This window comes from Dongia sp. (genome assembly GCF_041905885.1).
GTDB lineage: Bacteria > Pseudomonadota > Alphaproteobacteria > Dongiales > Dongiaceae > Dongia.
Window position 1 is genome coordinate 5,001 of record NZ_JAYRKD010000001.1, and the last position, 57,137, is coordinate 62,137.

At 65.8% G+C, this 57,137-nt stretch carries 50 protein-coding genes and 1 pseudogene (2 of these 51 cut by a window edge); 35 read left to right on the forward strand and 16 right to left on the reverse strand.

Annotated features, from left to right (window positions below):
• The 5 genes from ACH2CY_RS00035 to ACH2CY_RS00055 all read left to right on the forward strand — a co-directional run.
• On the forward strand, positions 1-1,267 hold the 3' portion of the coding sequence (locus ACH2CY_RS00035; protein ID WP_395014537.1) for a TPR end-of-group domain-containing protein. The gene continues 656 nt to the left of window position 1, outside the view; only the last 1,267 of its 1,923 coding nucleotides appear in the window; its start codon lies beyond the left edge, outside the window; the stop codon is at positions 1,265-1,267.
• A gap of 48 nt (positions 1,268-1,315) precedes the next feature.
• Entirely contained in the window at positions 1,316-2,644 is a 1,329-nt protein-coding gene (locus ACH2CY_RS00040; RefSeq protein WP_395014538.1) for a hypothetical protein, read from the forward strand.
• Between the two features lie 35 nt (positions 2,645-2,679).
• On the forward strand, positions 2,680-3,279 hold the full coding sequence (locus ACH2CY_RS00045; protein ID WP_395014539.1) for a hypothetical protein: 600 nt from the start codon (positions 2,680-2,682) through the stop codon (positions 3,277-3,279).
• Positions 3,280-3,346: 67 nt separating this feature from the next.
• Entirely contained in the window at positions 3,347-3,724 is a 378-nt protein-coding gene (locus tag ACH2CY_RS00050) for a hypothetical protein (RefSeq protein WP_395014541.1), read from the forward strand.
• A 116-nt stretch (positions 3,725-3,840) separates the two neighbouring features.
• A complete protein-coding gene (locus tag ACH2CY_RS00055) occupies positions 3,841-5,559 on the forward strand; it encodes an aconitase X (protein ID WP_395014543.1) in 1,719 nt (572 codons plus the stop codon).
• Here the strand turns inward: ACH2CY_RS00055 and ACH2CY_RS00060 are convergent.
• Together ACH2CY_RS00060 and ACH2CY_RS00065 are read right to left on the reverse strand one after the other, a co-directional pair.
• Complete coding sequence (locus ACH2CY_RS00060; RefSeq protein ID WP_395014545.1) at positions 5,556-6,137, reverse strand: nucleoside deaminase; 582 nt, start codon at positions 6,135-6,137, stop codon at positions 5,556-5,558. The genes ACH2CY_RS00055 and ACH2CY_RS00060 overlap by 4 nt on opposite strands.
• 56 nt (positions 6,138-6,193) lie before the next feature.
• Positions 6,194-7,027 (reverse strand): DUF3108 domain-containing protein, encoded by an 834-nt coding sequence (locus tag ACH2CY_RS00065; protein ID WP_395014547.1) that lies wholly within the window; start codon positions 7,025-7,027, stop codon positions 6,194-6,196.
• A gap of 82 nt (positions 7,028-7,109) precedes the next feature.
• Here ACH2CY_RS00065 and ACH2CY_RS00070 point away from each other — a divergent pair, with 82 nt between their 5' ends.
• Positions 7,110-8,009 carry a DMT family transporter gene (locus ACH2CY_RS00070; protein WP_395014548.1) on the forward strand — a complete coding sequence of 300 codons (900 nt, stop codon included), beginning with the start codon at positions 7,110-7,112 and terminating at the stop codon, positions 8,007-8,009.
• On the opposite strand, the gene ACH2CY_RS00075 is transcribed toward ACH2CY_RS00070, so the two are convergent.
• Entirely contained in the window at positions 8,006-10,129 is a 2,124-nt protein-coding gene (locus tag ACH2CY_RS00075; protein ID WP_395014549.1) for an FAD-dependent oxidoreductase, read from the reverse strand. The genes ACH2CY_RS00070 and ACH2CY_RS00075 overlap by 4 nt on opposite strands.
• Before the next feature lie 143 nt (positions 10,130-10,272).
• Positions 10,273-11,601 (reverse strand): sn-glycerol-1-phosphate dehydrogenase, encoded by a 1,329-nt coding sequence (locus ACH2CY_RS00080; RefSeq protein ID WP_395014551.1) that lies wholly within the window; start codon positions 11,599-11,601, stop codon positions 10,273-10,275.
• A 185-nt stretch (positions 11,602-11,786) separates the two neighbouring features.
• Between ACH2CY_RS00080 and ACH2CY_RS00085 the strand changes: the two genes are divergently transcribed.
• From ACH2CY_RS00085 to ACH2CY_RS00120, 8 genes are all read left to right on the forward strand, one after another.
• Positions 11,787-12,767 (forward strand): sugar-binding transcriptional regulator, encoded by a 981-nt coding sequence (locus ACH2CY_RS00085; RefSeq protein ID WP_395014552.1) that lies wholly within the window; start codon positions 11,787-11,789, stop codon positions 12,765-12,767.
• An 85-nt stretch (positions 12,768-12,852) separates the two neighbouring features.
• Entirely contained in the window at positions 12,853-13,770 is a 918-nt protein-coding gene (locus ACH2CY_RS00090) for a carbohydrate ABC transporter permease (protein WP_395014554.1), read from the forward strand.
• Positions 13,770-14,660 carry a carbohydrate ABC transporter permease gene (locus tag ACH2CY_RS00095; RefSeq protein ID WP_395014556.1) on the forward strand — a complete coding sequence of 297 codons (891 nt, stop codon included), beginning with the start codon at positions 13,770-13,772 and terminating at the stop codon, positions 14,658-14,660. The genes ACH2CY_RS00090 and ACH2CY_RS00095 overlap by 1 nt, the downstream gene beginning before the upstream one ends.
• A 70-nt stretch (positions 14,661-14,730) precedes the next feature.
• Positions 14,731-16,254 (forward strand): ABC transporter substrate-binding protein, encoded by a 1,524-nt coding sequence (locus tag ACH2CY_RS00100; protein ID WP_395014558.1) that lies wholly within the window; start codon positions 14,731-14,733, stop codon positions 16,252-16,254.
• Between the two features lie 74 nt (positions 16,255-16,328).
• Positions 16,329-17,858 carry an FGGY-family carbohydrate kinase gene (locus ACH2CY_RS00105; RefSeq protein ID WP_395014561.1) on the forward strand — a complete coding sequence of 510 codons (1,530 nt, stop codon included), beginning with the start codon at positions 16,329-16,331 and terminating at the stop codon, positions 17,856-17,858.
• Positions 17,858-18,673, forward strand: a complete 816-nt coding sequence (locus ACH2CY_RS00110; protein ID WP_395014562.1) for an HAD-IIB family hydrolase — start codon at positions 17,858-17,860, stop codon at positions 18,671-18,673. Before ACH2CY_RS00105 ends, ACH2CY_RS00110 begins: the two co-directional genes overlap by 1 nt.
• Before the next feature lie 6 nt (positions 18,674-18,679).
• A complete protein-coding gene (locus tag ACH2CY_RS00115; RefSeq protein WP_395014563.1) occupies positions 18,680-19,753 on the forward strand; it encodes an ABC transporter ATP-binding protein in 1,074 nt (357 codons plus the stop codon).
• A gap of 140 nt (positions 19,754-19,893) precedes the next feature.
• Complete coding sequence (locus ACH2CY_RS00120) at positions 19,894-20,610, forward strand: class II aldolase/adducin family protein (protein WP_395014565.1); 717 nt, start codon at positions 19,894-19,896, stop codon at positions 20,608-20,610.
• 512 nt (positions 20,611-21,122) lie between these two features.
• On the opposite strand, the gene dhaL is transcribed toward ACH2CY_RS00120, so the two are convergent.
• Positions 21,123-21,764 carry a dihydroxyacetone kinase subunit DhaL gene (gene dhaL / locus ACH2CY_RS00125; protein ID WP_395014568.1) on the reverse strand — a complete coding sequence of 214 codons (642 nt, stop codon included), beginning with the start codon at positions 21,762-21,764 and terminating at the stop codon, positions 21,123-21,125.
• A 2-nt stretch (positions 21,765-21,766) separates the two neighbouring features.
• On the reverse strand, positions 21,767-22,774 hold the full coding sequence (locus ACH2CY_RS00130; protein ID WP_395014571.1) for a dihydroxyacetone kinase subunit DhaK: 1,008 nt from the start codon (positions 22,772-22,774) through the stop codon (positions 21,767-21,769).
• 119 nt (positions 22,775-22,893) lie between these two features.
• Here ACH2CY_RS00130 and ACH2CY_RS00135 point away from each other — a divergent pair, with 119 nt between their 5' ends.
• The 14 genes from ACH2CY_RS00135 (at position 22,894) to ACH2CY_RS00200 (ending at position 38,476) form a co-directional block, all read left to right on the forward strand.
• Complete coding sequence (locus tag ACH2CY_RS00135) at positions 22,894-23,838, forward strand: carbohydrate kinase family protein (protein WP_395014574.1); 945 nt, start codon at positions 22,894-22,896, stop codon at positions 23,836-23,838.
• On the forward strand, positions 23,835-24,287 hold the full coding sequence (locus tag ACH2CY_RS00140) for an RpiB/LacA/LacB family sugar-phosphate isomerase (protein WP_395014576.1): 453 nt from the start codon (positions 23,835-23,837) through the stop codon (positions 24,285-24,287). Before ACH2CY_RS00135 ends, ACH2CY_RS00140 begins: the two co-directional genes overlap by 4 nt.
• Positions 24,288-24,575: 288 nt before the next feature.
• Positions 24,576-25,562 carry a sugar-binding transcriptional regulator gene (locus ACH2CY_RS00145; RefSeq protein ID WP_395014578.1) on the forward strand — a complete coding sequence of 329 codons (987 nt, stop codon included), beginning with the start codon at positions 24,576-24,578 and terminating at the stop codon, positions 25,560-25,562.
• A gap of 17 nt (positions 25,563-25,579) precedes the next feature.
• Positions 25,580-27,022: an extracellular solute-binding protein gene (locus tag ACH2CY_RS00150; RefSeq protein ID WP_395014580.1), complete on the forward strand. Its 1,443-nt coding sequence runs from the start codon at positions 25,580-25,582 to the stop codon at positions 27,020-27,022.
• A 96-nt stretch (positions 27,023-27,118) separates the two neighbouring features.
• The gene (locus ACH2CY_RS00155) at positions 27,119-28,051 is read left to right on the forward strand and encodes a carbohydrate ABC transporter permease (protein WP_395014581.1); all 933 of its coding nucleotides are present in this window, start codon (positions 27,119-27,121) and stop codon (positions 28,049-28,051) included.
• Positions 28,052-28,064: 13 nt separating this feature from the next.
• Positions 28,065-28,922 (forward strand): carbohydrate ABC transporter permease, encoded by an 858-nt coding sequence (locus tag ACH2CY_RS00160; protein WP_395014584.1) that lies wholly within the window; start codon positions 28,065-28,067, stop codon positions 28,920-28,922.
• Positions 28,923-28,926: 4 nt separating this feature from the next.
• Positions 28,927-29,997: an ABC transporter ATP-binding protein gene (locus ACH2CY_RS00165; RefSeq protein ID WP_395014587.1), complete on the forward strand. Its 1,071-nt coding sequence runs from the start codon at positions 28,927-28,929 to the stop codon at positions 29,995-29,997.
• A gap of 11 nt (positions 29,998-30,008) precedes the next feature.
• Positions 30,009-31,136 (forward strand): ABC transporter ATP-binding protein, encoded by a 1,128-nt coding sequence (locus ACH2CY_RS00170; protein WP_395014589.1) that lies wholly within the window; start codon positions 30,009-30,011, stop codon positions 31,134-31,136.
• A gap of 6 nt (positions 31,137-31,142) precedes the next feature.
• Positions 31,143-32,702, forward strand: a complete 1,560-nt coding sequence (locus tag ACH2CY_RS00175; RefSeq protein ID WP_395014591.1) for an FGGY family carbohydrate kinase — start codon at positions 31,143-31,145, stop codon at positions 32,700-32,702.
• Between the two features lie 2 nt (positions 32,703-32,704).
• Entirely contained in the window at positions 32,705-33,748 is a 1,044-nt protein-coding gene (locus tag ACH2CY_RS00180; RefSeq protein WP_395014592.1) for a 2-hydroxyacid dehydrogenase, read from the forward strand.
• Between the two features lie 9 nt (positions 33,749-33,757).
• Entirely contained in the window at positions 33,758-35,281 is a 1,524-nt protein-coding gene (locus ACH2CY_RS00185; RefSeq protein ID WP_395014595.1) for a glycerol-3-phosphate dehydrogenase, read from the forward strand.
• Between the two features lie 3 nt (positions 35,282-35,284).
• Positions 35,285-36,559 carry an FGGY-family carbohydrate kinase gene (locus ACH2CY_RS00190; RefSeq protein WP_395014597.1) on the forward strand — a complete coding sequence of 425 codons (1,275 nt, stop codon included), beginning with the start codon at positions 35,285-35,287 and terminating at the stop codon, positions 36,557-36,559.
• A complete protein-coding gene (locus tag ACH2CY_RS00195; protein ID WP_395014600.1) occupies positions 36,556-37,413 on the forward strand; it encodes a TIGR01459 family HAD-type hydrolase in 858 nt (285 codons plus the stop codon). Before ACH2CY_RS00190 ends, ACH2CY_RS00195 begins: the two co-directional genes overlap by 4 nt.
• 22 nt (positions 37,414-37,435) lie before the next feature.
• Entirely contained in the window at positions 37,436-38,476 is a 1,041-nt protein-coding gene (locus ACH2CY_RS00200; protein WP_395014602.1) for a class II aldolase/adducin family protein, read from the forward strand.
• On the opposite strand, the gene ACH2CY_RS00205 is transcribed toward ACH2CY_RS00200, so the two are convergent.
• Together ACH2CY_RS00205 and ACH2CY_RS00210 are read right to left on the reverse strand one after the other, a co-directional pair.
• A complete protein-coding gene (locus ACH2CY_RS00205; protein ID WP_395014603.1) occupies positions 38,473-39,246 on the reverse strand; it encodes a DeoR/GlpR family DNA-binding transcription regulator in 774 nt (257 codons plus the stop codon). The two genes, ACH2CY_RS00200 and ACH2CY_RS00205, sit on opposite strands and share 4 nt — an antisense overlap.
• Before the next feature lie 84 nt (positions 39,247-39,330).
• Positions 39,331-40,008 carry a hypothetical protein gene (locus tag ACH2CY_RS00210; protein ID WP_395014605.1) on the reverse strand — a complete coding sequence of 226 codons (678 nt, stop codon included), beginning with the start codon at positions 40,006-40,008 and terminating at the stop codon, positions 39,331-39,333.
• Between the two features lie 138 nt (positions 40,009-40,146).
• Here ACH2CY_RS00210 and ACH2CY_RS00215 point away from each other — a divergent pair, with 138 nt between their 5' ends.
• Positions 40,147-40,569: a hypothetical protein gene (locus tag ACH2CY_RS00215; RefSeq protein WP_395014607.1), complete on the forward strand. Its 423-nt coding sequence runs from the start codon at positions 40,147-40,149 to the stop codon at positions 40,567-40,569.
• A 6-nt stretch (positions 40,570-40,575) separates the two neighbouring features.
• Positions 40,576-41,256: an ABC transporter substrate-binding protein gene (locus ACH2CY_RS00220; protein WP_395014609.1), complete on the forward strand. Its 681-nt coding sequence runs from the start codon at positions 40,576-40,578 to the stop codon at positions 41,254-41,256.
• Between the two features lie 3 nt (positions 41,257-41,259).
• Here ACH2CY_RS00220 and ACH2CY_RS00225 read toward each other — a convergent pair whose 3' ends face one another.
• The gene (locus ACH2CY_RS00225) at positions 41,260-41,706 is read right to left on the reverse strand and encodes a DUF3775 domain-containing protein (RefSeq protein WP_395014611.1); all 447 of its coding nucleotides are present in this window, start codon (positions 41,704-41,706) and stop codon (positions 41,260-41,262) included.
• Between the two features lie 122 nt (positions 41,707-41,828).
• On the opposite strand from ACH2CY_RS00225, the gene ACH2CY_RS00230 reads away from it, so the two are divergent.
• Positions 41,829-42,491, forward strand: coding sequence for an ureidoglycolate lyase (locus tag ACH2CY_RS00230; protein ID WP_395014614.1), 663 nt, complete (start codon positions 41,829-41,831; stop codon positions 42,489-42,491).
• 9 nt (positions 42,492-42,500) lie between these two features.
• Here ACH2CY_RS00230 and ACH2CY_RS00235 read toward each other — a convergent pair whose 3' ends face one another.
• The 7 genes and pseudogenes from ACH2CY_RS00235 to ACH2CY_RS00265 all read right to left on the reverse strand — a co-directional run bounded on the left by ACH2CY_RS00235 (position 42,501) and on the right by ACH2CY_RS00265 (position 52,109).
• On the reverse strand, positions 42,501-43,445 hold the full coding sequence (locus ACH2CY_RS00235) for a threonine/serine dehydratase (protein WP_395014616.1): 945 nt from the start codon (positions 43,443-43,445) through the stop codon (positions 42,501-42,503).
• 59 nt (positions 43,446-43,504) lie between these two features.
• The gene (locus ACH2CY_RS00240; RefSeq protein WP_395014619.1) at positions 43,505-45,115 is read right to left on the reverse strand and encodes an ATP-binding protein; all 1,611 of its coding nucleotides are present in this window, start codon (positions 45,113-45,115) and stop codon (positions 43,505-43,507) included.
• On the reverse strand, positions 45,112-46,038 hold the full coding sequence (locus ACH2CY_RS00245; protein WP_395014621.1) for a sensor histidine kinase: 927 nt from the start codon (positions 46,036-46,038) through the stop codon (positions 45,112-45,114). The genes ACH2CY_RS00240 and ACH2CY_RS00245 overlap by 4 nt, the downstream gene beginning before the upstream one ends.
• 140 nt (positions 46,039-46,178) lie before the next feature.
• Positions 46,179-46,415: pseudogene (locus ACH2CY_RS00250) on the reverse strand (hypothetical protein); the annotation flags it as partial.
• Positions 46,416-46,477: 62 nt separating this feature from the next.
• Positions 46,478-47,713 (reverse strand): LL-diaminopimelate aminotransferase, encoded by a 1,236-nt coding sequence (locus ACH2CY_RS00255; protein ID WP_395014624.1) that lies wholly within the window; start codon positions 47,711-47,713, stop codon positions 46,478-46,480.
• Positions 47,714-47,809: 96 nt separating this feature from the next.
• The gene (locus tag ACH2CY_RS00260) at positions 47,810-48,766 is read right to left on the reverse strand and encodes a response regulator (protein ID WP_395014625.1); all 957 of its coding nucleotides are present in this window, start codon (positions 48,764-48,766) and stop codon (positions 47,810-47,812) included.
• A complete protein-coding gene (locus ACH2CY_RS00265) occupies positions 48,747-52,109 on the reverse strand; it encodes an ATP-binding protein (protein ID WP_395014627.1) in 3,363 nt (1,120 codons plus the stop codon). The genes ACH2CY_RS00260 and ACH2CY_RS00265 overlap by 20 nt, the downstream gene beginning before the upstream one ends.
• A 258-nt stretch (positions 52,110-52,367) precedes the next feature.
• Here ACH2CY_RS00265 and urtA point away from each other — a divergent pair, with 258 nt between their 5' ends.
• The 4 genes in view from urtA to urtD are tightly spaced (at most 55 nt apart) and all read left to right on the forward strand, a layout consistent with a single transcriptional unit that may run on beyond the window.
• Positions 52,368-53,660, forward strand: coding sequence for an urea ABC transporter substrate-binding protein (gene urtA, locus ACH2CY_RS00270; protein WP_395014628.1), 1,293 nt, complete (start codon positions 52,368-52,370; stop codon positions 53,658-53,660).
• 55 nt (positions 53,661-53,715) lie between these two features.
• The gene (urtB, locus tag ACH2CY_RS00275; RefSeq protein WP_395014630.1) at positions 53,716-55,314 is read left to right on the forward strand and encodes an urea ABC transporter permease subunit UrtB; all 1,599 of its coding nucleotides are present in this window, start codon (positions 53,716-53,718) and stop codon (positions 55,312-55,314) included.
• A complete protein-coding gene (gene urtC / locus ACH2CY_RS00280; protein WP_395014631.1) occupies positions 55,311-56,435 on the forward strand; it encodes an urea ABC transporter permease subunit UrtC in 1,125 nt (374 codons plus the stop codon). The genes urtB and urtC overlap by 4 nt, the downstream gene beginning before the upstream one ends.
• On the forward strand, positions 56,432-57,137 hold the 5' portion of the coding sequence (urtD, locus tag ACH2CY_RS00285; RefSeq protein ID WP_395014633.1) for an urea ABC transporter ATP-binding protein UrtD. The gene runs 41 nt beyond the window's last position; 706 of the gene's 747 nt are visible here — the first part of the coding sequence; it begins with the start codon at positions 56,432-56,434; its stop codon lies off the right edge, out of view. The genes urtC and urtD overlap by 4 nt, the downstream gene beginning before the upstream one ends.

Genomic DNA, 57,137 nt, shown 5'->3' on the forward strand with positions numbered 1-57,137 from the left:
CGACGGTGTCACCGAAGACATCATCACCGATCTCTCCAACGTCTCCGGCCTGTTCGTGCTGAGCCGGAACATGGTCTTCGCCTACAAGAACCGGGCGCGGACGATGGAGCACATTTCCCGCGAGCTGGGCGTCGCCTATGTGGTCCAGGGCAGCGTCCGCAAGTCGGGCAACCGGGTCAGGATCAACGCGGAGCTGGTCGAAGGCGCCACCGACGGGCATCTCTGGGCGGCCCGCTACGACCGGGACATCAACGACATCTTCACGGTCCAGGACGAGATCACCAAGACCATCGTCGAGCAACTGAAGGTCAAGCTGCTGCCCGACGAGAAGAAGGCGATCGAACAGGCCCCCACCGCCAGCGTCGATGCCTATACGCATTACCTGCGCGGCCGCGAGTACTACCATATCGCGTCCAAGGCCAATCACCTGATGGCGCGGCAGAGCTTCGCCCGGGCGCTCGAGCTCGATCCGAGCTATGCCCGCGCCTATGCCGGCATCGCGATCTGCGACGTGCGGCTGCAATCGAGCTACGGCTTTGCGATCGGCGTCGATGCGATCCTCGCCACCGCGGAAAAGGCGCTGCTGATCGATCCCAACCTTGCGGAAGCGCGCGCGGCGAAGGCCTTCGCGCTTTCGCTGGGCGAGAGACGCGCCGAAGCGGCCGCGGAATTCGAGCTGGCGGTCGAGCTCGATCCGGATTGCCATGAGGCGCACCGGTACTATGCCGAGTTCTGCGTCACCGACGGGCGATTCGAGCTGGCGGCGACCCACTTCATCCGGGCGCTCGAGATCAAGCCCACCGATTACGGCGCGCCGATCATGCTGGTCAGCGTGTTTCGCTCATTGGGCCAGGTCGAGAAGGCCGAAAGCTATGCCCGCCTCGGCGTCAAGAAGGCCGAAGAGGAGCTGCGGCTGCATCCGGAGAACGCGAACTGCGCCTGCCTCGGCGCGACGGTGCTGGCCTTTCTCGGGCAGCGGGAAGAGTCGATGCAATGGCTCTCGCGCTCGCTGGCGACCGATCCCGGCGACACCAACATCCAGTACAACGCCGCCTGCACCTATGCGCTGCTCGGCGAGGCCGACAAGGCCGTGGAAGTGCTGGAGCGCTGGGTTTCCCAGGTCGGCGCGGAGATGCGGCTTTGGTTCCGCAACGATTCCGACCTTGATTCCATACGGCAGCATCCCCGATATGCGGTATTGCTCAAGCTCTCGGAACCGGCCGAGCAGCCAACCTTGGGTCGCGCCGAAGATTCACTCGCACAGTAATTGTTGATCCAGTAGAATTTTTTCCCACAGACTCGGGGCGAGGCGCGCGTGGGGACCCGGTTCAACCTGTTTGTGCAGCCGCCAATCCAGGGCGATCGGAACGAGACCGAGGTGATCTCCGTCTCGTCGCCGGCGGGCAGCCTTCGCGCCGGCCCGGCCGATGATCGCATGTACACCGTCGAGCCGGTCGGCAAGACCTATCCCTACGGCGCGAGCCGCGGGCCCTATGGCACGCCGTTCATCTACCTCCCGCCCTGGACCGGGCGGAGGCGGGCGCCGGCCGAGCCCAACGACAGCGGCCATTTCGATCACCTCCATCCCGGCGATCCCGGCTTCAACGCGGCGCATGTCTTCGGCGCCATCCGCTTCACCCTCGATGTCTGGGAGCGCTATCTCGGCCAGCCGGTGCTCTGGCATTTCCAGGAGCATTTCGACCGTCTCGAGATCTCGCTGCTGCCGGAGTGGAACAATGCCCAATACGGCTACGGCTATCTCGAAATCGGCAGCCTCTACGAACATGGTCGCCGGATCGCGTCCTTCGCGCTCGATTTCGACGTGATCGCGCATGAGGTCGGCCATGCGGTGGTCTACGGCGTGCTGGGCGTGCCCCGCGCCGACGCCGAATACCCGGAATATCTCGGCTTCCACGAGTCGTTCTCGGACCTGGTGTCGTTGCTGGCGGCGATGCACTTTCCGTCCGTGGTCACCGGCGCCCTGGCGCAGAGCGGCGGCAATCTCAGCCGCGAGAACCGCCTGACCCGCTTCGCGGAATTTGCGCCGCACCGGCAGCTGCGCCGGGCCAACAACCGCCGCACCATGGCCGAATTCACCCGCCGCTTTAAGGACGAGCACGCGCTCTCGCAGCCGCTGACCGGCGCGATCTTCGACATCCTGTCCGACGTCTATCATGAGAACCTGGTCGAGCTGGGGTTGATCTCGCGCGAGATCGAGAACCTGGCCGACATCGCCGAGCACGATTCCGCCGCGGACGTCGTCGTCCAGCAAGTGTTCGAGGACGCCTTCGCGTCCGACCCGCCCGGTTTCCGCGCGGCCCTGGAGCAGGCGCGCGACGTCATCGGCGCCTATCTCGCCGAGACGCTCTGGGGCCTGCGCGCCGACTTCCTCGACTACGGCGACGTCGCCCGCGCCTTCAGCGCGGCCGATCGCGTGCTCGGCGGCGGCCGCTACGCCCGGATCATCCGGCGCAATTTCGCCCAACGTGGGATCGGCCGGTTTCACGCCGGGAAACGCGAGCGGACACGATCGCCGCACAGCCATGCGGGCTCGGACCGGACCTTATTGCCGTCGGACTGCCGGCGGCTTCCCGCCATGAGCTACCGCGAGCTCTACACGCTGAAGAGGACCATCGTGACCTGAGTTGCATCTGAGAGCTGAAGCGAAGGGGAAATCTGATGAGCACGCCTGCACCTAACGAAACACTGCTCAGCACATCGGCAGTCTATCTTTTCGGCAGATTGCTGAGCGACCTGCTGCTGGTGAAGCAAGACCCGCAAGATGCGGTGAGACCGCCGCGCAAGGGCAAGAACACGTTCGTTCAACAGCAGCTGCGCAACAACGACGCCGGATTTGCGCGGATCTTCTATTTCTCGTTCGAGGGCGGCCTGTTCGAGCTGGCGAGGCCGGCGCTGTTCCTGGTTCACGGCGGCGGTGTCCCGGCCGACACGCCCCCGGCCGACGATCCCAACTTCGAAGGCCTGGCCAGATCGCCCGGCAGGATCACGCGGACCGGGCTGGCTTGGCATGTCGGCTCTTTCGCTTCCGACATGCGGGTATGGGTCTATGACAAGGGCGACTTTTCGATCCGGATGGACGCGGATACCGGCCCGCTCGAGCAGATTTTGCTGGCGGCGGAAAGCGGGGACTCCGCTTTCGGCAGCAGCGCGATGGCGCGCTCGAGCGGCGCGTTCGCCCGGTCGAGCGGCGCCATGGCGAGATCGAGCGGCGTCATGGCCCGGTCCAGCGGCGCCCGCCGCTCCGGCGACGTCGACTAGGCCCCTCTGTTAGACGAACGGGAGAGATGCGATGGCAAAACCAGCGAAGAAAGCGGCAAAAAAGCCCGTGGCGAAATCGGCCGCGCGATACGCGAAGAAGAGGCCGCGCCGGCGTAGAGGGGGTGATGATATCGAGATCATCGAGACCACGATCAGCGAGGTGGTCCCCAACAAGTTCAAGATCGGCGGCAATGCGGTGGAAGCGGAAATCAGGGGCTGCAATCTGGCGGAGCCGGGGTTGCGCGCCAAGGTCCTGATCATCGGCGGCAATATCAGTGACTCCACCATAACGATCGAGCAACCGCTGCCGGATGCCGTGACCGCCCAGAAGTTCCCGATCACGATCACGGTTCAGGACAATGCCCGAGCCGGTTGGCGTGCGCTCTTGATCACCACGTCGGATGACATCGAGCTGGATCGAACGCAGATCGAAATCGTCAACTGATCCAGGCGGTATCGATTCCTTCAGGACGCCCGGCCGCCGCGGCCGGGCGTTTTGCTTTCGCCTTGTCTGCCGGTCTAATCTCTCCGCCTGTCCTTATTGCCTGGAGTTCGTGGATCGTGAGTCGGAATGAGATCGTGGGCCGTTGCCTGGTGCCGGGTCACGCCAGCGGAGATGTCGTCTTCACCGACGTGCCCCTGAGCTTCTGGATGGGCATCGACACGGAATCCGGCGCGATCATCGACCGCCATCACCCGCTCTGCGGCACGGTGGTCACCGGCAAGATCTTCGTGCTGCCCGGTGCTCGCGGTTCCTGTTCCGGTAGCTGCGGCCTGCTCGAGCTCATCCACAACGACAAGGCGCCCGCGGCGCTGGTCTTCGCCGAGGACGAGGCGATCCTCACCATGGGCGCCATGATCGGCGGCGAGATCTTCGGCAAGACCATTCCGATCGCTGCCGTCGATTCCGAGAGCTTCGCGCGTCTCGCCGAACAGAAGTCGCTTACCGTCGATAACGGACGTGTGGCGGTCGGGCGCGTCGAGTCGAAGGGCGAGATCCCGACACCCACGCGGCGGGTCAACCTCACCGCGTCCGACCAAGCGATGCTCGAGGGCGCCGAGGGCAAGGCCCGCCAGGTGGCGATGCGAGTCATCGCGCGCTTTGCGGAGGTGCAGGGCGTCACGGAACTGATCGATGTCGGCCAGGCGCATATCGACTGCTGCTTCTACACCGGCCCGGCCGGCCTCGGCTTCGCCGAGCAGCTCAACGCCTGGGGCGGCAAGGTCAAGGTGCCGGCCACCACCAATGCGACCTCGGTCGACACCTTGCTGTGGCGGAGAGGCGGCGTCGAAGCATCCTTCGGCGAGATCTCACAGCGTGTGATCGCGGCCTATACCGGAATCGGCGTTCGCCCGAGCTTCACCTGCGCGCCCTACCTGCTTGAGAGCGCGCCTGGCTTCGGCCAGCAGATCGCCTGGGGCGAGTCCAACGCCGTCGCCTATGCCAACAGCGTGCTCGGCGCCCGGACGATGAAATATCCGGACTATCTCGACATCCTGGTCGCGCTCACCGGCCGCGCGCCGCTGATGGCGAGCCACACCGCGGCCGGACGGCAGGCGACGGTGCGGATCGACGTCCCCGATCTCGGGATCACCGATGATTCCTTCCATCCGCTGCTCGGCTACCATGTCGGTCTCATCGCCGGATCCGATATTCCGGTCGTGACCGGCTTAGCCGATGCACCGCCTTCCCGCGACGACCTGAAGGCGTTCAGCGCCGCCTTCGCCACCACCGCCGGCGCCCCGATGTTCCACATCGCCGGTGTGACGCCGGAGGCGGAGACCGTGGAGCAGGCGCTCGGCGACAAGATTCCGGAACGCCATGTCGTGCTGACGCGCGCGGATCTGCTGCAGAGCTGGCGCGAGCTCAACACCGCGACCGACCCCGCCGTCGAGCTGGTTTCCTTGGGCAATCCGCATTTCTCCCGCGACGAGCTCGGCAGGGCGGCCGCGCTCTGCAGCGGGAAGACGAAGGCGGCGGGCGTCGATCTCGTCATCACCTGCGGGCGCGATATCTACCGGGAAGCGGACCAGGCCGGCCTGGTCGATGAACTGAAGCGCTTCGGCGCCAACATCCTCAACGACACCTGCTGGTGCATGATCTTCGAGCCGATGCTGCCGCGCGAGACGCGCCGGCTGATGACCAATTCCGCGAAGTTCGCCCATTACGGCCCCGGCATCACCCGCCGCGAGATGCATTTCGCCAGCCTCGAGGCCTGCATCGCCGCGGCGTGCAGCGGCCGGAACCCTGGCGACCCGCCCGACTGGCTGCGGGGCTAGCGGTTCCGGACCGCCGCGACGCCCTTCCAGTCCTCGATATCGAGCTCCGGCTTCTCGACGCGGTATTTCCGATAGAGCGCGATCCCCTCCGGGTCTTCCAGGACGTCTACCTTGAGGCCCTTCTCGCGCAGCAGGCCTTCATTGCCGGAAGCATTGGTGACGTCGCCGACGACGACCCGCTTGAACTGGCGCATGTAGAGCAAGGTCGCGCAGACGTCGCAGGGGCTCAAGGTGGTGAACAAGGTCGTGCGGCTGAAGTCCATTCGGCCGGCGTCGCGGATCGCCGAGGTCTCGCCGTGGTTATAGGGATGGCTCTCCTGGACCAGGGTATTGTGGCCCTTGCCGACGATTTGCCGGGTCGCGTTGTCGATGATCACCGCGCCGATCGGGCAGCCGCCCTCGTCGTAACCTTTTTGCGCCAGCAGCACGCCGATCCGCATGAAATCGGCATCGCCGAGCTTCTTCAGGAAGCCGTCGGCGACGATCGCAGGAAGGCTCCGGGTCGGCAGGTGCGCGATCAGGTTCAAGACCCCGTCGGTCACCGGGGTGGATTCTGCTATGTGGGGACTCGGCGCCATGGTCATCCTCCGCGGAACGGGCTCCGGCGGATGATGGCGAAGAACGGGAGGCGGCGCTAGTTGGAACCGGTGCGGAAGCGCGCATCGGTCAAATGCACCACGATCTTGCCGAGCGCGATCTCGCCGTCATAGCGCACGGGGATCGGCGGCAGCCCCGGCTGGACCTGGGCGACCCAGATCGTCGGCGGCGTCGAGCGCTCCTCCTTCTCGCGCTTGGCCCGGAGGCTCTTGCGAAAGCCGGAGATGCGCTCGATCCCGAGGCCGCAACGCATGGCCGGGCCCTGATAGATCGAGTAGCGGTTGGGCTGCAAGCTGGCCACGCCGAGTTGCGTCACGATCACGTTGAACCGGCGCTGTCCATCGAAGACCGGCACGGTCTGGTCGCAGCGTCCGGTCCTGGCCAGCAAGCGCGTGGCCGAGATCGCGAAGCTCAAGGGATCGACGACTCCGGCGGGCAGGGCCTGCGGCAGCCCGCCTTCGATGTCGGGATCGGGCTCCGGCGGCGGATCCTGCCGGAGCGCATAGCGGCCGTCCGCGCTGAAGCCGAGCTCGACCGTGCGCCGGCGGCTTTGCCACTGGGTCTTCGAGTGGAAGCGCTGCGCCTCGACCCGGCCGCCCTGGTCGATCCCGTCGGCCGCCAGGTCGGTGTCCCAGGTATAGACCATGCCGACCATGCCCTGGGTCCCGCCGCGCGCAGACAGCCGGTAGCGGCCGGATTGCAGCACCATCTCGACGTCGAGCGAATAGATGTGGAGGCCGCCGACATAGACGTCGTATTTGAGGTCGGCGATCTGCGCCGCCGCAGTCTCGGTGGCGGGGCTGGCGGCCGGCACGACCAACAGCGCGAGACCGATCCAGGCAGCGGCGAGGCGTCCGGTCATGGGGGACATGGCGCCATCATGGCATATGATCCGTGTCCGTGCGAAGACACTCGCGGAACGGCGGAAAATCCGGAGCGATCGGGTTGCCCTTATGAGGACCAGGACGCAGGGCTATGTTGTCGCGCTGCTCGCGACCACGATCTTTTCGGCCCAGGACGGGATCTCGAAACACCTGGCGGAAGCCTATAGCCCGATCTTCGTCACGATGATCCGTTACTGGGCCTTTGCGCTGTTCGCGGTCGGCTTTGCGGTGACCCTGCCGGGCGGGATCGGGACGACCCTGCGCACGCAGCGCCCCTGGCTCCAGGTTTTCCGCGGCCTGCTGCTGGTGGCGCAGGTCGTGCTCGCGATCACCAGCTTCCAGATCGCCGGCTTGGCGCGCACCCAGGCGATCTTCTCGGCGACGCCGCTGATCGTGGTCGTGCTGGCCATCCCGCTGCTCGGCGAGCAGGTGGGCTGGCGGCGCTGGACCGCGATCATCGTCGGTCTTTGCGGCATGCTGCTGATCGTGAGGCCCGAGGGCAGCTTCTTCGACCCCGCGGTTCTCCTCCCCGTGGCCGGCGCCATCAACTTCGCGGTCTATGTCGTGTTGACCCGCATGGTCGGCCGGGTGGATTCGCCGATGACCAGCTTCTTTTATACCGGCGTGGTCGGCGCCGCGGCGATCTCGCTGGCGGGTCCGTTCTTCTGGGCCAACCTCGCCGGATGGGACCTGGCCTGGATGGCGGTGCTCTGCCTCACCAGCGTCTCAGGCCATTACCTGTTGATCCGCGCCTATGCGATCCTCGACGCTTCCGCGGTTCAGCCGATCACCTATCTGAACGTGGTCTATGCCGCGATCATCGGCATGGCGGTGTTCGACGAAACGATCGGCTGGGCCACGGTGGCCGGTGCGATCGTCATCGTCGGCGCCGGCATCTTCACCATCTGGCGCGAATACGTCCGCCGCACCCCGCCGCCGCTCGCGGTCGCCGAGGCGGAGCATCCTTAAGAGAGCACGACCGGCGCGTCGAGCTTGTAGGGCTCCTCGGAGACGGGTTCGTCGAGCTCGCGGGCATAGCGATGCCCCGCATGCACGGCATGCACGATGGCACCCGGCGCCAGGGCATCGCCGACCCGGGTTACCGACTTGATTCCGGCGCCGGCGAGATCGCGTTCCATCAGCGCGTGATAGAGCGCGTCTTCCGGCCGGCGCAGGCCGACGATCACCAGGTTGCGGCAGGCGAACTTCGTCTCCGCGCCGGTGAAGAGCTGGGCGAGGGTCGCAGCCTCGCCGTCGAAAGCCGTGATCCGGTTCAAGGTCGTGACCGTGATCCCGCGGCGGCTGAGCGCCTGGTGCACCCGCGGCAGCTCGTTGGTCATGATGGTCCAGGCCGAGGCATGGCCGGCCGGCGTCACGTAGGAGACCTGGTTGCCAAGCTCCGCGAGATGTTCCGCGACCACGCCGCCCATGTAGTAGTTGTCGAAATCGAACACCACGGTCGGCCCCGCGGGCAGGCGGCCTTCGGCGAGATCGCTCGGCGTGAAGACATTCGGCCCGTCGATCCGTCCGACCGGCACCTCCATCGACGTATAGATCTCGTTGGTCCAGCGCGAGCCGGTCGCGGTCACGACATGCTGGCAGCCGAACTCGAGGATGTCGTCGGCGGAGAGGTCGCTCTCCAGGAACAGATCGACCTTGTTCATCGTCTGCAGCCGGCCGAGGCGATAGTCGAGCACCCGGCGCCAGGCGGAGAGGCCCGGCAGCCGGGTCTCGAAGTTCAGCCGCCCGCCGAAGGCGCGACCCTTGTCCGCCAGAGTCACGGCATAGCCGCGGCGCGCCAGCGAGAGCGCGCATTCCAGGCCGGCCGGTCCGCCGCCGACCACCAGGATCTTGTCGTCGGATTTCTTCGGCTGCATGCGCTCGGGATGCCAGCCGCGGCGCCATTCCTCGCCGATGGTCGGATTCTGGGTGCAGCGCACCGGTACCGAATCATGCCAGCTCGAGATACAGATGTTGCAGCCGATGCATTCGCGGATCTCGTCCTCGCGACCTTCGTCGATCTTCTTCGGCAGGAAGGGATCGGCGATCGAGGGCCGTGCGCCGCCGATCAGATCGAGCACGCCACGCTTCAACTGCGAGACCATGGTGTCCGGCGAGGTGAAGCGACCGACGCCGACCACCGGCTTGGTCGTCACCTTCTTCACGAAGTCGATGACCTTCTCGTGGCTGCCTTCTTCCGAAAACCGCGAGGCCGAGCAGTCGGTCGGGCTGGAATCCATCTTCACGTCGAAGAGATCGGGCAGATCCTTCAGGCGCTCGATCACCTCATGCGCCTCGGATTGCGCATGCGGGCTCGCTTTGGCCCGCAGCTCCTCGAGGCTGATACGCAAGGCGACGCCGCAGCTGTCGCCGACCGCCTCCTTGGTCACCTCGATCATCTGCTGCACCAGGCGCACGCGGTTGGCGACGCTGCCCCCGTATTCGTCGGTGCGGTGGTTGTATTCAGGCAGCAGGAACTCGTAGGGGAGATAACCCATGCCGGCATAGACATAGACGATGTCGAAGCCGGCGCTGCGCGCTTTCCGGGCGCCCTCGGCCTGCCAGCGCAGCAGGTCGAGGATGTCGGCGCGGTCCATCACCTTGGGCCGCAGGTTCGACATGAAGCCGACATGGGTCGCCATCCACGGCGTGCCCGATGGCGAGAGCGGCGCCAGCCGGCTGGTGCGGTTGAAGGTCGAGGCGCCGCCATGCCAGAGCTCGATGCCGGCGAGGCTGCCATGCCGGTGCACTGCCTCGGTCATCAAGGCATGGCTTTGTATATCCGCCTTGTCCCAGAGCCGTGCGAAAGGCAGCGGCGAGTCATCGGACGTCGGATGGATCGAGCAGGCGCCGGTGCAGACTACGCCCCAGCCGCCCTCGGCCTTGGTCTCGCGGAAGCTGGCGCGGACGCGGGGCAGGGCATTAGTCATGCCGCTCGCATGCGGCACCTGGTAAAAGCGGTTCGGGGCCGTCACCGGGCCGATCTTCACCGGCTCGAACAGGATGTCGTAGCGCGGGTTGCGCCGTTGTCCGGGATTCTCCCCGGCGCTCATCCCGCTGCGGGTCAGGGTGGCAGTGTCCCCGGCCATGGCGCGTCCCCCAAATTGGTTTGCTGTATACAGCTATATCAGAGCGGGCCGCGGAAATGGAAGGGGATTCGGGCGAGCGGTGCCGAGCCTGTATGTTGGATTCATACAGGTTGGAAGCTTCCAATCGCGGTAAGTCGAGGGAATCAGCCCTCGTTCTGGGCGAAGTCCCGCAGATAGCCGGCATCGGCGGCAATATCGAGCGCCGAGTAGCGTTTCCGGATCTCCCGGGCATGGATCACGGCCTCGCGGTAGAAATCGACGTCGAGGCCGAGCTCCCGGGCCGTGGTCGGGCCGCCGGAATCCTTCAGCGCCTTGACCATCACATCGACCGGCACCGAGAAGGCCTCGAGCTCGGCGCGCAGCTTCGGCCAGATCTCGGCGATCTTGGCGTTGAGCTTCTCGGCGCCCGCCTCGTCGAAAGCTTTCTGCTTCATCTCGGAGACGCAGACCTTGGCGATCTCCGGTCCGACCCGCCGGATCATGTCGGCCTCGTCGATCTTGGTCGGGCCGATCCTGGGCGGGTTCTTGTCGTCCAGGATCTGCCGCTGCAGCCGCGCCATCGTGAGCGTCGCGACGCCGACCTGCTGGCCGTGCAGGGTGCCGGGATGCTTGTCGCCGGCGAAGCAGTCGATGTAATGCGAGATCTGGTGCTCGCCCATGGAGCCGTGGTTGCTCATGCCGGTGAAGCTGACGCCAAATCCGCAGAGCGTGAGAACGCGGTGGAGATAACCGACCGCCTCGACGTCGCCTTTGGCGAGGCCGGGTGCCCGCTTCATCATCTCGCGCTCGTCGGCGATCTCCAGGTCGAAGGGCAGCTCGGTGTAGAAGGTGTCGAGCAGCCGGTGCGACAGCCACCAGTCAAACTGCGCCACCGAGCGCACCAGGCAATCGCCAAAACCGGAAGCGATGAGATAGGTCGGCGCAGCGGCGTTCACGCTGAGATCGATGAACACGCCCTTGGGCGCATGCGACGGCCGCGAGACCTTGAGGCCGTTGGATTCAGTGATCGAAGCCGTCGTCGAGGTGTAGCCGTTCATCGAGGGAGCCGTGCCGAAGACGCAATAGGCGCGTCCGTCGGTAAAGGTCACGTATTTGCAGAGATCGTTGATCGTGCCGGAGCCGACCGCGACCAGGAAATCCACGTTGCGGGTCTTGTCGCGCAAAGCCGCGAGATTTTCTTCATCCGCATGCGGATGGTCGAGCACGATGGTTTCGACCGAGGTGACGCCGGAATTATGCGCGGCCTTGAGCGCCTGCGCGACCCGCGCGCCCATCACGTCATGGGTGTTCTCGTCGCAGACCACGGCGATGCGGCCCTTGAAGCCGAGCCTGGTGACGAGGTCCGCCTCGCGGCCGTCGAGATGATCGTCGATCACCACCTTCTCGTAGGGCACGGTGCCAGGCTTGCCCGTTTCCGGGTTGATCCAGCGGCCCTCGACCATTTCGTCGATCAGTGTGGTCCAGCGTCCCATGCGTCAGGGTCTTTCCCTCGATGCTGCGGCGCAAGCGGATTTGCTGCGCTGCGACATTTGCCACTTCAGAGTGACATTCTTCGAGATCGCTTGACAATTGTCAATGAAGAGTGTCGTTTATTGCGAGAACGAGCTGAGAGATCGCAATGGCGCGAGTCCCCGTGGCGCGGATTGGGGAGCGACGGATGGCGCAGCCCCGCGTGAAGCGGAGCGAGCTGTCGACGCCCGCGGAGTTCGCCGGCGATCCGATCGTCTGGGCGGCCTGGCTCTATTACGAGGAGCGCATGACGCAGGAAGAGGTGGCGGAACGGCTGGGCGTCTCCCGGGCTTCGGTGGTGAACTTCCTGCAGGAAGCGCGCGACCGGAACATCGTCACCATTGCCGTCGCCTCCGAACACCTGCAGTCGGTCCAGATCGCCCGCGAGCTTTCGCGCCGCTACAGCCTGAAGAGCTGCGTGGTTATCCCTCAAGGGCATGACGATTTCCCCGTCTACGAGCGGATCGGCCGGGCCGGCGCGCGGCTGCTGATGGATATCCTGGAACCCGACGATGTGCTCGGCGTCTCCTGGGGCCGCACTGTGCTGTCGCTCTCCGCCGAGCTTGCCTCGGCGAAGATGCCGGGCGTCACCGTGGTGCAGATCGCCGGCAGTGCCATCGGCACCACCGAGTTCTCGCCCGAGCTCTGCACCACCAACATCGCCTACCGGATCGGCGGCCGATGCGTGAACCTGCATGCGCCCGGCATCGTCTCGCGGCCCGACGTGAAGAAGTTGTTCATGCAGGAATCGTCGCTGGTCGAGCAGTTCAAGCTGATCCGCTCTTGTACCAAAGTACTGTTCGGCGTCGCCAACCTCAGCCATGCCAGCACCGCCTTGCGCAGCGGCTACATGACTCCGGAGAAGATCAAGCCATATGTGAAGGGTGGTGCGGTCGCCGTGATGTCGGGTCGCTTCCTCGACGCGGAAGGCAATACGGTGCTGGGCGCGCTGGACGAGCAGATGATCGGATTGACCCTGGACGAGATCGCCAAGATACCGGAACGTATCTGTGTCGCCGGCGGCGTCGAGAAGGTCCAGGCGATCCGTGCGATGCTGCGCGGCGAGTATGCGACCATCCTGGTCACCGACGAGCCGACGGCGCGGGCCCTGGTCGACGCCAAAGACTGAATCGAGACTGCCTGAACCGGGCCGCAAAGAGCCTGGGGAAAAAAAGAGTGGGAGGAATGATGAATCCAATTAACGGAGCTCGAGCATGAGCCAGGCGGCGGTCGCCATGAGACCGGCGCGCGGCTTTGCCTTGCCGCGCTTCCTGACGTCGGAGCATCCCTTCCCCTGGCTGGCGCCGATCACCGCCGTGCTGCTGATCTTCGGCGTCTATCCGCTGCTCTATGCGCTCTGGCTGTCGCTGCACAAGCGCAACCCGGCGACCCGCATCAGCGTCTTCGATCCGGACTACAACTGGCTGAAGATCCTGACCGACGACCGGATGTGGGGCGCGATCGGCCATACCTACGTCTATACCATCGTCGCCATCGTCATCGAGCTGGTGCTGGGATTGCTGATAGCCTTGCTGCTGGACACCGACCGCAAAGGCTACGGTGTGCTGCGCGCGCTGATGACCCTGCCGCTGGTGGTGCCGCCGGCCGTCACCGGCATGATGTTCCTGCTGATGATGGACGGCTCTTTCGGGGTGTTCAGCCGCGGCCTCTACGCGCTCGGCATCCTCGACCCGTCTGCGCCGATCCTGGCCAATTCCGGCACCGCGCTCATCGGCATCCTGATCACCGACATCTGGCAATGGACGCCCTTCATGGTGCTGATCATGATGGCGGGCCTGCGCGCGCTTCCGAAAGATCCTTACGAAGCGGCGGCGATCGACGGCGCCACGCCGTTCCAGGCTTTCTTCAAGCTGACCTTGCCGATGCTCTCGAAGATCATCGCCATCGCGGTCCTGATCCGCGGCGTTGATCTCTTCCGCATCTACGACTATGTGAAGGTGATGACCGAAGGCGGACCCGGCACCGCGACCGAGACCCTCACGGCCTATGCCGGCACCATCTATTTCAAGAACGCCGACTTCCCCTATGCCTCGACCATCGCGCTGTTCACCCTGATCCTGGTGGTGGTGACCTCCAGCATCTTCATCAAGCTCTTCCGGGTGAAATTCTGATGCAGGGCACCCGCTTCACCGGAATTCTGCGCGATGTCACGGCCGTCGTCGTGGTGGCGATCTTCATGTTCCCGATCTTCTGGTGGGGTCTCACCTCGATTAAGCCGATCAACGCGATCTTCAACAAGGACAAGGTCGTGTTCTTCGACTTCGAGCCGACCCTGGTCAACTACCAGGTGGTCCTGTTCGGCAAGTCGCGCGCCGAGCTGGCGATCGAATCCGGCAGCACCTTCGGCGTCGGCGGAGGCAGCACCTATGATTCCCGCCAGACCATCCTGGATTCGATCCTGATCGCGGTCGGCTCGACGGCGCTCACCATCTTCCTCGGCGTGATCGCGGCCTATGCCTTGTCGCGCATCCAGTTCCGCGGCCGCCAGGCCTATCTCAACTGGATCCTGTCGCAGCGCTTCATGCCGCCGATCGCGATCATCGTGCCGATCGTCTTCATGTTCCATTACGTGGGCCTGCGCGACACCATAATGGGCCTGATCTTCATCCACACGCTCATCAACCTGCCGGTGGCGGTCCTGCTGATGAAATCCTTCTTCGACGATGTACCGGTCGAGGTCGACGAGGCGGCGATGCTGGACGGCGCCACGCGCTTTCAGATCTTCCGCAAGGTGATCCTGCCGCTGGTGACCGGCGGCGTGGCGGCGACGGCGGTGCTCTGCTTCATCTTCTCGTGGACCGAGTTCCTGCTCTCGCTCTTCCTCACCAACACGATCCGCACGCTGCCGGTGAAGATCTCGACTTTCGTCACCTCGACCGGATCGGAGTGGGGCTTCATCTCGGCGCTCGGTACCTCGGCCATCGTGCCGAGCTTCATCTTCATTCTGCTGGTGCAAAAGCAATTGGTACGCGGCCTGACCCTTGGGTCTTTGAAGGACTAGGTCCAGGGGTCGGGAAGATTTCTTGGGGTAACAACAAAGCGCAGAGAGGCGCGAAACAGGAGGAGACGTCATGAGTTTCAAGGGCTTTGACAGACAGACCTATATCGTCGACAGCGCGAAGGCATTCGGCGACCGCCGGATCTCCAAGCGTGAGTTCCTGCGCCGCATGGGCGTCGTCGGCATCGGCTTCTCCGGATTTGCATCCGGCCTGCTCGGCAATCCCTTCCGTCGCAGCCTCGGCAAGCCGGCCTTCGCCGCCGATATCGCGCTGCCGGAAGACCAGGTGAAGTTCCTGAAGGAAGTGGGTGGCAAGTACAAGGGCGCGACCGTCCGCTACACCTCGGAAGCGACCCCGCCGACCGTCGTGCTGAACCAGATCAAGGACCAGTTCACGGCGCTGACCGGCATCAACGTCGAGGTCGAGATCGTGCCGCTGGAGCAGGTGCTCGCGAAAGCGACGCAGGACGTCCAGGGCCAGCTCGGCACCTACGACCTCTACTATCTCGACCAGTCCTGGGTCGCGACATTCTCCCAGGATTGTATCGACCCGGTGCAGTACACCAAGGACAAGCCGGATCTCGCGATGCCGGGTTTCGATTGGGACGACTTCTCCAAGCCGCTGGTCGAGGGTCTCGCCAAGTATGACGGCAAGATGGTCGGCGTGCCCTTCGACATCCCGATCTTCATCCTGATGTACCGCCAGGACATCCTGGAGAAGCACGGGATCAAGGTGCCGACCAACTATGCCGAGTTCACCGCGGCGGTCGAGGCGATCACCCAGGCCGAGAAGGCCAACAACATGTTCGGCACCGGCCTGCAGGCGAAGTCCGGCCACTATTCGCTGGAATGCGACTGGACCCAGGCGGTCTGGGGCCATGGCGGCGGCATCTTCGGTGCGGACAAGCACTTCACCGGCAACGACGAAGCCGGCATCAAGGGCCTGCAGTGGTATCAGAACCTGCTGAAGAACGCGCCGGCGGCTTCGACCACCTCCACCTGGGACGGCCAGTTCCAGATGATGGCGGCGGGCCAGTGCGCGCTGGTGCAGAGCTGGGATGAGTTCTTCCCGGGCCTCGACGCCGACGACAGCAAGGTGAAGGGCCTGTGGCAGCCGGCGAAGCCGTTGCAGTCGGAAGCGGGCCTGCGCGGCACCGACAAGGTCGGCTTCGGCGAAATCCCAAACCTCGGCCACCAGGGCGGCTCGATCATGGGCCTCTCGCAGTACTCGAAGAACCAGGAAGCCGCCTGGATCTTCATGCAGTGGGCCTGCTCGAAGGAGATCATGACCCAGTGCACCTTGGCCGGCGGCTTCGCGCCGATGCGCATCTCGTCCTTCGCCGACGAGCGCGTGAAGGCGAAGGCCAAGGTCATGCCGGGCACCACCCGTCACCTCGAGACGGTGCTCTGGACCATCGACAACGTGATGGCCTCGGAGCCGGATATGCCGCTCTGGGCCGGCTATTCCAACAACGAGATCCCGACCGAACTCGGCAAGCTGCTGACCGGTCAGGACTATGGCGGCGACGCCAAGAAGTGCATGGACGCGGTGGCGGCCATGATCGATGCCAAAACGAAAGACGCTGGATTGCTGTAACTACCCCGCAAGACCTGGACGGAGGCGTTCCCACGCCTCCGTCCAATTTTTTGATGATGCATGCTTGAGTGATAATGTCGCGCGACCTCGTCATCGGTATCGACTCCTCGACCTCCGCCACCAAGGCCATCGCCTGGGATAAGCAGGGCCGGGCGGTCGCGGAGGGTCGCGCCCCGATCGCGATGTCCAATCCCCATCCCGGCTGGTTCGAGCAGGATCCCGGCGAATGGTGGAGTTCCACCGCCACGGCGCTGCAGCAGGTGACCGGCAAGATCGACGCCGCGCGGGTCGCCGCGGTCGGCATCTCCAACCAGCGCGAGACCTTCGGCGTCTTCACCCAGGACGGGACGCCGCTCCGGCCGGGCACGGTCTGGCTCGATGAGCGCGCCCGGGGCCAGCAGAAGCGCTTCGGCGAGAAGTTCGGGCCTGAGCGGCTGCACGAGATTTCCGGCAAGCCGCTGGACATCACGCCTTGTCTCTTCCGCATGATCTGGCTCCGCGAAGTCGAGCCCGCCGTCATGGCGCGCGGCGAGAAGATGGCCGAGGTGCATGGCTATCTCACCTTCAAGCTGACCGGCCAATGGGCGACCTCGCTGGCTTCCGCCGATCCCATGGGCGTGATCGACATGAAGCGGCGCGACTGGTCGCAGGAAATTCTCGCCGCAGCCGGTGTCGACCTCGCGATGATGCCGCGCCTGGTGGCGCCGGGCGACCAGAGCGGCGAAGTCACCCCCGCGGCCGCGGCCGCGACCGGCCTCAAGGTGGGCACGCCGGTGATCGCCGGTGGCGGTGACGGGCAATGCGCCGGCACCGGCGCCGGTGTCTCCGCCGATCACCCGAGCCGCGCCTATGTCAATCTCGGCACCGCCCTGGTCTCCGGCAGCTATGGGCGGGACTACGCGCATCACCGCGCCTTCCGCACCGAGATCGCCGTTGCCGACGAGGGCTACATCTACGAGACCTGCATGCGCTCCGGCACCTTCATGGTGGAGTGGCTGACCCGCGAGGTGCTGCGCGCCGAGCCCGGCAAGCAGAAGGAGTTGATCGCCGCCCTCGAGGCCGAGGCGGCGGCGAGCCCGATCGGCGCCAACGGCGTGGTCATGGTGCCCTATTGGCAAGGCTGCATGACGCCGTTCTGGGACAGCGCCGCGCGCGGCGTGATCGCCGGCCTCTCCGGCTCGACCCGGCGCGGCGACATCTATCGCGCCCTGCTCGAAGGCCTCGTGCTCGAACAGGCCACTTGCACGATGGACGTCGAGCAGGCGACTGGCACGACCATCGATCATTTCGTCGCGATCGGCGGCGGTGCCGCCTCCGACCTCTGGGTGCAGATCCTGGCCGATGCCACGGGGCGCGCGGTGCAGCGTTCGGAGACGGTGGAGGCCTCGTCGCTCGGCGCGGCCATCGCCGCCGCAAAGGGCGCCGGCTGGACCAAGACCATCGCCGCAGCCACGGAAGCCATGGCGGGCCGCCCGACCCGCAGCTTCGAACCCGATCCGAAGTGCCAGGCACGCTATGCCGAACTCCGCGCCATCCATGCCGATCTCTGGCCGAAGGTCGCGGAATGGAATGCGCGCCTCGTGAATTTTGCGGACCAGACTTGATGCAACCTGTTTCATCACTGCCACCCGAGATCGCCAGCAACCTGCTCGGTCTCTTCACCGATATCGACGACACCATCACCACCGAAGGCCAGCTGGCCGCCGCCGCCTATCAGGCGCTGGAGCGCCTGCACCAGGCGGGGCTCGCCGTGGTGCCGATCACCGGCCGCCCGGCCGGCTGGTGCGATATGGTGGCCCGTTTCTGGCCGGTGGCCGGCGTGGTCGGCGAGAACGGCGCCTTCTATTTCCGTTACGACCATGCCGCCAAGAAGATGATCCGCGTCTTCGTCGCCTCGGATGCCGAGCGCGCCGAGAACCGCAAGAAGCTCGTGGCCCTGAGCGCGAAGATCCTGGCCGAGGTGCCGGGCTCGGCCATCGCCTCGGACCAGCTCTACCGCGAGGCCGACCTTGCCATCGACTTCTGCGAGGACGTGCCGCCGCTCACCAAGGAGGCCGTCGTCAAGATCGTCGCCTTGTTCGAGCAGGCCGGGGCCGTCGCCAAGGTGTCGTCGATCCACGTCAACGGCTGGTTCGGCAAGTACGACAAGCTCTCGATGACCCGGCGCTTCGTGCAGGACGCCATGGGCCTGGACCTCGACGCATCCAGGGAGCGCTTCGTCTTCTGCGGCGACAGCCCCAACGACGCGCCGATGTTTTCCTTCTTCCCCTTTGCCTGCGGCGTCGCCAATGTGAAGGACTTCATCGGCCGCATCGATGCGCTGCCGGCCTATGTCAGCAGCGGGCGGGGCGGGCAGGGCTTCGTCGAGATCGCCGACCGCATCCTCTCGTCGCGTTCCAAGATCGCCAAGAAGGGCTAGCAAGGCATGGCTTCCGTCACCGTCAAAGACATCCGCAAGACCTATGGCGACCTGGAGGTCATCCACGGCCTCAACCTGGAGATAGCCGATGGGAGCTTCGTGGTGCTGCTCGGTCCCTCGGGCTGCGGCAAGTCCACCCTGCTCAGGATGATCGCCGGGCTGGAGCCGATCACCCATGGCGAGATCTCGATTGCCGGCCAGGTGGTGAACGACCTGCACCCGAAGGACCGGAACATCGCCATGGTGTTCCAGAACTACGCGCTCTACGCCCATATGAAGGTGTTCGAGAACATGGCCTTCTCGATGCGCCTGAAGAAGGTGCCGGAGGAGGAGATCACCAAGAAGGTCAACTGGGCGGCGGAGATCCTCAACCTCGTCCCCTATCTCAACCGGCAACCGAAGCAGCTCTCCGGCGGCCAGCGCCAGCGCGTCGCCATGGGCCGCGCCATCGTCCGCGACCCGTCGGTCTTCCTGTTCGACGAGCCGCTCTCCAACCTCGACGCCAAGCTCCGGGTGCAGATGCGCACCGAGATCAAGGAGCTGCACCAGCGGCTGAAGACCACGACGGTCTACGTGACTCATGACCAGATCGAGGCCATGACCATGGCCGATGTCATCGTCATCCTGCGCGACGGCACGATCGAGCAGATCGGCCGGCCGATGGAGGTCTATAACCGGCCGGCCAATCTCTTCGTCGCCGAGTTCATCGGCTCGCCCGGCATCAACCTGGTGCGCGGCGAGGTTGCCGCCGAGAACGGCGCGCCGGTGCTGCGCGCCGGTGAAGTCGCACTTCCGCTGCCGGCTGCCGCCAAGCTCGCTTCCGGCCAGAAGATCGTCTATGGCGTTCGCCCCGAGCACCTGGTTCCGGCACATGGCGGCACGGGCATCCCGGCCAAGGTCAGCGTCGTCGAGCCGACCGGACCGGAAATGCACATCTACACCGAACTCGCCGGCGTCGAGGTCTGTGCGGTTTCGCGCGACCATCTGGATTACGGCCCCGGCCAGGACATCCGCCTCTCGCCCATGCTGGACCAGGTCCATCTCTTCGACCAGGACACCGGCAAGGCGATCGGGCGCTAGCTCGGCAGTGTTGCGACATTCGCCCTCCCTCGTCATGGTCCGCGTAGGCGGACCATCCATGAGTTTGGTAGCGGCTGAAGAAAGAAAGTCGTGGATGGTCCGCCTTCGCGGACCATGACGAACAGAGAAGTAGGAAACAGATGGACAAGACCGAACTCGCCGCCCGCAAGAGCATCATCCAGGCGGCACTCTCGATGAACTCCATGGGCATCAACCAGGGCACCTCCGGCAATGTCAGCGTGCGCTATGGCAACCGCATGCTGATCACGCCCTCGGGCGTGCCCTACGAGGAACTCGACCCCAAGGATATCTGCGCCAGCGAGATCACGAAGGACGGCAAGACTTGGCAGGGCGATCTGGCGCCATCCTCCGAATGGCGCTTCCATCTCGACATCTACAAGGCGCGGCCGGACGTCGGCGCGGTGGTCCACACCCACAGCATGTACGCGACCGTGATGGCGATCTGCGGCAAGCCGATCCCCGCCGTGCATTACATGGTCGCGGCCTCGGGCGGCACCGAGATCCGGGTCGCGAAATATGCCACCTACGGCACCGAGCAGCTCTCCAAGAACGCCCTCGAAGCCTTGGAAGGCCGCACCTGCTGCCTCCTGAAGAACCACGGCGTGATCGCGACCGGACCGAACATCAAGCGCGCGCTCTGGCTCGCCAGCGAGGTCGAGACCGTGGCGCGCCAGTACCATCTCGCGCTCACGATCGGCGGCGGCGACATCATCCCCGATGACGAGATGAACCGCATCATCGCGAAGTTCAAAGCCTATGGGCCGCTCGCCAAGCCCGCCGCCGCGCCGCTGAAGAAGCCGGCCAAGAGGACCAAGGCGAAGAAGAGCCCGTTCTAAAGCGCGGGCGGACCTTTACGGCCTGGTCGCGAACTGCGGCTGCAAAAAGCCACTAAGCCATTGATGCCACTTGCCGTATCTCCGTTCGAAAGCCGGACTCTCAATTGCGTGCCGTAAAGGCCCTGTAAAGGTTCGCGGCTTTCTGTCTGGGTCCCGTCGTGGTTCGGCGTTCCGGTCTGGGTCCCGTCATGCTTGGCGGCTTTCGTGCGGGTCCGGTGGGGGTTGCCGGTTCTCGTGGGGGTCCGGTGGGGGTTGTCCGCTCTTGTGACGCAGCCGGCGCCGTGCCGTCGCGTCGAGCGCGTTCTCGCAGCAGCATTCACTGTTTCAAACAGCGTCCCGATCATACCAGAATCGGCGCACCCTGTCGCGCGCCAGAGATATGCTGAATTCGGGAGTATGCAGATAGAATTCTGCGCAGCGAACGCCGTCCGGTGCGATCGGCTCGGCCTCAAGCTGCGGCAAGACCCTGACCCCAGCCCTCTCCCTACGGGAGTAGGGAGTTCTCTCGCGCGCTAAAGCTTCCGCACCGCTTCTGTCATCGCCTTCAGGATGGTCACCGCGGAGGCGGCGCCGGGGTCGATGTGGCCGAGGGCGCGTTCGCCGAGGCGCGAGGCGCGGCCCTTGGTGGCGAGCATGGCCTTGGTGGCTTCGGCGCCTTCCGCAGCGGCAGCGAGAGCGGCTCCGAGGCAGGCGACGGCACCGTCGCCGCGCGCCTTGGCCGCCTGGATTGCGTCGGCGGCGGGGAGCCAGGCATCCATCATGGTCTTCTCGCCGCGTTCGGCCTTGCCGCGGTCCTGCATGCCCTTGGCCATCGCCGCGATACAATCGGCCAGCGCATCGCGGTCGATGGTCGCCTTGCCCTTGACCGCCGCGCCGGCGCGCATGAAGGCGGTGCCGTAAAGGGGGCCCGAGGAGGCGCCGACCGCGTTCAGGAAGGACTTCGCGGCGGTGTTGAAGACCGTTGTGGGATCGGCGCCGGGATCGAGTTTGCCCAGGGCCTCGTTCACCGCCGTGAAGCCGATCGACATGGTGACGCCGTGGTCGGCATCGCCGATGACGCCGTCCAGTTCGGAGAGCCGGCCCTTGTCGGCCTCGATCGCATCGCCGATCGCCTGGAAGAGGCTGCGGAGGTTGGCGGCGGTGAGTTCGGTCATGATCAACCCGCCCGGAACATGGCGCAGTCGCAAGGATGGTCGAGCAGGCCGGTCAGCTCGTCGTCGAGATGGAGCAGCGTGATCGAGGCGCCCGCCATTTCCAGCGAGGTGCAGTAATTGCCGACCCAGGTCTGGTGGATGCCGACCCCGGCCTGGTCCAGCCGCTGCTTGACCCGGCGGTTCAGCAGATAGAGCTCCATCAGCGGGGTCGAACCCAGCGAGTTCACCAGCACCGCGACCTTGTCGCCCGGCTTCGGCTTCATCTCGCCCAGGATGCGGTCCATGATCTGGTCGGTGACGGCATCGGCGGTCTGGATCGGGCCCTTGGCGACGCCGGGCTCGCCATGGATGCCCATGCCGATCTCCATCTCGTCGGGGCCGAGCTCGAAGTTGTATTTCAAGGTCTGCGGCAGGGAGCAGGGAGCGAGGCAGACGCCCATGGTGAAGGTGCGGGCGTTGGCCTTGCGGGCGATCCGCTCGCATTCGTCCAGGCTCATCATCGTGTCGCAGGCCGCACCCGCGATCTTGAAGATGAAGAAGTTGCCGGCGACGCCGCGGCGCTTCTCCTTCTGGTCGATCGGCGCCGAGGCGATGTCGTCGGTGGTGAGAACGGTGCGGACCTCGATCTCGTCCATGCCGGCCATTTCCGCCGCCATGTCGAAGTTCATCACGTCGCCGGCATAGTTGCCGTACATGAACAGCACGCCGGCCCCGCCGCTGGCGGCCTTGGCGCATTCGTAGATCGGGTCGGGCGGGGGCGAGGCGAAGACATTGCCGATCGGGCAGGCATCGGCCAGGCCCTTGCCGACGAAGCCGACGAAGGTCGGCTCATGGCCCGAGCCGCCGCCGATCACCAGGCCGACCTTGCCCTTCCGGGGACCATGGACCGCGACCACGGCGCGCGGCGAACCATCGACCTGCCGCACATGGTTCGGGTGGGCGGCGACGATCCCTTCGAGCATCTCCTCGATGATCACCTTGGGATCGTTGATCAGCTTCTTGGTCTTCATGGACCTTCCTTCCTGCCGCCTTGTTCTTCTTATTGCCCGTTGCCTAGAATGATGTTGAAAACATGCCCCGGCATGTCGCGTCAAGCCAGGGTTACCGAACGGGGGAGAGCGAGATTTCCATGCGTTATGACGTTTCGATCATCGGGTTGTACATCCTGGACGTGCTGGGCCGGCCGGTCACCAAGATCCCGGACCGCGGCAATGTCGAGTTCATCGACGAGATTCGCCTGACTGTCGCCGGCACCGCCGGCGGCACCGTGGTCGATGCGGCGAAGCTGGGGCTGAAATGCCTGGCGGTCGGCGCGGTCGGCGACGACGAGAAGGCGGATTTCGTGATCGCCACCTTGCAGAAGTTCGGCATTGACGCCTCGGCGATGCAGCGCCTCAAAGGGATCCCGACCTCGGCCACCATCCTGAACGTCCGGCCGAACGGCGACCGGCCGGCTCTGCATGTGCGCGGCGCCTCGGACCATTTCGACGTAGCGCCCGCGGATTACGACAAGGTGTTCGACGCGCCGATCGTGCATCTCGGCGGTACCGGCTTGCTGAAGAAGCTGGATGGCGAGCCGAGCCGGGTTCTGCTGCAGGAGGCGAAGAAGCGCGGCCGGACCGTGACCTTCGATCTCATCGCCGCCAATGCCCAAACCATCAAGATCGTGAAGCCGCTGCTGCCCTATATCGACTACTTCATGCCTTCGATCGAGGAAGCCAAGGACATGTCGGGGCGGGGCAGCGCCGAAGACTGTGCCAAGTACTATCTCGACCAGGGCGCCACCTGCTGCGTCTTCACCCTCGGCGGCGAGGGGGCTTTCTACGCCCATAAGGACGGGACGCGGTTGAAAGTGCCGGCCTATGACATCAAGGTGGTGGACACCACCGGCTGCGGCGACGCTTTCGACGCCGGCTTCATCACGGCCTTGCACCGCAAGATGGACCCGGAGCAGTCTGTGCGCTTCGCGCAGGCCGCGGCGGCGCTGGTCGCCACGGGATTGGGCTCGGATGCCGGGATCGTCTCCTTCGACGACACGCTGGCGCAGATGAAGAAGTGGAGAGTGAAGTCATGAAGATCGTTTTGGGCGCCGACAGCGCCGGCAAGCCGCTGCTGGACGTGATCGCCGCGCATCTCAAGACCAAGTCCGGCCTCGAGGTCGTGGACTTGAGCAAGCAGGGCTTCTACGCCGACATTTCCGACGGCGTTGCCAGCGCCATCGTGGACGGGAAGTTCGAGCGCGGAATCTTGTGCTGCGGCACCGGCATCGGCGTCTGCATCTCGGCCAACAAGGTGCCGGGCATCCGCGCGGCGCTGACTCACGACACCTATTCCGCCGAGCGCGCGGCCAAGTCTAACAACGCGCAGATCATCACCATGGGTGCAAGGGTGATCGGGCCGGAGCTCGCCAAGGCGATCGTCGATGCCTGGCTCGCCTCGCAGTTCGACCCCAAGGGCGCCTCGGCCGACAACGTCAAGGCAATCGACAAGCTGGATCAGAAATACGCGAAGACGACGGCCTAAGGTCATCGCATAGGCCTATCCTCATTCTCGTCATCCTCCGCGAAGGCGGAGGATCCACGAGTTTTTCTCCGTCGCTAGAAACTCGTGGATGGTCCGCCTTCGCGGACCATGACGAATGTAGAGAACAGCGTGTTATCGCGACGCAGCAATCGGGCCCGGTCCGCAAAAACCGGGCCCGAAGTGCTTCCGGCGCGCTTGACAAAAGCCGCGGCCCGGCATTGAATTAAACAGATGTACGCGACCTGAACATAAGTTCAGGCGGAAGAAACCGGGCAGGAAGCGCAGAACGTGGCGGGCAACGATCGTGGCCTCGCGGCTCGTGCCGCATGGCTATCGTTCATCGGCGGCTATACCCAGGAAGAGATCGCGCAGCGGCTCGGGCTTTCGCGCGTCAAGATCAACCGCCTGATCGCCGAGGCCACCGAAGCCGGCCTGGTCCGGGTCTTCGTCGAAGGCACCGCGGCGGAATGCGTGGCGCTGGAAGACAAGATTGCCGCGCATTGGAAGCTCGACTTCTGCTCGGTCTCGCCCACCGTCGATGGCGGATTGCTGCCGCTCAGGACCCTGGCTGCGGCCGGCGCGCATTACCTGCACGGCGTGCTGGAGCGCGGCGACGCGAAGGTGATCGGCGTCGGCCATGGCCGGACCCTGGACGAAGTGGTGAAGTATCTGCCGCGGGTCGAGCGGCCCGAGGTGAAGTTCGTCTCGCTGTTGGGCTCGCTGACCCGGCATGCCGCCGCCAACCCGTTCGACGTGATCCATCGTCTGGCGGAAGTCACCGCCGCCGAATGCTACTTCATGCCGGCGCCGTTCTTCGCCGACTCGATCGCCGACAAGAAAGTCCTGCTCGGCCAGAAGGGCATCAAGGACGTCTTCACCCTGGCGAAATCCGCCGCGCTCTACGTGGTGGGCATCGGTGAGATCGGCGTCCACGCCCATATGCTCTCGACCCGTACCACCACCGAGAAAGAGCTCAAGGAAGTGAAGCAGGCCGGCGCGGTGGGAGAAGTGCTCGGCCGCTTCGTCGATGCCCAGGGCCGCGTGGTGCCGGCCGAGCTCAACGACCGCGCGGTCGCCATCAAGCTGGAAGATCTGAAGGGAAAGCCGGTCATCGCCATCGCCGGCGGCGCGGATAAGCCGCAGGCGATCATGGCGGTGCTGGAGAGTCGGGTGATCTCGGGCCTTATCACCGACGAAGACACTGCCAAGGCCATCGTCGACCTGATCAACGCCGGTGAGAAGGCCGGTGAGACCAAGAAGTCCAAGCGACAATAGATGGAGAGGAGATAGCCATGTACGAGAAGGGACGCGACTTAACCACCCGATTCGTGAAGGGTGAGATCAGCCGCCGCGAGATGCTGAAGGGCGCCAGCCGCCTGGGGCTCGGCATCGCCACCACCAGCTTCCTGCTGAACCAGGCGATGAGCCAGGCGATGGCCGCCGACTTCGACTGGATGAAGTTCAAGGGCACCAAGCTGAAGCTGCTCCTGAACAAGCATCCCTATGCCGACGCGATGATCGCCAACATCGACAGCTTCAAGACCATGACCGGCATGGATGTCAGCTACGACATCTTCCCGGAGGACGTCTATTTCGACAAGGTGACCGCGGCTTTGTCCTCGGGCTCCAGCGAATACGACGCCTTCATGACCGGCGCCTACATGACCTGGACCTATGGCCCGGCCGGCTGGATCGAGGACTTGAACGCGTATATCAAGGATCCCGCCAAGACCAACCCGAACTACAACTGGGAAGACGTGCTTCCAGGCCTGCGCGCCTCGACCGCCTGGAACGGCGTTCCCGGCGGCGCACTCGGCTCCGACGACGCCAAGCAGTGGTGCATCCCCTGGGGCTTCGAGCTCAACAACGTCTCCTACAACCGCAAGCTCTTCGAGAAGGTCGGGGTCGAGCCGCCGAAGAACCTCGAGGACATGGTCGGCGTCGCGGCCAAGATCACCAAGGATGCCGGCGGTCCATACGGCATCGGCGTCCGCGGCTCGCGCTCCTGGGCCAGCATCCATCCGGGCTTCCTGTCGGGCTATTCCAACTACGGCCAGCGGGATTTCGACGTCTCCGACGGCAAGCTCAAGGCCGCGATGAATACGGCGGAGTCGAAGGCCTATCACAAGCTCTGGGTCCAGATGATCCAGGATTCCGGGCCGAAGAACTGGTCGACCTACACTTGGTACCAGGTCGGCACCGATCTCGGCGCCGGCGCCTCGGGCATGATCTTCGACGCCGACATCCTCGGCTACTTCATGAACGGCGGCGACAACAAGGAAGCGGGCAACATCGCCTATGCGCCCTTCGCCGCCAACCCGGCGGCCAAGGCCCCGACGCCCAACGTCTGGATCTGGTCGCTGGCGCTTTCCAGCTTCTCGAAGCAGAAGGACGCAGCCTGGACCTTCATGCAATGGGCGAGCTCGACCGAGCATGACCTGTTCGGCGCCCGCAAGATGGACTTCGTCAACCCGGTCCGCGCCTCGGTCTGGAAGGACGCGGAGTTCCGCGCCCGCATCGACAAGTCCTATCCGGGCTACCTCAACCAGTATGAGACCTCGTCCGAGGGCTCGAAGATCTACTTCACGGCCCAGCCCCTGTTCTTCGACCTGACCACCCAATGGGCGGAAACGCTGCAGAAGATGGTCGCAAAGCAGGTGCCGATCGACGAAGGCCTCGACCAGCTCGCGGCCAACATCGACAAGCAGCTCAAGGATGCCGGAATCGGCGGCTAGTCCCTCCCTGCCGAAGCGCAGCCCGGCCGGTCTGGTGCCGGGCTGCGCCCTTTTTTCCGCCCGGACCTTGCGATACGATCACCTGAAGCCCCAGAGATGAGCCTCGCCTCCGTGTCAGAAACCGGCGCCCACCCCGTCCGCAAGCGGCCGTTCCTCCGGCATGCCTTGCCCTATATCCTGAGCCTGCCGGCTTTGCTCGTCTGCATCGGCATCCTCATTCCCTTCGTGACGGCGGTCTATTACTCGCTGATGCGGTTCCGGCTGAACCTGCCGGCGATGAAGGGCTTCATCTGGTTCGACAACTATTGGAATTTCCTGAGCGACGCCGCGTTCTGGAACACGGTCACGGTCTCTCTGGTCTATGCGTTTCTCACCGTCGGCGTGGAGCTGGGCTTGGGGCTGGGGATCGCCTTGCTGCTGCTGAAGCCGACCCGCTTCAACAACCTCGCCTCGATCCTGCTGCTGCTGCCGCTGATGACCGCGCCGGCTTTGGCCGCGCTGATGTGGAAGCTGATGACCAACCCGAATTTCGGAATCCTGAGCTATCTGGTCAGCCTGATCGGCCTCACCGATTTCAAATGGGCATCGGACCCTTCGACGGCGCTGCTGACCGTGACCCTGGTCGATGTCTGGGTCTACACGCCCTTCATCATGATTCTGCTGCTGGCCGGACTGCGCTCGCTCCCCAAGCAGCCTTTCGAGGCGGCGGCGCTGGACGGCGTACCCAGGAGCTTCGTCTTCTTCCGCATCACGCTGCCGATGCTGATGCCCTACATCATCACCGCGTCGCTGTTCCGCCTGCTGGATTCGATCCAGCAGTTCGACATCGTCTATTCGCTGACCCAGGGCGGCCCGGGCGATACCTTGATGGTGTTCCAGGTCCAGGCCTATCTCGAGTTCTTCCAATACACCAATGTCGGCCGCTCGGCGGCGCTGATGATGGTGCTCTGGGCGATCACCTATTTCCTGTCCAACGTCTTCATCAAGCAATGGCTGAAGCTGCGCGAGCGCGCCCGAGGTGTTTCATGATGAGAGCCTCCTGATGGAACAGGTCTCCACCCTGGAACGCAGCATCCGGACCGTGCTGATCGTGCTGGTCCTGGTGTTCTTCCTGTTTCCGATCTTCTGGATCCTGCTGATGTCGTTCCAGAACAACGACCAGATCCTGCGGATTCCGCCGAGCATCGTGTTCGAGCCGACGCTCGACAACTATCTCACCCTGATCACCGGCAAGCTGCAGACCACCGCCGGCAATCTCGACATCGCCTTCCTGAAGAATCTCGGCAACTCGCTGCTGCTCTCGACCGGCTCGGTAATCCTGTCGCTGATCCTCGGCGTGCCGGCGGCCTATGCTTTCGCGCGGTTCAAGTTCCGCTTGGGCGAGAACATCGCCTTCACGCTGTTGAGCTTCCGTTTTGCGCCGCCGCTGCTGGTGCTGCTGCCCTTGAGCCTCTACTTCAAGCAGCTCGGCCTCACCGACTCCTATTTCGGCCTCATTTGGATCTACCAGCTGATCTGCCTGCCGCTGATCCTCTGGATCGTGCGCGGCTATTTCGAGGATGTGAGCCCGGACATCGAGCATGCCTATCGCGTCGCCGGCCATTCCTGGTGGACCACCTTCCGCAAGATCGCGATCCCCCTGGCGCGGCCGGGTATCGCGGCCGCTGGGTTGCTGGCCTTCATCTTCGCCTGGAACAACTTCGTCTTCGCGCTGATCCTGGCCTCGGCCGACAAGCAGCCGGTGACGGTGGGCGCGCTCGCCTTCGTGACCGCGTCAGGCATCCAGTACGGGCAGATCGCTGCTGCCATCGTGCTCTCGGTGATGCCGACCCTGCTGCTGGCCCTCTATGCCCAGCGCTACCTGGTCGAGGGTCTCTCCCTCGGCGCGGTGAAGGGGTGAGGTGATGAACAGACTCGTTCTCAGCCATATCTCCAAGGGCTTCAAGTCCGGCAAGGTGCTGGAAGATGTGAGCCTCGACGTCAATGCCGGCGAGATTGTCGCCATCGTCGGGCCTTCCGGCTGCGGCAAGACCGTGCTCTTGCGGATCATTGCCGGCTTGCAGGAACCGGATGGCGGCAGGGTCACGATCGACGGCGTCGACATGACCGAAGCTTCCCCGGAATCCCGCGGCGTCGGCATGGCCTTCCAGAATTTCGCCCTGTTCCCGCATTTCAATGCCTTCGACAACATCGCCAGCCCGCTGACCGCGCGGGCCACGCCGGCCGCGTCGCTGAAGGAGAAGGTCGGCGCGGTGGCGCGCCTGCTGAAGATCGACCATGTGCTCGGCCATGCGCCGCGCGAGCTTTCCAACGGCCAGAAGCAGCGCACCGCCCTGGCGCGGGCGCTGGTGGCGCAGCCCAAGGTGCTGCTGCTCGACGATCCGCTGCGCAACGTCGATGCCAAGCTCAGGTACGAGATGCGCCTGGAGCTGCCGCGCCTGCTCAGGAGCTACAACGCCGCGGTCATCTACGTGACCCAGGATTACAAGGAGGCGATGGCGCTCGGCGACCGGATCGCGGTGCTGCGGGCCGGCCGGATCGAGCAATGGGCGGCGCCGCGCGACGTCTATGCGACGCCGGCCTCGGTCGAGGTGGCGAAGCTGTTCGGCGATCCCACCATCAACCTGCTGCCTTCGAAAGTGGAGCAGGGCGAGATCCAGCTGCTGGGCCGCATTGTCCCGATGCCGCAGGCGGAGGGCGCCGTGCTGGCCGGGCTCCGCCCCGAACATCTCAGGGTCAGCCGCACCGAGATTCCGAACGGCATTCCCTGCGAGCTCGACGCCGTCATGCCGGTCAATGTGCGCAGCGTGCTCTATCTGCGCGGCCCCGCCGGCGAGGAGATCCTGGCGACGGTCGGCGAGAGCGAGGCCGCGAAGTTCGGCCGCGACCACCGCCAGGTCTGGATCGATTTCGCGCCGGAAAACGTCCTGCTGTTCGATGCGGCCAGCGGTGCCCGCATCGGCCATCCGCATTGAGTCAGGAATTCATGGCAAGCCTGTTGCTCGACAACATCACCAAGGTCTATCGCCCGCGCGGCAAGGCGCCGGTCGAGGCGGTGAAGCGCGTCCGGCTCGACGTCAAGGACGGCGAGATCGTGGCTTTGCTCGGCTCGTCGGGCTGCGGCAAGACCAGCATGCTCAGGATGATCGCCGGTTTCGAGGACGTGACCGAAGGCGCCATCAAGATCGACGGCAAGGAGATTCACAAGCTCGCCCCGGCGGAGCGCAACGTGGCGATGGCCTTCGAAGGCTATTCGCTCTACCCGCCGCTGAAGGTGCGCGAGAATATCGGCTTCGCCCTGCTGCGGCAGCGCGGTGCTGCGACCGATATCGACGCGCGGGTGAAGGAGGTCGCCGGTCTGCTGGAGATCAGCGACATCCTGGACCGCTATCCGGCACTCATCTCCGCCGGCCAGCAGCAGCGCACCTCGCTGGCGCGGGCGCTGATCCGCCGCGCGCCGGTCTCGCTGCTGGACGAGCCGATGTCGCAGCTGGAGCCGCAATTGCGCGCGATCCTCAGGGCGCGGCTCAAGGACTACCTGATCGCCCATAAGATGACGACGGTGTTCGTGACTCATGACCAGACGGAAGCCATTGCATTGGCGGACCGGATCGCGGTCATGGAGAAGGGCGAGCTGCAGCAATTCGGCACGCCGGATGAGATCAAGCAGAGCCCGAACAATCTCTTCGTCGCCAGCTTCATCGGCGAGCCGCCGATGAACATCTTTGCCGGCGAGGTGATCTCCGCCAGCGACGGCGTCGCGGTCAAGGGCTTCGGCCCGGACGGCAAGCCGGCTTTCGCGCTGGCGGCGCCCGGGCTCGAACTCGACGGCAGCCATGCGAACCGCAAGGTCCATATCGGCATCCGCCCGCATCTGATCCAGACCGGAACCGGCGCCGCCGACGCGACCGGTAAGGTCATCACCAACCACTGGCTCGGCGACCAGAGCCATATCTGCTTCGATGTCGGCGGCGCCACCGTGGTCGGCGTCACCGAGAAGCCGCTGGGGGCCAAGCCCGGCGACACGCTGCCGGTGGGCTTCCCGTTGCGCGCGATCCATCTCTTCGATCCCGAGACCGGCGACGCGCTGGCGCATGGCCTCGACCGGGCTTGAGCGGCGATGGCGCGTGACCTGATCATCGCGATGGATGCCGGCACCTCGGTGATCAAGGCGCTGGTCTTCGACCTCAAGGGCCAGCAGCTCGCCGATGCGTCGCGCCCGAACAGCTACACGACGGGATCCGGCGGCGCGGTCGAGCAGGACATGGCGCGGACCTGGACCGACAGCGTCGCCGTGCTGGCGGAATTGACCGGCAAGGTCACCGGCTTGAAGGAGCGCGCTGCGGTGCTGGCGATCACCGGCCAGGGCGACGGCACCTGGCTGATGGACAAGGACGGCAACCCCACGGCACCGGCCTGGCTCTGGCTCGATTCCCGCGCCGCCGGCATCGTGCATGAGATGGATGCCAAGGGTGTCCGCCAGAAGATGTATGCGCGCACCGGCTGCGGCCTCAACGCCTGCAATTCGAGCTCGCAGCTGGCCTGGATGCAGCGCCATACGCCGGAGATCCTGGCCCGGTCGGCGACGGCCAATCACTGCAAGGACTGGCTCTATTTCGGCCTGACCGGCGCGCATGTCACCGATGTGACCGAAGGCGTCTTCACCTTCGGCGATTTCCGCAGCCGCGACTATGTGCCGGAGATCCTCGACTGGATGGGCATCGCCGACCAGCGGCACCTGCTGCCCGAGATGGTCGACGGCACGCGCACCACGCATCCGCTGCAAGCCGGTGCGGCCAAGGCGACCGGGCTGCCGGAAGGCCTGCCGGTCTCCTTGGGCAGCGTCGATGTGGCTTGCACCGCGCTCGGCGCCGGGCTCTACGAGCCGGGTCGCCAGGTTGGCGCCACGATCATCGGCTCGACCTCGATGCATATGCGGCTCGAAGCCCGCGCCGAGGATCTGAAGCTGGCGCCGGAGCCCAGCGGCTACACCATGGCCTTTCCGGTGCCGGATGCGGTCTCGCGCATGCAGTCCAACATGGCGGCGACGCTCAACATCGACTGGATCGTCGATGTCGCCCGCGATGCCGCCCGCGCGCTGGGCCATGAGGTCGCGCGCAAGGACGCGCTGCTGGCCCTGGATTCGCGGGTGCTGGATGCCAAGCCGGGGGTCGAGATCTATCACCCTTATATCCACGAGGCGGGCGAGCGCGGCCCGTTCTTCAACGCCGATGCCCGGGCGCAGTTCATCGGCCTCTCGCAGAAGACCAGCTTCATCGACCTGGTGCGCACCGTCTACGACGGTCTCGTTCTCGCCGCGCGGGATTGTTATTCGGCGATCGGCGGCGCCCCCTCTGAAATAAGGATCGCCGGCGGCGCCGCGCGGTCGAAGGCGCTGAAGACCCTGCTGGCGAGCGGGCTCGGCGTGCCGGTGCGCGAGAGCACGCGGGAAGAGGCGGGGGCCGCCGGCACCGCGATGATGGCGGCGGTCGCGATCGGCGCTGAGCCGGACATGGCGAGTGCGGTCAAGACCTGGGTGACGCCTTGCCTCGGCGGCACGGTCCAGCCGGACCCGGCATTGCAGAAGCGCTATGACGAATTGTTCCCCATCTATGTGAAGACGCGGAAGATGATGCCCGAGATCTGGGCCGACCTCACCCGCGCGCGAACCAAGGCCTGAGTATGAACAAGCACCCAATTGCAATCATCGGCGACCATTTCATGAAAGCCGAGGCTTTCACCGAGGCGCTGAAGCGCGTGCCCGGTCTCGATGCCGAGGTGCGGACCCTGACTCTGCCCTGGCCGGACCAACCGATGAAGCACGGCTATGTCGACGGCGGGCTCAAGGGTTTGAAGGAATATCTCGGCGAGCCGGATGAGATCGCGCGCTTCGTCGATGGCGCCGAGATCCTGATCACCCATCTCGCGCCGATCAACGGCGAGATCCTCGATCGGCTGCCGAAGCTGAAGCTGATCGCCGTTTCCCGCGGCGGCCCGGTCAATATCGATGTCGCCGCCTGCAAGGCGCATAATGTGAAGCTGGTGAACACGCCGGGACGCAACTCCTCCGCGGTGGCCGAGTTCACCATCGCGGCGATCCTCAACGAGACCCGGCTGATCCGCGCCGGTCATGAGGCGCTGCGCAAGGGCGTCTGGCGCGGCGATCTCTACCGCTTCGACGTGATCGATTCCGAGCTCTCGGAGATGACCATCGGCCTGATCGGCTATGGCCATATCGGCACCAAGGTGACGCGGCTCTTGAAGCCTTTCGGCTGCCGAATCCTGGTCTGCGATCCCTATGTCCTGGTCTCGAAGGACGACCTCGCCGACGGCGTCGAGCAGGTCAACCTCGACCGCCTGCTGGCCGAGAGCGACGTGGTCAGCCTGCATGCCCGGGTCACCGAGGAGACCAAGGGCTTCCTGGCCGCCGCGCAGTTCGCGCGGATGAAGGCCGGCGCCTATTTCATCAACACGGCCCGCGGGCCGATGGTGAATTATGACGATCTCTACCAGGCGCTGAACTCCGGGCATCTCCGCGGCGCCATGCTGGAGACCTTCTGGCTGGAGCCGGTGCCGCCCGACGCGCCGCTGCTCAAGCTTGACAATGTGACGCTGACCCCGCATATCGCCGGCGCCTCCCGGACCACCGTGCGGATCGCCGCAAGGATGATCGCGGAGGAGATCCGCCGTTACGCGGCCGGCGAGCCGCCCTTGAACCCCTGCTAATCCGAAGTCATGGAGCGTTACGACATCCTGGTGGTGGGCGGCGGGATCAACGGGGCCGGCATCGCGCGCGATGCGGCCGGCCGCGGCCTCAAGGTGTTGCTATGCGAGCGCGACGATCTCGCGCAAGGCACCTCGTCGCGCAGCGGCAAGCTGGTGCATGGCGGGCTGCGCTACCTCGAATATTACGAGTTCCGCCTGGTGCGCGAGGCGCTGATCGAGCGCGAGGTGCTGCTGCGCGCGGCGCCGCACATCATCTGGCCGATGCGTTTCGTCCTGCCGCATGTCGCCGAGCAGCGGCCGGCCTGGCTGGTGCGGCTCGGCCTGTTCCTCTACGACCATCTCGGCGGGCGCGAGATCCTGCCGCCGGCGCGCGCCATCGACCTGCCGCGCGATCCGGTCGGCCAGCCGCTGAAACCTGAGTTCCGCAAGGCCTTCGAATACTCGGATTGCTGGGTCGACGATGCGCGTCTGGTGGTGCTGAACGCGCTCGACGCCGGAAAGCGCGGCGCCAGGATCCTGACCCGCACCGAGGTGATCGGCGGCAAGCGACAGGGTGACGGCTGGACCGTCACCTTGCGCGATCGCCGCAACGGCGGGGAGAGCACGGTCTCGGCAAGCTGCATCATCAATGCCGCCGGTCCCTGGGTCGAGCAGGCGCTGCAAGGCTTCGCCGGCACGACCAGCAGCCGGCGCATCCGGCTGGTGAAGGGCAGCCATCTGGTGACCAAGAAATTCTGGCAGGGCGACCAGGCCTATCTGCTGCAGAACGACGACAAGCGGGTCATCTTCGTGAATCCCTATGAGGGGGATCTCGCTCTTATCGGCACCACCGACATCGCGGTCGAGGGCAAGCCGGAGGATGCGCGGATCGACGATCGCGAGATCGACTATCTGCTCGGAGTCCTCAGCCGGTATTTCACGGCGCCGCCGGATCGAACTGATATCGTGCATGCTTTCTCCGGCGTGCGGCCGCTCTACGACGACAACGCCGAGAGCCCCTCGGCGGTGACCCGCGACTACATCTTCGACATCGATCCGAAGGAGCCGAGCGAGAGCAACGCGCCGATCCTCTCGGTCTTCGGCGGCAAGATCACCACCTACCGCAAGCTGGCCGAGCACGGCCTCGACCGCCTGCGCCCGGCCTTCCCAAAGATGGGCCAAGCCTGGACCGCGGGCGCGAGCCTGCCCGGCGGCGAGATACCGGGTGCGGATTTCGACGGCTGGCTGGCGGGGTTCCGATCGCGCAACGCCTTCCTTGCCGCCGACCTGGCGACGCATTATGGCCGGCTCTACGGCACGCGGGCCGATGCGCTGCTGGACGGCGCCCGCAGCATCGCCGATCTTGGCCGGCATTTCGGCGCGCTGCTCTACGAGCGCGAGGCCGACTTCCTCCGCCGCCATGAATGGGCGATCGAAGCCGAGGACATCCTCGACCGGCGCACTAAGCACGGGCTGCACCTGACACCCGACGAGCGCGCCGCTTTCAGCGCCTGGCTCGGCGGCGAGGTCCCACGCCAGCGGCTCAGCAACTAAGGCATGGCACAGGACCTCTTCCTCGGCATCGATCTCGGCACCGGCGGCGTGCGCGCCTGTGCGTTAGACGCCGATGCCCGGATCGTCGGCATCGCCACCACGGCACTGCCGGCGCCGCGCCAGGACGGCGATGCAATCGACCAGGAGCCGGCACTCTGGTGGGATGCCGTGGTCGAGACCATCGGCAAGCTTAGTGTCGATCGCGCGGCGATCCAACGCATCTCCGTCGATGGCACGTCGGGAACCCTGCTGCTCACCGACGGTGACGGCAAACCGCTGACGCCGGGGCTCATGTACAACGATGCCCGCGCCGGTGCGGAGGCCGCGCGGATCGGCGGCGTTGCACCGGCCGAGAGCGGCGCCCATGGCCGCAGCTCGGCGCTGGCGAAGCTGCTGCATCTGCTGTCACGCGGCGGCGACAAGGCGAAGCACGCGCTGCACCAGGCCGATTGGATCGCCGGGCGCTTGACCGGGCGCTTCGACGGCAGCGACGAGAATAATGCGCTCAAGCTCGGCTATGACCCGGTGACCCGGCGCTGGCCGGATTGGCTGGACCGGCTGAATGTTCCGCGCGCGCTGCTGCCGCAGGTCCGCGTGCCCGGCGCCGAAATTGGTACGATCGATCCGATGATGGCGCGGCGGCTCGGCCTCTCGTCGTCGACCCGGATTCATGCCGGCACGACCGACGGCGTCGCGGCCTTCATCGCCACCCGCGCCAGCGCGCCGGGCGATGCAGTGACCTCGCTCGGAACGACACTGGTGGTGAAGCTGCTGGCCGAGAAGCCGGTCTTCGCGGCCGACCAGGGGATCTATTCGCATCGGCTCGGCGACCGCTGGCTGGCCGGCGGTGCTTCGAACACCGGCGGCGCCGCACTGCTGGCGCATTTTTCGGCTGCCGAGCTGGAGGCGATGACGCCGAGGCTCAAGCCCGCGCAGCCGACCGGTCTCGACTATTACCCCCTGCCCAAGCCGGGTGAGCGCTTCCCGATCGCCGATCCCAATCTGCCGCCGCGGGTAACGCCGCGGCCGGCGGACGATGTGACCTTCTTCCAGGGCCTGCTTGAAGGCGTGGCCGCGGTGGAGGCGATGGCCTATCGCCGCCTTGGCGAATTGGGCGCCCCGGCCTTGCGGCGGGTGATCTCGATCGGCGGCGGCGCCAAGAACGCCGCCTGGAGCGAGATCCGGCACCGCCTGCTCGGCGTGCCGGTGACGATCGCCGAGCAGACCGAAGCCAGCTACGGCGCGGCGCTGCTGGCGCTGCATGCGGGGCCGCCATGACGCAAGTCATCACCGGCCTCCAGCAGATCGCCGATCGCTTCGACCATGTGCTGCTCGATCAATACGGCGTTCTGCATCACGGCAAGGATGTCTTCGCCGAGGCGCGGGACTGCGTCGCCGCCTTGCATGAACGGGGCAAGCGAATCCTCGTTCTCACCAATTCCGGAAAGCGGCCGGAAGACAACCTTGAGCGCCTCGCCAAGAAGGGACTGCCGGCGGAGTCCTATGACGGCGTGCTCTCCTCGGGCGAGGTCGCCTGGCAGGGCTTGCGCGACCGCAAGGCGGTGCCCTTCACCCAGGTCGGCCGGCGCTGTTTCCTGCTGAGCCGCGACGGCGACCGCGGCGTGGTCGACGGCCTCGACCTCGAGCTGGTGGCGCTCGGGGCGGCGGAGTTCATCCTGCTGGCGGGACTGGACGACGACCAGGCCGATCCGGGCGCCTGGACCGATCGCCCGGCCGGCGCGGCCGCGCGGAACGTGCTGATGATCTGCGCCAATCCCGACATCACCATGTTCTCGCCGCAAGGGCTGTTGCCGGCGCCCGGTGCATTGGCCCAGTCCTATGAAGGCCTCGGCGGCAAGGTCGCCTATATCGGCAAGCCCTATCGGATCATGTTCGAGGCGGCCCTGCAGGCGCTCGGCAACCCCGATCCGCGGCGTGTGCTGATGGTCGGGGATTCGCTCGACCATGATATTCTCGGTGGGCGCGGTGCCGGCATCCTGACCTTGCTGACCACCTCCGGCGTGCACCGCGAGGCGCTGGCCGGTTCGACCGATCTTGCCGCCAGCATCCGGCGATTGGCGGGATCGGAGGCGCGGATGCCGCATTGGGCGATCGATCGCCTGGTCTGGTAAGAGTTTTGGTGAGAAAGAGGACATGATGCAGCAACCCGGATTCCTCGACGACCTGCGCCGCATGTCGGCCCGCGTCGGCGCCAATATCCTGCTGGTGCAGGGGGCGGGCGGGAACAGCTCGGTCAAGCAGGACGACGTGCTCTGGGTGAAGGCCTCGGGCGCCTGGCTCTCCGAGGCCAAGGAGAAGGACATGTTCGTGCCGGTCGAGCTGGCCGGCGCGCGGGCGGCCTTGGCGGCGGGCAACGAGAAGATGCCGGTCGCCGGCGGCTTCGGCGAAGTCACCTTGCGTGCCTCGATCGAGACCTCGCTGCATGCGCTGATGCCGCATCCGGTCGTGCTGCATGTCCATGCCGTGAATACGATCGCCTGGGCGGCGCTGGAAGGCGTCGAGGCCGAACTGGAAAAGCGGCTGCAGGGTCTCGCCTGGCGGCAGCTGCCCTATCGCCGGCCCGGCCTGCCGCTGAGCCAGGTGGTCGCCGAGCACACCGCGAAGACCCGCGCCGACGTGCTGATCCTCGGCAATCACGGGCTGCTGGTCGGTGCCGAGACCTGCGATGCCGCCGAGGCGCTGATCGCCGATGTCGAACGCCGTCTCGAGCTGAAGCCGCGCAGCGCGCCGGCCGGCGATCTCCGGGCCTTGCATCGGATTTGCAGCGGCAACGCCTATCGCCCGGCCCATGACGAGGTCTGCCACGGCCTCGCCACCAACCCGCGGAATTTCGCGCTCGCCACCAAGGGCTCGCTCTATCCGGACCATGTGGTCTTCCTCGGGCCGGCCTTGCCGAGCCTGGCCGCAGACGGCGATCTCGCGCAGCTCGTCGCGCAGGCGGAGTCGCAGTCGGTGCCGCCGCCGGTGGCGCTGCTGGTGCCGGGGGCCGGCGCCGTTATCCGCCAGGATGCGAGCGCCGGCGCCGAAGCGATGCTGGTCTGCCTCGGTCTGGTGGTGGCGCGGTTTCCGGACGGCGCGAAGCTGCGCTACCTGCCTGCGCCGGAAGAGCAGGCCTTGCTCAACTGGGATGCCGAGCGCTATCGCCAGCAGATGATGAAGGCGCGCTCGGCCTAATAGAGGATTTCGACCCGCGCCTTTTGGAGTGCGGCGCCCAGCTCCGCCGGCGGCGGCTGGTTGGTCACCAGGCGGTGGATGTCGGTCAGCGGGCAGACCACCTCGAGATTGGGCAGCTCGAACTTCGAATGGTCGAGCAACAGGATATGCTCCTGCGACCGCGCCATCATCGCGCGCTTGATTGCCACGGCGCTGGAATGGACGTCGTTCGGCCCTTCCAGCGTGATGCCACTGGCGCCGATCACCGCCCGGTTGGCGTTGAAGCGCGCGAGATAGGCGAGCGTGTCCGGTCCGGTGACGCTGCCTTCGTGCGAATCGTACTGGCCGGGGCAGGAGAGGACGGTGATCGTCGGGTTGGTCGAGAAGGCCATCGCCACCGCGAAGCAGTTGGTGACGATGGTGAGGTTCTTCGCCTCCGCGGCCAGCCGCCGGGCGAAATGCAGGGTGGTCGAGCCGGCGTCGATCATCAGCACTTCGCGGGGCTCGATCAGGCCGGCGGCGGTGGCGGCGATCCGCTCGCGCTCCTCGGTCATCGCGTTGAAGCGCTCGTTCCAGGCCGGCTCGAAGCCGAACGGGCGCACCACGGCGCCGCCATAGGTGCGGTTGATCAGGCCGCTCTGGCCCATCTCCTCGAGGTCGCGGCGAATCGTCTCATAGGAGACGCCGAGCTCGGCGGCGAGATCGGAAATTCGGATCGTCGTAGAGACCCTGAGCTCGGTCAGGATCCGGTCCTGCCGGTCTTTCTTGGAGAGCTTAACCACTTCGTTCATCGCCACGTGCAACGCCCCCTGGCTTCGGTGGCAGCCAGATTGGCGAGGGCCGACGACTTTGGCAAGAATCCTCGTGCCGCGACATCATCGCGCGGGCTCCAGGTCGTCCCGGATGGCGGCAAGCTGCGACAGGACCGAGCCCATGCCGGGCGCGTAGCTGCCGTCCAGCACCGCCGAGCCGACAGTGAAGGCGTCGGCGCCGGCCTCGCCGATGGCGCGGATCTGCGCCCGGGAGACGATGCTGCCGGCGACGATCAGGCGCTTCTCGCCGAGCCCCTTCTTGGCCGCGCGAATCAAGGCGATTGGATCGGCCTCAGTCGCGCGATAGGCCAGCAGGTCCGCGCCGGCGCAACCCTTCGCCACGAAGTCGCGGCAATGCGCCTCGATATCCGGCGGCGTTCCGGCGAGCTTGGTCGGGTGCCCGCGCGGATATCCGGCGAACGGGTAGAAGCGCGCCTCCGCCTTACGGAGGATGTCCTGAATCGCGACGACATCGGTGCCGCCCAAGACGCAGTCGACTCCGAGATCGGCCGCGATATGGGCCGAGGCGAGGCAGGTCTCCGGCGTGGTGCTGACGACTTCCATGTAGCTCAAGGCGCCGCTGGCGCGGATCTCGTCACGCAAAGCTGCCAGGGTGGTCGGGGAAACCCCGACATCCTTGAAGCCGATATGCTTCAAGCCGAGCGGCCGGATCAGCCGGAAGAGATCGAGGCAGTCGGCGACCGTCCGATCCTGCCGCGTCAGCATGAAGATGAAGTCCATTGAGGCCTTCGGCCAGAGATGTTTTGCGTTACACAGTCACTCTGTTATAGTTGTGTGAAGTTACAGATAGTGATGTTGAGATTCAACAGTCCTGATGTTTAGCGTCCGCCGAATGGAAAAGTTGGCGGGAGACGCGAGATGAAGCGGAATCTGTTGCTGGGATCGGCGGCGCTGGCCTTGCTGGCCGCGACCTGGGGTGCTGCCCGGGCCGAGCCTTCGGCCGCGCTAATCGAGGCCGCGAAGCAAGAGGGCGAGCTGACGATCATCGCCGTGCCGCATGACTGGTGCCGCTACGGCGACGTGATCGATTCCTTCAAGAAGCAATATCCCTTCCTGACCCTGAACGAGCTCAATCCCGATGCCGGGTCGGGCGACGAGATCGAGGCCATCAAGGCCAACCGGGGCAGCACCGGCCCGCAGGCGCCGGACGTGATCGATGTCGGCCTTTCCTTCGGTCCTTCGGCGAAGAAGGACGGCCTGCTGCAGCCCTACAAGGTCTCGACCTGGGATTCGATCCCGGACGAGCAGAAGGATCCGGAAGGCTACTGGTACGGCGACTAGTACGGCGTGCTCGCCTTCGAGGTGAACAAGGACCTGATCAAGAATATCCCCGCCGATTGGCCGGACCTGCTGAAGCCGGAATACAAGGACCAGGTGGCGCTGGACGGCGACCCCCGGAGCTCGAATGAATCGATCCAGGCGGTCTTCGCCTCGGGCCTGTCGTCCACCGGCGGCGAGATCGACAAGGCGGCCGATGCCGGGCTGCAGTTCTTCAAGCAGCTGAACCTCTCGGGCAACTTCGTGCCGGCCAGCGGCGGCGCCTCGACCCTGGCCTTAGGCACGACGCCGATCGTGATCCGCTGGGATTATCTGGCGCTCGGCGATCGCGACACGCTGAAGGGCAATCCCGAGGTCGCGGTCGTGGTGCCGAAGACCGGCATCGTCGCCGGCGTCTATGTCCAGGCGATCAGCGCCTATGCGCCGCACCCGAACGCCGCGAAGCTCTGGATGGAGCATCTCTATTCCGATGAATCGCAGCTTGCCTGGCTGAACGGCTATTGCCACCCGGCGCGCTTCGACGACCTGGTGAAGCGCAACGTCGTGCCGCCGGCGCTGATGGAGAAGCTGCCGCCCGCCGACAACTATGCCAAGGCGCTGTTCCCGACCCTGGAACAGCAGGGCAAGGCCAAGGAGATCATCACCCAGCAGTGGGATAGCGTGGTCGGCGTCAACGTGACGACCAAATGACGCCTAGAGGTGCGCTTCCTCGATGTCCTCGCAGGAATAGCCGAGGTCGTTGAAGCCGCTCTCCAGGAAGTCGCCCAGCAGCGGTGTGCCGAGCAGGTATTCCGCCGTCCCCTTGACACCGCGCTGGCGGGCCTGTTCCTTGGCCTCTTCCCAGTCCTCGGCGTCGTAGTCGCCGCGGCCGATCCAGGTCATCGCCACCAGGTCGGAAAGCTCATCCTCGTTCAGCGCTTCGAGCGTGCCCATGAGCTCGGCATAGGTCGGGTCGTCGCGCCGGTCCTCCAGCACGTCGATGTCGCCGTCGTCGGAGGGGTTTGAGCCGGAATCCGTGTCCTCGGGATCGACCTTCACGTCGAACTCCCGCGCCTTGACGATCAGGAAGCATACCGTCTCTGGATCCACCACCAGCTCGACCGGGTCTTCCGCTGCGTCTCTCTCAGGCCGTTTCGCCATCCCTTCCTCCGTCTGGTTTCGCTCGCTCAACGATCCCACTGCGCGGCGGTTCCACCACCGCCGCCGCCGAACTGTCACATTCCGGCGTTACTTTGTCCCGCGGATCGAAGGGGAACCGGAATATGCAGATGCACGTCACGATGCCGAACCTCAAACCCGAAGGCAACAGCATGCCGGATATGCCGGTGCTCGACCTGCCGCTGATCGAGGGGACGCCCGCGAGCCTCGCCGGTTACGGCGAGGTCGTCAGCGACCCGGAGAAGCAGATAATCGAGATCGTGCGCTGGCCGGCGCAGGGCTGGCGCCCGGTCGATCCCAACAGCGGCGACGAGGGCGGCACCACCGAAGGCATCTTCGCCTGCCAATGGGTCGGCGACATCCTGAAGGCCCAGAACCATGCGGTCGGCGGCGACTATGTGCTCGGCTGGAGCTGTCTGCCGAGCCAGGCCTCGGAGACCAACGCGACCCTCGGCCGGCATCGCGCGCTGATGTGGCGCGCGAACTATCATCCCGATGGCGGGCAGATGTTCTTTCCGCTGGAGAAGGCGCCCTTCGTCGTCCCGCTGGCCCTGCCCGGCGACGACGTGACGCCGCAGGACTTCAAGGCCTTCTGGTTCGACGGCTCGAAGGGGCTCTATCTTCACCCCAACGTCTGGCATGACGGCGTCTTCCCGGCCACCGACATCGGCCGCTATTTCGGCCGCCAGGGAAGGGTGCATGCGCGGGTCAGCGCCAACTTCCCGAACGAGTTCGGCTGCTATCTCGGCGCGCCGCTCATCCGGTAACCGAGCAGTCTAGCGGTCGAAATCCACGGCGACGGTGTTGCCGCCGCTGATCACGATGCCCACGCGCTCGCCGTCCTCTGGCTGGTAGCGGCCGGAGAGCAGGGCGGCGGTGGCGGCGCTGCCGCCGGGTTCGCCGACGACGCGGAGCACGTCCCAGAGCGCTTTCTGCGCGGCGCGGATCGCGTCGTCCGCCACCAGCACGACCGCGGCGACGTGATCGCGGGCGATCGGGAATACTTCTGCGCCGATCTGCTTCGGCGCCAGCGAATCCGCGGCGATGCCGCCGGCTTCGGCATCGACCGGCTTACCGGCGGCCAGCGCCTTGGTGAGAGTCGGCGCCAGCTCAGGCTCGACGCCGACCACCTTGACCTTGCCGCGATACCAGGCGGCGATGCCGGCGATGAGGCCGCCGCCGCCGACGCCGACCAGCAGGGTGTCGATCTCCGGCGCCTGCTCCTCCAGTTCCTTGGCGAGGGTGCCCTGGCCCAGCATGGTCTCGCGCTGGTCGAAGGCATGGACGGTGAGCGCGCCATGCTCCTTGGCCCAGGTCTCCGACGCGGCATAGGCGTCGGAATAGCGCGCGCCGCCGACGATGAGATCGGCGCCGTAGCTCCGGATGCGGGCGATCTTCGCCGGGGAAGAGATCTCCGGCACATAGATCCGCGCCGGCACGCCCAGGCGCTTCGCGGCAAAAGCGACCGCGGCGCCGTGATTGCCGCCGGAAGCCGCGACCACGCCGGCCTTCGGGATCTCGCGCGTCAGCAGATGGGTGAAGGCGCCGCGGCTCTTGAACGAGCCGGCATGCTGCATGAGTTCGAGCTTGAAGGTCAGCGGCCTGCTGGGCAGGCCGAAATCCGCCGCATCGACCGCGATCACCGGGGTGCGGCGGATATGGGGACGGATGATGTCCGCGACGGCGGCGATCGCCGCGCGGTCGAAGGGCTGTTCGGTCATGCGGAATCCATTGCCGCGGCTGCGGCCTTAGAGAGAAAAGGAAGCCGCAGGATGCCCGATCAGCGCTGGTTGCGCCAGCGGCTGACCACGTTCTGCAGGAAGGAATCCGAGCTGACCTCGGTGGCCCAGGCGGTCGAGAAGGGCGCGGTCTTGCTGCGCGGGCGGCCGTCGCTGGGCAGCTCGTCGAAGCAGATCCGGGTCGGGATCGGCACGCCTTCGCCGACCGCAATCGCCTCGGCGTTGCGCAGCGACGGCAGCTCGTCCAAGAGGCCGATGCCGGATTCCGGCATGGCGGCGCGCAGGAATTCCTGGTCCTTCTGGTTGCTCATCCGGAGCGCGAAGATGGTGTTGCACTGGGAGAGCACGGTCGAGGCCAGCTCCGACGGACGCTGGCTCACCAAGCAGAGCGAGACGCCGTATTTGCGGCCTTCCTTGGCGATGCGCGAGAGCGCGCGCTTCGTGGGCTCGAAGATGGTCTTGTCTTCGGAGGGCGCGTAACGGTGCGCTTCCTCGCAGACCAGCAGGATCGGCACGGTCTGGTCGCTCCAGAGCGCGAAGTCGAAGGTCATGCGGCAGAGCAGCGAGACCACGACGTTGAGGACTTCCGAGGGAATGCCGGAGGTGTCGATCACGGTGACCGGCTTGTCGCGGACCGGGATGCGGAACAGGCGCGAGAGGATCGCCGCCATGTTGTCGCGCACGGTGACGCCCGGGAACATGAAGGAGAAGCGGCGGTCGGATTGCAGGCTGAGGAACTGCTCGCGAATCCGCAAGTAGGGCGCGGAATCGACCGGCCGGTCGAGCTTGCCCATGGCTTCGTCTAGCAGCTGGGTCACTTCCGACAGGCGGTAGGGCACCGGCGTATCGACGGTGACCGTCGAGGTGGTATCGCGGACCGCCAGCAGGTTGCGCTTCGCCTGCACGATCACCTGATGGAGGATGACGGAGTCGATTTCCGGCGTCTGGCTGGCGTCGCCGATGATCAGCTGCTTCATCTCCTCGAAATTCAGCAGCCAGTAGGGCAGCTGCAGGTCAGCGGGCGTGATCTGCTCGGCCATGTCGCCGAAGGCCGGCGCGAACTCGTTGTGCTGGTCGAGGACGACGATATGCGCCTTGCTGTGCGCGGCCAGGATGTTCCTGAGGATCACGGCGACCGCGCAGGACTTGCCGGTGCCGGTGGTGCCGAGCACGGCGAAATGCTTGCCGAGGAGCTCGTCCACCATGACGCAGGCCGGGATCGACTTGTCCTGGTTGACGACGCCGATCCGCACACCGTTGTCGCCGGCGCGCATGAAGACCCGGCGCAAGTCCTCGCGCGAGGTGTGGAAGACGCCGTCGCCGAGGCCCGGGAAGGTGGAGACGCCGCGGCGGAAGATGCCGTCATGCTCGATCTCGCCGATGAGCTCCAGCTCCATGATGCGGAGCTCGGCCTTGCCTTCGATCTGCTCGGGGATCGGAATGCTCAAGCCGGTCACCAGGCCGAAGGCGATGGTGGTGGAGGTACGGACGTTGACGACCTCGCCGATGTCCGGCTTGCGGCTCGCCGGGTTGTCGTCATCGCCGCCGATATGCTGGTCCAAGAGCGTGATCAGCTGGCTGCCGGAGACCGACACCACGCGCCCGATGCGCGTCGCCTGGAGATCTGCGGTGAGAGGAGCGGCTTCGTTCATCTGGTCAGACTTTCCGGAGACGGCTGGTGGGCATGTGCGGGTGAAGCGGCGCGGGTGCGATCCGGCGGGAAGCGAACCGTGACGGTGGTGCCGCTGCCGGGCTCGCTGTCGATCTTCAGGGTGCCGCCGTGCATCTCGACGAAGCCCTTGCTCAAGGGCAGGCCGAGGCCGGTGCCCTCGTATTTGCGGCTCAAGTCGCTGGAGACCTGGGCGAACGGCACCAGCGCCTTCCAGATGTCCTCCTCGGCGATGCCGATGCCGGTATCCGAGACCGAGACATTGAGCCAGCCGTCGGGCGCGACCGCGGCGGAGAGCGTCACCTTGCCGCCGCGCGGCGTGAACTTGACCGCGTTGGAGAGCAGGTTGATCAGGATCTGCTTGAAATACTGCTGGTCGGCATAGAGCTGCGGCAGGGTCTCCGACATCGAAACGGCCAGGGTCTGCCCGGCGCCGTCGGCCTGCGGCCGCACGAAGGAGACCGGGATCTCGACGGCTTCCGCGGGGCTGAACCATTCCTCGTGCAGCTCGGCGCGGCCGGCTTCGATCTTCGCAAGGTCGAGGATGCGGTTCACCTCGCGCAGCAGGTGCTCGCCGGCGGTGTGGATGTCCTTGGCATAAGAGGTGACCCGGGCCGGGTTGGTCGCCTGGGCCGGGTTGGTCATCAGCTGCGAGAAGCCGATGATCGCGTTCAGCGGCGTGCGGAGCTCGTGGCTCATATTGGCGAGGAACTCGGTCTTGGCGCGGTTGGCCGCCTCGGCGCCGAGCATCGCGGCATGCATGATCTCGGCATTGCGCTCGGCTTCCTGGCGGGCGGCGACCAGTCCCATCTCGGCGTGGTGGCGGCGGACCAGGATGCCCAACTGGCTGGAATATTCGGCAAGCAGCGACCGGCGGCCGGAAGACGGACGAAAATACGGTCGCATAACCCTTTCCTCCGCTCCCTCGATCGGGCGCAACGGCGCCCAACTCCCCAGTCCCAAACGCGACCCGAAAAAGCTCCTACTGATATCGGCCGGGAATGGTTAACTTCCAGTTACCGATAGTCTCCAATCCTTACTGAAATCTAGACCGGATCGCCGGTTCCAGCCACAGCGCGAAGCTTGGCGAAGCCGGCTTTCGGCTGCCTTGTGCGGTCGGTCACAAAATCGACAAAGACCAATCCGAACGGCAGCTTAGAACGCGACGGCCCGGCCCGGCCACCAAGCCGGGACCAAGCCATGCTGCCGGACCTAATGCAACCCTCCTCCGAGGCTTCCCGGAGCACGAGCTGGTGATCGCGCAGGAAGGCGATCCTCCGCGCATCCGCGCACGCCGAAACCGTCGATCAGGGCATCGCTGCGTGAGAAGGCTCAGCCGCGGCAGTCAACCTCTGGCGGCGCGGACCTTGCTCAGGTCGACCGGCGCCCCGACGGACCCTTGGGCGGTCTTGAGGAAGGCCTTGATGCTGCGGATCGCCTGGCGGGTACGGGCCTCGTTCTCGACCAGGGCAAAGCGAACGAAGCCGTCGCCCTGCTCGCCGAAGCCGGTGCCGGGCGCCACCGCGACATTGGCCTCGGTCAGCAGGAGCTTGGAGAAATCGAGCGAGCCGAGGTGCTGGAAGCGCTCCGGGATCGGCGCCCAGGCGAACATCGAGCCCGCCGGCGGATCGACCGGCCAGCCGGCCGCGCGCAGGCCCTCGATCAGCACGTCGCGGCGGCTCTTGTAGCGGGCGCGCATCTCATCGACGCAATCCTGCGGGCCGTTCAAGGCCGCGGTCGCCGCCACCTGGATCGGCGTGAAGGCGCCGTAGTCGAGATAGGACTTCACCCGCGCCAAAGCGCCGATCAGCTTGGCGTTGCCGGCGCAGAACCCGATCCGCCAGCCCGGCATCGAATAGGTCTTGGAAAGCGAGGTGAACTCGACCGCGATCTCTTTCGCGCCCGGCACCTGGAGAACGGATGGCGGCGGCACGCCGTCGAAATAGAGCTCCGAATAGGCGATGTCGGAGATGATGTAGATGCCGTGTCGCCGACAGAAGGCGACCACCTCGGCATAGAAGTCGAGGCTCGCCATCTCGGCGGTCGGGTTGCTGGGATAGTTGATCACCACCGCGACCGGCTTCGGCACCGAGTGGCGCACCGCGCGGTCCATCGCGTTCATGAACTCCGGGCCCGGCTTGAACGGGATCGAGCGGATCGCCGCACCGGCGATGATGAAGCCGAAGGCGTGGATCGGGTAGGAGGGGTTCGGCGCCAGGATGATGTCGCCGGGGCTGGTGATCGCCTGGGCGAGGTTGGCGAGGCCTTCCTTCGAGCCCAGGGTGACGATCGCCTCGCGCTCGGGGTCGATCTCGACGTTGAAGCGGCGGGCGTAGTAGGCGGAGAGCGCCTTCCTCAATCCCGGGATGCCGCGGGAGTTGGAATAGCGGTGGACGCGGGGGTCGGCCAGGGTCTCGGTCAGCTTGTCGATGACATGCTTGGGCGGCGGCATGTCGGGATTGCCCATGCCGAAATCGACGATGTCCTGACCGGCGGCCCGCCCGGCGGCCTTGAGCTTGTTGACCTCGGCGAAGACGTAAGGCGGCAGGCGCTTGGTGCGGTAGAACTCGTTGTCGGTCATCGGTCCCGGCTCTCGTAAAGCGATAAGCGCATTTTTTCAAAGAAAGTCGGCATCGCCAAACGCTTTCTCACCCGCGAGCTGTGTACCGCTCTCATCTTAAGAGAGGAGACCGGCTTCCAGCCTGTGCAGCGCCTGGATGGTGAGCGCGGCGGCCGAGGCGCGGTTCTCGACGCCGAGCTTCTCGAAAATCTGCTCCAGGTGCTTGTTGACCGTGCGCGGGCTGATGCCGAGCACGGTCGAGATGTCCTTGTTGGACTTGCCGCGGGCGATCCAGAGCAGCACCTCGGCCTCGCGTCCGGTCAGCGCGAAGTGGCGGCGCAGCCGCTCGACATCCTGCCTGGGCTCGACCTGGGTGACGCGCAGCAGGCGCTCGCCGGCCTGGACCTGGCCGAGATAGGCAAGCTCGACCTTGCGCGCCTCCGTGCCCCAGATGTGGGTGGCGTGGTCGGGGCCGCCCTCGGCCGCGCGGGTCATCCAGCCGACGATCTCGGCGGGCAGGCGGAAATCGGTCTCGCGGGCCTCGGGCGAGATCTGGCGCAGCAGGCGCACCGCCTGGGGCGTCGACCAGCGCAGCCGGCCCTCCGGCGTCACGGAGAGCAGGAAGCGGCCGGTCGCATCCAGCGCCGAATGCGCCGCGGCCGAGCGCCGGGCATTCCGGAGATGGACCCGCACCCGGGCGATCAGCTCGTCGATCACGATCGGCTTGGTGAGATAATCGACGCCGCCGACCTCAAGCCCGCGCACGATATGCTCGGTCTCGGAAAGGCCCGTCATGAAGATGACCGGCACATGCGCGAGATGGTCGATGCCCTTCAGGCGGCGGCAGGCCTCGAAGCCGCCGATCCCCGGCATCACCGCATCCATCAGGATGAGATCGGGCGTCACCTGCTCGGTCAGGCTGAGCGCGCTCTCGCCGTCGAGCGCCACCAGGACGGTCGCCCCGGTGCTCTCGATCGCCTGGGTGAGGAAGCCGAGCGTGTCCGGCGACTCATCGACCACCAGGATGATGTCGCGCTTGGGCTCCACGGCGTCCTCAGGAAGCGGCGCGCTCAAGCAGGCTCTCCAGCCGCGCCATGTATTGCTTCAGCTCGAAATTGCGCACCAGGTTGCGCAGCTCGGCGATGATCGTGGCATGCTCCGGGCTGCCGCCCGCGACCTCGTCGAGCTTGGCCTCGATGCCGCGCACATAGCCGATCTTGCCGAGCCGGTGCAGGTCGGCGAGATGCTGCATCGGCAGGGGTGCCGCGGTCTCCGATTTGGCCGCCTGGTCCTCGTCATGGATCCAGTCGAGGCCGAGCGCGTCGCGGATCGCAGCCAGCAGGTGATTGACCTCGATCGGCTTGGTGACGAAGGCGGTGTCGTCGAAGGCATGGGCCTGCATCTGCTCGTCGGCATTGGCCGAGACGATGATGATCGGGATCGCGCGCGTCCGCTCGCGCAGCCGGCGCGCCACCTCCCAGCCGTTCATGTCGGGCATGGTGAGGTCGAGCAGCGCGAGGTCAGGCGGATTCTCCGCGGCGCGCTCCAGGCAGATCTCGCCGTTCTGCGCGGTGGTGAGATCGAAGCCCAAGGGGGTCAGCAATTCGTTCAGGAGATCGAGATGGCCGATATCGTCGTCGGCCGCCAGCACCTTCCTCCGGCGGCCGCGATAGCCGATGATCCGCCGCTGGCGCACCGCCACGACCGGCGCCGGCGCCTCGGAGAGCATCAGCCGCACGCGGAACAGGCTGCCCTCGCCGGGCGTGCTTTCGACCGAAACCTCGCCGCCCATGATCTCGGCCAGCAGCTTGGTGATGGTGAGACCGAGACCGGTCCCGGGCACGCCGAGCGCGCTCGCGGTCTTGCCGCGCTCGAACGGCTGGAAGATGCGGCCGAGATCGCCGGCCTCGATGCCGATCCCGGTATCGGCGATCTCGAACTCGGAAATCTGGCCGCGGTGCCGGGCGCGGAACACCACGCCGCCCTGGCGCGTGTACTTGATCGCGTTGGAAAGCAGGTTGATCAGCACCTGCTTCAGGCGTTTCTCGTCGGCGAAGACATAGGGCGGCAACTGCGGCGAGGGCTCGTAGCGGAACTGGATGCCCTTGGCGCCGGCCTGGATTCGGAACATGTCGACCAGCTGCTCGAGGAGTTCTGTCAAGGCGATGCGGTCGCGGTTCAATTGCAGGCGCCCGGCCTCGATCTTCGCGATGTCGAGCAGGCCGTCCACCAGGGTCGACAGATGCTCGGAGCTGCGGCGGATGACCCGCACCGCGTCCTGGGTATGGGCCGACAAGGCGGCGTCGCGCTCCATCAGCTGCGCATAGCCGAAGACCGCGTTCAAGGGTGCGCGAATCTCGTGGCTGACGCCGACGATGTAGCGGCTCTTGGCGGTGTTGGCCGCCTCCGCCACGCTCTTCGCCTTCTGCAACTGGTCGTAGGTGCGTTCATGTGCCTCGATCTCATGAGTCAGCATCTGGGTCTGGCGCTCGGTTTCTTCCTCGGCGACCTGCCGGCTTTCGTGCGCGAGGACCATCAGCCAGGCGACGATGCCGGCGATGCCGAACAGGGCGAAATAGACCGAGAGCAGGGTGGTGTGGACGGTCGCGGTGTCCGCCGCGATGCCGGCGGTGCCCTGGAACAGGCCGATCAGCAGCAAGGTGCCGGCGATTACGAGGTTGAAGGTCAGGAACAGGCCGGCGAAGCGGCCGAGCCGCGAGTTGAGGCCGATCGCCATCTGCGCGGGCAGGACCTTGCGCAGCGCCAGCTGCAGCTGGTCGGTGAAGCGGCTGTTGGTCTTGCAGAGATCGTGGCAGCGGGCGTCGAGGGTGCAGCAGAGCGAGCAGATCGGCCCGGCATAGGCCGGGCAATAGGACATGTCCTCGCGCTCGAACTGGTGCTCGCAGATGCAGCAGCGCACCGCCTTGGCGCCGCCCCATTCGGTCTCCGGTGCGCGGGCGATGTAGTAACGCCCCCGGGTCCAGAGCGCGATCAGCGGCGCCGCGGCGATCGCGGTGAACAGGCCGACGAAGGCGGCCAGCGCCTGCAGGGCCGCGCCGAACAGGCCGAAATAGGCCGAGGTCGAGAGCAGGATCGAGACCAGCATCGCGCCGACCCCGACCGGGTTGATGTCGAAGAGATGGGCGCGCCGGAACTCGATGCCCTTGGGTGAGAGGCCGAGCGGCTTGTTGATGACGAGATCGGCGACCAGCGCGCCGATCCAGGCGACCGCGAAGTTGGAATAGAGGCCGAGGATCTTCTCGATCGCCTGGAAGATGCCGAGCTCCATCAGCAGCAGAGCAAGCAGCGCGTTGAACACCACCCAGACCACGCGGCCGGGATGGCTGTGGGTCAGCCGCGAGAAGAAGTTCGACCAGGCGATCGAGCCCGCATAGACGTTGGTGACGTTGATCTTGAGCTGGCAGGTGATGACGAAGATGCCGGTCAGCACGATCGCGGTCTGGGGCGAGAGCGACATGGCTTCGAAGGCGACCTTGAAGAGCTGGGTCGGCTCGGCGGCGCGCTCGACCGGCACACCGTATTTCAAGGCGAGGACGGCGAGGAAGGAGCCCGCCAGCAGCTTGATCGCGCCGAGGAAGATCCAGCCGGGCCCCGACGGCAGCAAAGCCGCCCACCAGAGCAGGCGGGCGCGCAATCCGCCTTCCGGCTTCGGCGAGGGAAGGAAGCGGAGATAGTCGGCCTGCTCGCCGATCTGCGGCGCGAAGGAGAGCAAGGTGGAGGCGGCGAGGCCGAACAGGATCAGGTCGAAGCCGCCGGCGGTCTCCTGCGACCCGACGAAGGTGGTCCAGTCGTGGAGCGCCGGGGCGTCGCTGAAGCCGATATAGAGGAGCGGGGCGAATTGCAGGATCAGCCAGATCGGCTGGGTCCAGACCTGCAGCCCGCTGATCAGGCGGATGCCGTAGGTGACGATCGGGATCACTACCAGGGCGCAGATGATATAGGCGACCCAGAGCGGCATCGCGAACCACATCTCCAGCGCCAGCGCCATGATCACCGCTTCCACCGAGAAGAGGAGAAAGGTGAATGAAGCGTAGATCAGCGAGGTGATGGTGGAGCCGATATAGCCGAAACCGGCGCCGCGGGTCAGCAGATCGACATCGACGCCGTATTTGCTGGCGGTATAGCTGATCGGCAAGCCGGTCAGGAAAATGAGGACACCGACGATGGCGATCGCCATCACCGTGTTGTCGAATCCGTAAGCCAGCGTGAGCGCGCCGCCGATCGCCTCGCAGGCCAGGAAGGAGATCGCGCCCAGCGCCGTGTTGGAGACCCGGAACAGCGACCAGCGCCGCGCCTCATGCGCGGTGAAGCGGAGCGCGTAGTCCTCCAGGGTCTGGTTGCCGACCCATTGATTGTATTGCCGCCGGACCCGGGCAATGCGCTGCCGACCGGTCATCCCCTAAGCGCTCAGCCTCCGTCCCCGCGTTTGGCGCTGGGGACGAGTATGCGCCGCACTGTTGCTGCGTTGCAATATACGTCAAATGCCCCATACCCGGCTTTGTCATCCGGGTGTTAGATGGAGTTAACAATCAGAAAAGCCGAGGTTTTTCCGCTGATGCGGGGCCGGCGGGGAAGCCGCTTCGCCCTAAGGATGAGCCTCGAATAATGCAACGCAACATGGGACGGCTTCTCAGCAATGGAGACTAGGATGAAGATGGGAAAGACAAAATTGGCATTGGCTGGCGCGTTCGCGGTCACCTTCGCGGCCGGCACCGCCTCGGCCGAAGAGACAATCAAGGTCGGCATCCTGCATTCGCTGTCGGGTACGATGGCGATCAGCGAGACGACTCTGAAAGACGTCATGCTGATGCTGATCGAGCAGCAGAACGCCAAGGGCGGCTTGCTCGGCAAGAAGCTGGAAGCGGTCGTGGTCGACCCGGCTTCGAACTGGCCGCTCTTCGCCGAGAAGGCGAAGCAGCTCCTGGAAGTCGACAAGGTCGCCGCGACCTTCGGCTGCTGGACCTCGGTCAGCCGCAAATCCGTGCTGCCGGTGTTCGAGCAGGATAACGGCATCCTGTTCTACCCGGTGCAATACGAGGGCGAGGAGAGCTCGCGCAACGTCTTCTACACCGGCGCCGCGCCGAACCAGCAGGCGATCCCGGCGGTCGATTACCTGATGAACGAGGAAGGGGTGAAGCGCTGGGTGCTGGAAGGCACCGATTACGTCTACCCGCGCACCACCAACAAGATCCTCGAGGCCTATCTGAAGATGAAGGGCGTGCCGGCCGAGGACATCATGGTCAACTACACGCCGTTCGGCTTCAGCGACTGGCAGACCGAGGTCGGCAACATCAAGAAGTTCGGCTCGGCCGGCAAGAAGACCGCCGTGGTCTCCACCGTCAACGGCGACGCCAACGTGCCCTTCTACAAGGAGCTCGGCAACCAGGGCGTCAAGGCGACCGACATCCCGGTGGTCGCTTTCTCGGTCGGCGAGGAAGAGCTGGCCGGCCTCGACACCAAGCCGCTGGTCGGACATCTGGCGGCCTGGAATTACTTCATGAGCGTGGACGCGCCGGAGAACAAGGCCTTCATCGACGAATGGCACAAGTTCACCAAGAACGACAAGCGCACCACCAACGACCCGATGGAAGCCCATTACATCGGCTTCAACATGTGGGTGAAGGCGGTGGAGAAGGCCGGCACCACCGATCCCGACGCCGTGATCGACGCGATGATCGGCATCTCGGTGCCGAACCTGACCGGCGGCTATTCGGCGATGATGCCGAACCACCACATAACCAAGCCGGTGCTGATCGGCGAGATCCAGGCCGACGGCCAGCTCGACACCGTGTGGCAGACTTCCGGCCTGGTGCCGGGCGACGAGTGGTCCGATTATCTCGACGGCTCGAAGGACCTGATCTCCGACTGGCGCAAGCCGCTCTCCTGCGGAAACTTCAACGTGAAGACCGGCAAGTGCGGCGGCGCTGAAACCGTCGCGACCCAGTAAGGGAAGGCTGACCGGCGGCCGCGTTGGGGACGCGGCCGCCGATCGGCGGATCAGCATGCGTAGGTTCCTGATCAGTTGCGCGCTGCTGCTGTTCGCCGCTCTCGCGGCGAGCCCGGCCGAGGCCGATCCGGTCGACGACATCCTCGCCGGCTTCGCCAGCAGCAAATACGACGAGATCGAAAAAGCGATCGCAGCGCTGGCGGCCAGCGGCGACGCTTCCGCCCCGGCGATCCTGGACGCCTTGAACGAAGGCGCCCTCCAGGTCGCATCCGACAAGCAGCTCTACATCAAAGGCGACGACGGCAGCCCGAAGGCGGCACGAAGCGGCGCCGACCTGACCGGCGAGATGCCGCCGGGCCTCAAACCCGTCAAGGTCAACAATCGGGTCCGGCGCGCGATCGAGGCGGCGATGGGGCAGTTGACTCTCCTGTCCCCGGACCCGGCGAAGCGCCTCAACGCCGCGGCCTCACTCTTTCACGCGCCGGACCCGGCCCAGTTGCCGGCGGTCGAAGCCGCGATCGCCAAGGAGACCGACCCCGCCGTGAAGCGCGCCTTCGAGGCGGCGCGGGCGGCGGTCGTGCTCGCGGCCCCCGATGCCGCGGAGGCGGACAAGATCGCCGCCGTGGAACTGATCGCGGCGCGCGGCGACGAGGATGCGAAGTCGCTGCTGGATGCCGCGGCGGCCAATGGCGCGCCCGCCGTCGCCGCGGCGGCGAACGCGGCGCTGAAGGGAATCGAGCAGACGCTGGCGCTGTGGTCGGCGGCGCAGAATGTCTATTACGGACTGAGCCTGGGTTCGGTTCTGCTGCTGGCGGCGATCGGGCTTGCCATCACCTTCGGCGTCATGGGCGTCATCAACATGGCCCATGGCGAGATGGTGATGCTCGGCGCCTACACGACCTATGTGGTGCAGCAGGCGGTGATGGCGATGGCGCCGGGCCTCTCCGATCTGGCGCTGCTGATCGCCGTGCCGACGGCCTTCCTGGTCAGCGGCGCTGCCGGAATCGCGATCGAGCGCTCGATCATCCGCTTCCTCTATGGCCGGCCGCTCGAGACCCTGCTCGCGACCTTCGGCCTTTCGCTGGTCCTGCAGCAGGCGATGCGCTCGATCTTCGGCCCGACCAATCTCCAGGTCGACAACCCCTCCTGGATGAGCGGCTCGATGCAGCTCGGCGGGCTTGCCATCACCTATAACCGGTTCTGGATCATCCTGTTCTCGGTCGCGATCTTCGCGCTGCTGACCTTGGTGCTCAGGAAGACCGCGCTCGGGCTGCAGATGCGGGCGGTGACGCAGAACCGGCGCATGGCGGCCTCGATGGGGATCCGCACCGGCTGGGTGGATTCGCTGACCTTCGGCTTGGGTTCGGGCGTCGCCGGGATCGCCGGCGTCGCCCTGAGCCAGATCGACAATGTCAGCCCCAATCTCGGACAGGGCCACATCATCGACAGTTTCATGGTCGTTGTGTTCGGCGGGGTCGGCAATCTCTGGGGCACGCTGGTGGGTGCGCTGTCCCTGGGTGTCGCCAACAAACTGCTGGAACCGATGGCGGGCGCGGTGCTCGGCAAGATCGTGGTTCTGGTGCTGCTGGTGCTGTTCATCCAGCGCCGGCCGCGCGGCCTCTTCCCGGTCAAGGGCCGGGCGGTGGAGTCATGAGCGCGCTGCGCAGCACTTCCGTGGCCCTCGTCATCATGGGCGGCTCGCTGGCGGTGGCGCTGTTGAGCCTGCTGCCGGCGGAGCATGCTTTGCATGTGCCGGGCTACGTCGTGGCCTTGCTCGGCAAATATCTCTGCTACGCATTGCTCGCGCTCAGCGTCGACCTGGTCTGGGGCTATGTCGGGATCCTCTCACTTGGGCATGGCGCCTTCTTCGCGATCGGCGGCTATGCCATGGGCATGTACCTGATGCGGCAGATCGGGAGCCGCGGCGTCTATGGCGATCCGCTGCTGCCGGATTTCATGGTGTTCCTCAATTGGAAGGAGCTGCCGTGGTACTGGCACGGCTTCGACCAGTTCGGCTTCGCGCTGCTGATCATGGCGCTGGCGCCGGGGCTGCTCGCCTTCGTCTTCGGCTATCTCGCCTTTCGCAGCCGGGTCACCGGCGTCTATCTCTCGATCATCACCCAGGCGCTGACCTATGCGCTGATGCTGGCCTTCTTTCGCAACGACATGGGCTTCGGCGGCAATAACGGGCTCACCGATTTCAAGGACCTCCTCGGCTTCAGCCTGCAATCCGACGCGACGCATGCCGGCCTGCTGATCGCCAGCGCGGCCTTGCTCAGCCTGTTCTACCTGGTCTGCCGCGTCCTGGTCGGGGCGCGGTTCGGCAAGGTGCTGGTGGCGATCCGCGATGCCGAGAGCCGGGCGCGCTTCCTCGGCTACCGGGTCGAGCGCTACAAGGTCGCGGTCTTCGTCTTCTCGGCGGTGATGGCCGGCCTCGCCGGCGCGCTCTACGTGCCGCAGGTCGGGATCATCAATCCAGGCGAGTTCGCGCCGGCCAATTCGATCGAGGCGGTGATCTGGGTCGCGGTCGGCGGTCGCGGTACCCTGGTGGGCGCGATCATCGGCGCGGTGCTGGTCAACCTCGGCAAGACCATCTTCACCGGCGCGCTGCCGGAGCTCTGGTTGTTCGCGCTGGGCGGGCTGTTCATCCTGGTGACCTTGTTCATGCCGAAAGGCGTGGTCGGGGTCTGGGATCGCGTGATGGCGTCGCGCAAGGCGGAAGCGAAGCCGCCGCTGATCGCGGCGCCCCTGCAGCAGCCGGAGGCCGGCGAATGATCGAGACCAACGCGCTGCTTTATCTCGACGGCGTCACCGTGAGCTTCGACGGATTCAGGGCGCTGAACACGCTCTCCTTCGTGGTCGAACCGGGGGAGATGCGGGCGGTGATCGGCCCCAACGGCGCCGGCAAGACCACGATGATGGACGTGATCACCGGCAAGACCCGGCCGGACACCGGCACGGCCCTGTTCCGAGGGACCTCCGATCTCACCCGGCTGGACGAAGCGGAGATCGCGACACTGGGCATCGGGCGCAAGTTCCAGAAGCCGACCGTATTCGAGATGCACAGCGTCACCGACAACCTGCTGCTCGCACTCAAGGGCGACCGGGCGCCGCGGCGCGTGCTGTTCGCGCGGGAGACGCCGTCAGAACGGGCGCGGATCGACGAGATCCTGGAGACGGTACGCCTCTCGGCGGTGCGCAAGCGCCTGGCCGGCGAGCTCTCGCATGGGCAGAAGCAGTGGCTGGAGATCGGCATGCTGCTGGCCCAGGAACCGGAGTTGCTGCTGGTGGACGAGCCGGTCGCCGGCATGACCGACGCCGAGACGGCGGATACCGCCGACCTGCTGCGCCGGATCAACCGGACCCGGAGCGTCGTGGTGGTGGAGCATGACATGGCCTTCGTGCGCGCGCTCGACGTCAAGGTGACGGTGCTGCATGAGGGCGCGGTGCTGGCGGAAGGTTCGCTCGACCATGTCA

Bases quoted from the DNA above. Each gene is read 5' to 3' on its own strand.
- urtB (WP_395014630.1), top strand. From the start codon at position 53,716: ATGCGTAGGTTCCTGATCAGTTGCGCGCTGCTGCTGTTCGCCGCTCTC.
- ACH2CY_RS00190 (WP_395014597.1), top strand. From the start codon at position 35,285: ATGGCACAGGACCTCTTCCTCGGCATCGATCTCGGCACCGGCGGCGTG.
- ACH2CY_RS00230 (WP_395014614.1), top strand. From the start codon at position 41,829: ATGCAGATGCACGTCACGATGCCGAACCTCAAACCCGAAGGCAACAGC.
- ACH2CY_RS00095 (WP_395014556.1), top strand. From the start codon at position 13,770: ATGCAGGGCACCCGCTTCACCGGAATTCTGCGCGATGTCACGGCCGTC.
- ACH2CY_RS00195 (WP_395014600.1), top strand. From the start codon at position 36,556: ATGACGCAAGTCATCACCGGCCTCCAGCAGATCGCCGATCGCTTCGAC.
- ACH2CY_RS00070 (WP_395014548.1), top strand. From the start codon at position 7,110: ATGAGGACCAGGACGCAGGGCTATGTTGTCGCGCTGCTCGCGACCACG.
- ACH2CY_RS00185 (WP_395014595.1), top strand. From the start codon at position 33,758: ATGGAGCGTTACGACATCCTGGTGGTGGGCGGCGGGATCAACGGGGCC.
- ACH2CY_RS00265 (WP_395014627.1), bottom strand. From the start codon at position 52,109: ATGACCGGTCGGCAGCGCATTGCCCGGGTCCGGCGGCAATACAATCAA.
- ACH2CY_RS00245 (WP_395014621.1), bottom strand. From the start codon at position 46,038: ATGCGACCGTATTTTCGTCCGTCTTCCGGCCGCCGGTCGCTGCTTGCC.
- ACH2CY_RS00130 (WP_395014571.1), bottom strand. From the start codon at position 22,774: ATGAAGACCAAGAAGCTGATCAACGATCCCAAGGTGATCATCGAGGAG.
- ACH2CY_RS00115 (WP_395014563.1), top strand. From the start codon at position 18,680: ATGGCTTCCGTCACCGTCAAAGACATCCGCAAGACCTATGGCGACCTG.
- ACH2CY_RS00200 (WP_395014602.1), top strand. From the start codon at position 37,436: ATGATGCAGCAACCCGGATTCCTCGACGACCTGCGCCGCATGTCGGCC.
- ACH2CY_RS00045 (WP_395014539.1), top strand. From the start codon at position 2,680: ATGAGCACGCCTGCACCTAACGAAACACTGCTCAGCACATCGGCAGTC.
- dhaL (WP_395014568.1), bottom strand. From the start codon at position 21,764: ATGACCGAACTCACCGCCGCCAACCTCCGCAGCCTCTTCCAGGCGATC.
- ACH2CY_RS00205 (WP_395014603.1), bottom strand. From the start codon at position 39,246: ATGAACGAAGTGGTTAAGCTCTCCAAGAAAGACCGGCAGGACCGGATC.
- ACH2CY_RS00170 (WP_395014589.1), top strand. From the start codon at position 30,009: ATGGCAAGCCTGTTGCTCGACAACATCACCAAGGTCTATCGCCCGCGC.
- ACH2CY_RS00090 (WP_395014554.1), top strand. From the start codon at position 12,853: ATGAGCCAGGCGGCGGTCGCCATGAGACCGGCGCGCGGCTTTGCCTTG.
- ACH2CY_RS00085 (WP_395014552.1), top strand. From the start codon at position 11,787: ATGGCGCAGCCCCGCGTGAAGCGGAGCGAGCTGTCGACGCCCGCGGAG.
- ACH2CY_RS00215 (WP_395014607.1), top strand. From the start codon at position 40,147: ATGAAGCGGAATCTGTTGCTGGGATCGGCGGCGCTGGCCTTGCTGGCC.
- ACH2CY_RS00155 (WP_395014581.1), top strand. From the start codon at position 27,119: ATGAGCCTCGCCTCCGTGTCAGAAACCGGCGCCCACCCCGTCCGCAAG.
- ACH2CY_RS00180 (WP_395014592.1), top strand. From the start codon at position 32,705: ATGAACAAGCACCCAATTGCAATCATCGGCGACCATTTCATGAAAGCC.
- ACH2CY_RS00210 (WP_395014605.1), bottom strand. From the start codon at position 40,008: ATGGACTTCATCTTCATGCTGACGCGGCAGGATCGGACGGTCGCCGAC.
- ACH2CY_RS00065 (WP_395014547.1), bottom strand. From the start codon at position 7,027: ATGTCCCCCATGACCGGACGCCTCGCCGCTGCCTGGATCGGTCTCGCG.
- urtC (WP_395014631.1), top strand. From the start codon at position 55,311: ATGAGCGCGCTGCGCAGCACTTCCGTGGCCCTCGTCATCATGGGCGGC.
- ACH2CY_RS00075 (WP_395014549.1), bottom strand. From the start codon at position 10,129: ATGGCCGGGGACACTGCCACCCTGACCCGCAGCGGGATGAGCGCCGGG.
- ACH2CY_RS00120 (WP_395014565.1), top strand. From the start codon at position 19,894: ATGGACAAGACCGAACTCGCCGCCCGCAAGAGCATCATCCAGGCGGCA.
- ACH2CY_RS00175 (WP_395014591.1), top strand. From the start codon at position 31,143: ATGGCGCGTGACCTGATCATCGCGATGGATGCCGGCACCTCGGTGATC.
- ACH2CY_RS00105 (WP_395014561.1), top strand. From the start codon at position 16,329: ATGTCGCGCGACCTCGTCATCGGTATCGACTCCTCGACCTCCGCCACC.
- ACH2CY_RS00060 (WP_395014545.1), bottom strand. From the start codon at position 6,137: ATGGCGCCGAGTCCCCACATAGCAGAATCCACCCCGGTGACCGACGGG.
- ACH2CY_RS00100 (WP_395014558.1), top strand. From the start codon at position 14,731: ATGAGTTTCAAGGGCTTTGACAGACAGACCTATATCGTCGACAGCGCG.
- ACH2CY_RS00240 (WP_395014619.1), bottom strand. From the start codon at position 45,115: ATGAACGAAGCCGCTCCTCTCACCGCAGATCTCCAGGCGACGCGCATC.
- ACH2CY_RS00135 (WP_395014574.1), top strand. From the start codon at position 22,894: ATGCGTTATGACGTTTCGATCATCGGGTTGTACATCCTGGACGTGCTG.
- ACH2CY_RS00235 (WP_395014616.1), bottom strand. From the start codon at position 43,445: ATGACCGAACAGCCCTTCGACCGCGCGGCGATCGCCGCCGTCGCGGAC.
- urtA (WP_395014628.1), top strand. From the start codon at position 52,368: ATGGGAAAGACAAAATTGGCATTGGCTGGCGCGTTCGCGGTCACCTTC.
- ACH2CY_RS00165 (WP_395014587.1), top strand. From the start codon at position 28,927: ATGAACAGACTCGTTCTCAGCCATATCTCCAAGGGCTTCAAGTCCGGC.
- ACH2CY_RS00150 (WP_395014580.1), top strand. From the start codon at position 25,580: ATGTACGAGAAGGGACGCGACTTAACCACCCGATTCGTGAAGGGTGAG.
- ACH2CY_RS00160 (WP_395014584.1), top strand. From the start codon at position 28,065: ATGGAACAGGTCTCCACCCTGGAACGCAGCATCCGGACCGTGCTGATC.
- ACH2CY_RS00255 (WP_395014624.1), bottom strand. From the start codon at position 47,713: ATGACCGACAACGAGTTCTACCGCACCAAGCGCCTGCCGCCTTACGTC.
- ACH2CY_RS00225 (WP_395014611.1), bottom strand. From the start codon at position 41,706: ATGGCGAAACGGCCTGAGAGAGACGCAGCGGAAGACCCGGTCGAGCTG.
- ACH2CY_RS00110 (WP_395014562.1), top strand. From the start codon at position 17,858: ATGCAACCTGTTTCATCACTGCCACCCGAGATCGCCAGCAACCTGCTC.
- ACH2CY_RS00140 (WP_395014576.1), top strand. From the start codon at position 23,835: ATGAAGATCGTTTTGGGCGCCGACAGCGCCGGCAAGCCGCTGCTGGAC.
- ACH2CY_RS00080 (WP_395014551.1), bottom strand. From the start codon at position 11,601: ATGGGACGCTGGACCACACTGATCGACGAAATGGTCGAGGGCCGCTGG.